General features: G+C 73.2%; 55 protein-coding genes and 1 pseudogene (1 of these 56 only partly in view). 36 read left to right on the top strand and 20 right to left on the bottom strand.

Annotated features, from left to right (window positions below):
- Both ACIBBA_RS03675 and ACIBBA_RS03680 read right to left on the bottom strand, forming a co-directional pair.
- Window positions 1–107 (bottom strand): helix-turn-helix domain-containing protein (locus ACIBBA_RS03675; protein WP_396694296.1); only part of this gene is annotated, 107 nt, incomplete at its 3' end.
- 155 nt (window positions 108–262) lie between these two features.
- Window positions 263–1399, bottom strand: coding sequence for an epoxide hydrolase family protein (locus tag ACIBBA_RS03680; RefSeq protein ID WP_396693451.1), 1137 nt, complete (start codon window positions 1397–1399; stop codon window positions 263–265).
- 85 nt (window positions 1400–1484) lie between these two features.
- On the opposite strand from ACIBBA_RS03680, the gene ACIBBA_RS03685 reads away from it, so the two are divergent.
- From ACIBBA_RS03685 to ACIBBA_RS03755, 15 genes are all read left to right on the top strand, one after another.
- Window positions 1485–2138 (top strand): TetR/AcrR family transcriptional regulator, encoded by a 654-nt coding sequence (locus tag ACIBBA_RS03685; protein ID WP_396693453.1) that lies wholly within the window; start codon window positions 1485–1487, stop codon window positions 2136–2138.
- Window positions 2139–2224: 86 nt separating this feature from the next.
- Complete coding sequence (gene clpB, locus ACIBBA_RS03690; RefSeq protein WP_396693455.1) at window positions 2225–4816, top strand: ATP-dependent chaperone ClpB; 2592 nt, start codon at window positions 2225–2227, stop codon at window positions 4814–4816.
- Window positions 4817–4981: 165 nt separating this feature from the next.
- Window positions 4982–5362, top strand: coding sequence for a hypothetical protein (locus tag ACIBBA_RS03695; RefSeq protein WP_396693457.1), 381 nt, complete (start codon window positions 4982–4984; stop codon window positions 5360–5362).
- A gap of 71 nt (window positions 5363–5433) precedes the next feature.
- On the top strand, window positions 5434–6300 hold the full coding sequence (locus ACIBBA_RS03700; protein ID WP_396693459.1) for a hypothetical protein: 867 nt from the start codon (window positions 5434–5436) through the stop codon (window positions 6298–6300).
- Between the two features lie 81 nt (window positions 6301–6381).
- Window positions 6382–7005 (top strand): DUF4178 domain-containing protein, encoded by a 624-nt coding sequence (locus ACIBBA_RS03705; protein ID WP_396693461.1) that lies wholly within the window; start codon window positions 6382–6384, stop codon window positions 7003–7005.
- The gene (locus tag ACIBBA_RS03710) at window positions 7006–7512 is read left to right on the top strand and encodes a DUF2617 family protein (protein WP_396693463.1); all 507 of its coding nucleotides are present in this window, start codon (window positions 7006–7008) and stop codon (window positions 7510–7512) included.
- Window positions 7509–7934, top strand: coding sequence for a DUF4247 domain-containing protein (locus ACIBBA_RS03715; RefSeq protein WP_396693465.1), 426 nt, complete (start codon window positions 7509–7511; stop codon window positions 7932–7934). Before ACIBBA_RS03710 ends, ACIBBA_RS03715 begins: the two co-directional genes overlap by 4 nt.
- A gap of 34 nt (window positions 7935–7968) precedes the next feature.
- On the top strand, window positions 7969–8391 hold the full coding sequence (locus ACIBBA_RS03720; protein WP_396693467.1) for a DUF350 domain-containing protein: 423 nt from the start codon (window positions 7969–7971) through the stop codon (window positions 8389–8391).
- Window positions 8391–9179 carry a hypothetical protein gene (locus ACIBBA_RS03725; RefSeq protein WP_396693469.1) on the top strand — a complete coding sequence of 263 codons (789 nt, stop codon included), beginning with the start codon at window positions 8391–8393 and terminating at the stop codon, window positions 9177–9179. The genes ACIBBA_RS03720 and ACIBBA_RS03725 overlap by 1 nt, the downstream gene beginning before the upstream one ends.
- Window positions 9176–10744, top strand: a complete 1569-nt coding sequence (locus ACIBBA_RS03730; protein WP_396693471.1) for a polyamine aminopropyltransferase — start codon at window positions 9176–9178, stop codon at window positions 10742–10744. Before ACIBBA_RS03725 ends, ACIBBA_RS03730 begins: the two co-directional genes overlap by 4 nt.
- Before the next feature lie 117 nt (window positions 10745–10861).
- On the top strand, window positions 10862–11674 hold the full coding sequence (locus tag ACIBBA_RS03735) for a hypothetical protein (protein ID WP_350868433.1): 813 nt from the start codon (window positions 10862–10864) through the stop codon (window positions 11672–11674).
- Between the two features lie 72 nt (window positions 11675–11746).
- Complete coding sequence (locus ACIBBA_RS03740) at window positions 11747–12391, top strand: hypothetical protein (protein ID WP_396693473.1); 645 nt, start codon at window positions 11747–11749, stop codon at window positions 12389–12391.
- Between the two features lie 9 nt (window positions 12392–12400).
- The gene (locus tag ACIBBA_RS03745; protein WP_396693475.1) at window positions 12401–13210 is read left to right on the top strand and encodes an SDR family NAD(P)-dependent oxidoreductase; all 810 of its coding nucleotides are present in this window, start codon (window positions 12401–12403) and stop codon (window positions 13208–13210) included.
- Window positions 13211–13376: 166 nt separating this feature from the next.
- Window positions 13377–13916, top strand: coding sequence for an orotate phosphoribosyltransferase (gene pyrE / locus ACIBBA_RS03750; protein ID WP_350868428.1), 540 nt, complete (start codon window positions 13377–13379; stop codon window positions 13914–13916).
- 57 nt (window positions 13917–13973) lie between these two features.
- Complete coding sequence (locus ACIBBA_RS03755) at window positions 13974–14351, top strand: metalloregulator ArsR/SmtB family transcription factor (RefSeq protein WP_350868426.1); 378 nt, start codon at window positions 13974–13976, stop codon at window positions 14349–14351.
- Window positions 14352–14407: 56 nt separating this feature from the next.
- Here ACIBBA_RS03755 and ACIBBA_RS03760 read toward each other — a convergent pair whose 3' ends face one another.
- The 5 genes from ACIBBA_RS03760 to ACIBBA_RS03780 form a co-directional block, all read right to left on the bottom strand.
- A complete protein-coding gene (locus ACIBBA_RS03760; RefSeq protein WP_350868424.1) occupies window positions 14408–15121 on the bottom strand; it encodes a VTT domain-containing protein in 714 nt (237 codons plus the stop codon).
- A gap of 159 nt (window positions 15122–15280) precedes the next feature.
- Window positions 15281–17806: a polynucleotide kinase-phosphatase gene (locus ACIBBA_RS03765; RefSeq protein ID WP_396693478.1), complete on the bottom strand. Its 2526-nt coding sequence runs from the start codon at window positions 17804–17806 to the stop codon at window positions 15281–15283.
- Window positions 17803–19260, bottom strand: coding sequence for a 3' terminal RNA ribose 2'-O-methyltransferase Hen1 (locus ACIBBA_RS03770; protein WP_396693480.1), 1458 nt, complete (start codon window positions 19258–19260; stop codon window positions 17803–17805). Before ACIBBA_RS03770 ends, ACIBBA_RS03765 begins: the two co-directional genes overlap by 4 nt.
- A 120-nt stretch (window positions 19261–19380) precedes the next feature.
- A complete protein-coding gene (locus ACIBBA_RS03775; RefSeq protein ID WP_396693482.1) occupies window positions 19381–20913 on the bottom strand; it encodes an LPXTG cell wall anchor domain-containing protein in 1533 nt (510 codons plus the stop codon).
- 136 nt (window positions 20914–21049) lie between these two features.
- Window positions 21050–22552: a hypothetical protein gene (locus ACIBBA_RS03780; RefSeq protein WP_396693484.1), complete on the bottom strand. Its 1503-nt coding sequence runs from the start codon at window positions 22550–22552 to the stop codon at window positions 21050–21052.
- Between the two features lie 161 nt (window positions 22553–22713).
- On the opposite strand from ACIBBA_RS03780, the gene ACIBBA_RS03785 reads away from it, so the two are divergent.
- Both ACIBBA_RS03785 and ACIBBA_RS03790 read left to right on the top strand, forming a co-directional pair.
- On the top strand, window positions 22714–23199 hold the full coding sequence (locus ACIBBA_RS03785; protein WP_396693486.1) for a SigE family RNA polymerase sigma factor: 486 nt from the start codon (window positions 22714–22716) through the stop codon (window positions 23197–23199).
- On the top strand, window positions 23196–24251 hold the full coding sequence (locus ACIBBA_RS03790; RefSeq protein ID WP_396693488.1) for an LCP family protein: 1056 nt from the start codon (window positions 23196–23198) through the stop codon (window positions 24249–24251). The genes ACIBBA_RS03785 and ACIBBA_RS03790 overlap by 4 nt, the downstream gene beginning before the upstream one ends.
- A 76-nt stretch (window positions 24252–24327) precedes the next feature.
- Here the strand turns inward: ACIBBA_RS03790 and ACIBBA_RS03795 are convergent, their stop codons facing one another.
- The gene (locus ACIBBA_RS03795; RefSeq protein ID WP_357046890.1) at window positions 24328–24540 is read right to left on the bottom strand and encodes a hypothetical protein; all 213 of its coding nucleotides are present in this window, start codon (window positions 24538–24540) and stop codon (window positions 24328–24330) included.
- Between the two features lie 137 nt (window positions 24541–24677).
- Between ACIBBA_RS03795 and ACIBBA_RS03800 the strand changes: the two genes are divergently transcribed.
- Both ACIBBA_RS03800 and fbaA read left to right on the top strand, forming a co-directional pair.
- Entirely contained in the window at window positions 24678–25061 is a 384-nt protein-coding gene (locus ACIBBA_RS03800; protein ID WP_396693491.1) for a phage holin family protein, read from the top strand.
- Between the two features lie 161 nt (window positions 25062–25222).
- Window positions 25223–26248: a class II fructose-bisphosphate aldolase gene (gene fbaA, locus ACIBBA_RS03805; protein ID WP_357046894.1), complete on the top strand. Its 1026-nt coding sequence runs from the start codon at window positions 25223–25225 to the stop codon at window positions 26246–26248.
- Window positions 26249–26305: 57 nt separating this feature from the next.
- On the opposite strand, the gene ACIBBA_RS03810 is transcribed toward fbaA, so the two are convergent.
- A complete protein-coding gene (locus ACIBBA_RS03810) occupies window positions 26306–27508 on the bottom strand; it encodes an LOG family protein (RefSeq protein ID WP_396693493.1) in 1203 nt (400 codons plus the stop codon).
- A gap of 248 nt (window positions 27509–27756) precedes the next feature.
- Between ACIBBA_RS03810 and ACIBBA_RS03815 the strand changes: the two genes are divergently transcribed.
- Complete coding sequence (locus ACIBBA_RS03815; RefSeq protein WP_396693495.1) at window positions 27757–28185, top strand: DUF3151 domain-containing protein; 429 nt, start codon at window positions 27757–27759, stop codon at window positions 28183–28185.
- A gap of 54 nt (window positions 28186–28239) precedes the next feature.
- Here the strand turns inward: ACIBBA_RS03815 and ACIBBA_RS03820 are convergent, their stop codons facing one another.
- The gene (locus ACIBBA_RS03820; RefSeq protein WP_396693497.1) at window positions 28240–30210 is read right to left on the bottom strand and encodes a chromosome partitioning protein; all 1971 of its coding nucleotides are present in this window, start codon (window positions 30208–30210) and stop codon (window positions 28240–28242) included.
- On the opposite strand from ACIBBA_RS03820, the gene ACIBBA_RS03825 reads away from it, so the two are divergent.
- The gene (locus ACIBBA_RS03825; protein ID WP_396693499.1) at window positions 30209–30580 is read left to right on the top strand and encodes a hypothetical protein; all 372 of its coding nucleotides are present in this window, start codon (window positions 30209–30211) and stop codon (window positions 30578–30580) included. The two genes, ACIBBA_RS03820 and ACIBBA_RS03825, sit on opposite strands and share 2 nt — an antisense overlap.
- A 347-nt stretch (window positions 30581–30927) precedes the next feature.
- Here the strand turns inward: ACIBBA_RS03825 and ACIBBA_RS03830 are convergent, their stop codons facing one another.
- Window positions 30928–31974, bottom strand: a complete 1047-nt coding sequence (locus tag ACIBBA_RS03830; protein ID WP_396693501.1) for a hypothetical protein — start codon at window positions 31972–31974, stop codon at window positions 30928–30930.
- A gap of 123 nt (window positions 31975–32097) precedes the next feature.
- Between ACIBBA_RS03830 and ACIBBA_RS03835 the strand changes: the two genes are divergently transcribed.
- From ACIBBA_RS03835 to ACIBBA_RS03855, 5 genes are all read left to right on the top strand, one after another.
- The gene (locus ACIBBA_RS03835) at window positions 32098–33387 is read left to right on the top strand and encodes an adenylosuccinate synthase (protein WP_357046906.1); all 1290 of its coding nucleotides are present in this window, start codon (window positions 32098–32100) and stop codon (window positions 33385–33387) included.
- 174 nt (window positions 33388–33561) lie between these two features.
- Entirely contained in the window at window positions 33562–34491 is a 930-nt protein-coding gene (locus tag ACIBBA_RS03840; protein WP_396693503.1) for a type IV toxin-antitoxin system AbiEi family antitoxin domain-containing protein, read from the top strand.
- Between the two features lie 147 nt (window positions 34492–34638).
- Entirely contained in the window at window positions 34639–35889 is a 1251-nt protein-coding gene (gene purD / locus ACIBBA_RS03845; protein WP_396693505.1) for a phosphoribosylamine--glycine ligase, read from the top strand.
- Between the two features lie 59 nt (window positions 35890–35948).
- Window positions 35949–36470 carry a SigE family RNA polymerase sigma factor gene (locus ACIBBA_RS03850; RefSeq protein ID WP_396693507.1) on the top strand — a complete coding sequence of 174 codons (522 nt, stop codon included), beginning with the start codon at window positions 35949–35951 and terminating at the stop codon, window positions 36468–36470.
- Window positions 36463–37308: a hypothetical protein gene (locus ACIBBA_RS03855; RefSeq protein ID WP_396693509.1), complete on the top strand. Its 846-nt coding sequence runs from the start codon at window positions 36463–36465 to the stop codon at window positions 37306–37308. The genes ACIBBA_RS03850 and ACIBBA_RS03855 overlap by 8 nt, the downstream gene beginning before the upstream one ends.
- 13 nt (window positions 37309–37321) lie before the next feature.
- Here ACIBBA_RS03855 and ACIBBA_RS03860 read toward each other — a convergent pair whose 3' ends face one another.
- The 3 genes from ACIBBA_RS03860 to ACIBBA_RS03870 form a co-directional block, all read right to left on the bottom strand.
- Window positions 37322–38884, bottom strand: a complete 1563-nt coding sequence (locus ACIBBA_RS03860) for an AMP-binding protein (RefSeq protein WP_396693511.1) — start codon at window positions 38882–38884, stop codon at window positions 37322–37324.
- Between the two features lie 215 nt (window positions 38885–39099).
- Window positions 39100–40314, bottom strand: coding sequence for an acyl-CoA dehydrogenase family protein (locus tag ACIBBA_RS03865; protein ID WP_350868391.1), 1215 nt, complete (start codon window positions 40312–40314; stop codon window positions 39100–39102).
- A 1-nt stretch (window position 40315) separates the two neighbouring features.
- A complete protein-coding gene (locus ACIBBA_RS03870; protein ID WP_350868389.1) occupies window positions 40316–40768 on the bottom strand; it encodes an SCP2 sterol-binding domain-containing protein in 453 nt (150 codons plus the stop codon).
- Between the two features lie 75 nt (window positions 40769–40843).
- On the opposite strand from ACIBBA_RS03870, the gene ACIBBA_RS03875 reads away from it, so the two are divergent.
- Window positions 40844–41482, top strand: a complete 639-nt coding sequence (locus ACIBBA_RS03875; RefSeq protein WP_396693514.1) for a TetR/AcrR family transcriptional regulator — start codon at window positions 40844–40846, stop codon at window positions 41480–41482.
- Here the strand turns inward: ACIBBA_RS03875 and ACIBBA_RS03880 are convergent.
- Window positions 41457–42098 (bottom strand): DedA family protein, encoded by a 642-nt coding sequence (locus ACIBBA_RS03880; protein ID WP_396693516.1) that lies wholly within the window; start codon window positions 42096–42098, stop codon window positions 41457–41459. The two genes, ACIBBA_RS03875 and ACIBBA_RS03880, sit on opposite strands and share 26 nt — an antisense overlap.
- A gap of 170 nt (window positions 42099–42268) precedes the next feature.
- Between ACIBBA_RS03880 and ACIBBA_RS03885 the strand changes: the two genes are divergently transcribed.
- Both ACIBBA_RS03885 and ACIBBA_RS03890 read left to right on the top strand, forming a co-directional pair.
- A complete protein-coding gene (locus ACIBBA_RS03885) occupies window positions 42269–43435 on the top strand; it encodes a sensor histidine kinase (RefSeq protein WP_396693518.1) in 1167 nt (388 codons plus the stop codon).
- On the top strand, window positions 43432–44073 hold the full coding sequence (locus tag ACIBBA_RS03890) for a response regulator (protein WP_396693521.1): 642 nt from the start codon (window positions 43432–43434) through the stop codon (window positions 44071–44073). The genes ACIBBA_RS03885 and ACIBBA_RS03890 overlap by 4 nt, the downstream gene beginning before the upstream one ends.
- A 12-nt stretch (window positions 44074–44085) precedes the next feature.
- On the opposite strand, the gene ACIBBA_RS03895 is transcribed toward ACIBBA_RS03890, so the two are convergent.
- From ACIBBA_RS03895 to ACIBBA_RS03905, 3 genes are read right to left on the bottom strand one after another with little or no spacing between them, the layout of a single operon-like run.
- Window positions 44086–44703, bottom strand: coding sequence for a DedA family protein (locus ACIBBA_RS03895; RefSeq protein WP_396693523.1), 618 nt, complete (start codon window positions 44701–44703; stop codon window positions 44086–44088).
- A 55-nt stretch (window positions 44704–44758) separates the two neighbouring features.
- Window positions 44759–45655, bottom strand: coding sequence for a MaoC/PaaZ C-terminal domain-containing protein (locus ACIBBA_RS03900; RefSeq protein WP_396693525.1), 897 nt, complete (start codon window positions 45653–45655; stop codon window positions 44759–44761).
- Entirely contained in the window at window positions 45655–47010 is a 1356-nt protein-coding gene (locus ACIBBA_RS03905) for a 3-oxoacyl-ACP reductase (protein ID WP_396693527.1), read from the bottom strand. Before ACIBBA_RS03905 ends, ACIBBA_RS03900 begins: the two co-directional genes overlap by 1 nt.
- Window positions 47011–47065: 55 nt before the next feature.
- Between ACIBBA_RS03905 and ACIBBA_RS03910 the strand changes: the two genes are divergently transcribed.
- From ACIBBA_RS03910 to purB, 4 genes are all read left to right on the top strand, one after another.
- Complete coding sequence (locus ACIBBA_RS03910; RefSeq protein ID WP_396693529.1) at window positions 47066–48358, top strand: acetyl-CoA C-acetyltransferase; 1293 nt, start codon at window positions 47066–47068, stop codon at window positions 48356–48358.
- 143 nt (window positions 48359–48501) lie between these two features.
- A complete protein-coding gene (locus ACIBBA_RS03915) occupies window positions 48502–49575 on the top strand; it encodes a glycosyltransferase (protein WP_396693531.1) in 1074 nt (357 codons plus the stop codon).
- Entirely contained in the window at window positions 49568–52129 is a 2562-nt protein-coding gene (locus ACIBBA_RS03920; RefSeq protein WP_396693533.1) for a hypothetical protein, read from the top strand. The genes ACIBBA_RS03915 and ACIBBA_RS03920 overlap by 8 nt, the downstream gene beginning before the upstream one ends.
- Before the next feature lie 102 nt (window positions 52130–52231).
- Complete coding sequence (gene purB / locus ACIBBA_RS03925; RefSeq protein ID WP_396693535.1) at window positions 52232–53656, top strand: adenylosuccinate lyase; 1425 nt, start codon at window positions 52232–52234, stop codon at window positions 53654–53656.
- Window positions 53657–53787: 131 nt separating this feature from the next.
- On the opposite strand, the pseudogene ACIBBA_RS03930 reads toward purB, so the two are convergent.
- Both ACIBBA_RS03930 and ACIBBA_RS03935 read right to left on the bottom strand, forming a co-directional pair.
- Window positions 53788–54351 (bottom strand): annotated as a pseudogene (locus ACIBBA_RS03930) (YbjQ family protein).
- Between the two features lie 23 nt (window positions 54352–54374).
- The gene (locus ACIBBA_RS03935) at window positions 54375–55058 is read right to left on the bottom strand and encodes a S1 family peptidase (RefSeq protein WP_396693537.1); all 684 of its coding nucleotides are present in this window, start codon (window positions 55056–55058) and stop codon (window positions 54375–54377) included.
- A gap of 370 nt (window positions 55059–55428) precedes the next feature.
- Here ACIBBA_RS03935 and purS point away from each other — a divergent pair, with 370 nt between their 5' ends.
- The 3 genes from purS to purL form a co-directional block, all read left to right on the top strand.
- Complete coding sequence (gene purS / locus ACIBBA_RS03940; RefSeq protein WP_350868365.1) at window positions 55429–55692, top strand: phosphoribosylformylglycinamidine synthase subunit PurS; 264 nt, start codon at window positions 55429–55431, stop codon at window positions 55690–55692.
- Window positions 55689–56372 carry a phosphoribosylformylglycinamidine synthase subunit PurQ gene (gene purQ / locus ACIBBA_RS03945; RefSeq protein WP_396693539.1) on the top strand — a complete coding sequence of 228 codons (684 nt, stop codon included), beginning with the start codon at window positions 55689–55691 and terminating at the stop codon, window positions 56370–56372. Before purS ends, purQ begins: the two co-directional genes overlap by 4 nt.
- Window positions 56373–56442: 70 nt before the next feature.
- Window positions 56443–56520 carry the beginning of a phosphoribosylformylglycinamidine synthase subunit PurL gene (purL, locus tag ACIBBA_RS03950; protein WP_396693542.1) on the top strand. It continues 2619 nt past the right edge of the window, so 78 of the gene's 2697 nt are visible here — the first part of the coding sequence; the start codon lies at window positions 56443–56445; its stop codon lies beyond the right edge, outside the window.

The raw sequence follows: 56520 nt of genomic DNA on the forward strand, positions 1-56520 counted from the left end.
GTACGGTCCCGCCCGATCACCACCGCGATCTGCGGAAACGACAACCCCTGCCCGAACAACACCTCAATCTGCGCCCGCTCCCCGGACGACAACCGCTTCCCCGGCATGAACCAACATCCTCACGAAGATCCATCCCGTTGCAACAACCACTTGAGCCCAAGCTGCTCGGACACCCGGACTTCCGGGAAGTCGAGTGGATCAACCCGGGACGCGGCGGTGCCCGCCCCGACGCAGAGCGGGGCGGGCACCGGACGAGCCGTGGTCAGCGCAGGCTGGCGAAGAACTCGCGGATGTCGGCGGTCAGCACGTCGGTGGCCTGGTGGGCGGCGTAGTGGCCGCCGACGTCGCCGCGCCCGTCGACGTCCGTGTCGTACGCCGTCCACCGCACGATGTTGGCGTGGTCCCGGTCGGCGAACCGGCGGATCGACTGGAAGTCACCGGGGAACATGGCCAGCGCGGTCGGCGCGGTGGTCGGCTCGGTCGGCGGCTGGCCGGCGTGCGCGTCCTCCCAGTAGAACCGGATCGCCGAGGCGGCCGTGCCGGTGAACCAGTAGAGCGCCACGTTGGCCAGGATGAAGTCGGCGTCCAGGCTCTCGTCGAAGAGCTGGGCGTTCCAGGCCAGCAGCCCGACCGGCGAGTCGGCCAGCCCGAACGCCAGGGTCTGTGGCTGCTGGCTGTGCACCTCGTTGAAGGAGAACTTGTTCTCGTAGAACCACTGGAGGTGCTCGAGCGCCGCCTGGTCGGCCGCGGAGAGCCCGGCGAACTCGGCCGGGTCTCCGGAGGGGAACGAGAAGAGCTGGGTGACGTGCACCCCGAGCACGTGCTCCGGGTCGATCCGGCCCAGCTCCGGCGCGACCATCGAGCCGGCGTCGTTGCCGACCGCGCCGTACCGGTCGTACCCCAGTCGGTTCATCAGCTCGGCCCAGGCGCGGGCGGTGCGGAACCGATTCCAGCCGGTGCTGCGGGTCGGGCCGGACGGCCCGAAGCCGGGCAGCGACGGGATGACCAGGTGGAAGGCCGGCGCGTCCGGTGCGGTCGGCTCGGTGAGCGGGGCGATCACGTCCAGGTATTCCAGCACCGAGCCGGGCCAACCGTGGGTGAGCACCAGCGGGGTGGCGTCCGGCCGGGAGGACCGGACGTGCAGGAAGTGGATCTGCTCGCCGTCGATCTCGGTGATGAACTGCGGGTGGGCGTTCAGTCGGGCCTCGACGGCCCGCCAGTCGAACCCGTCCCGCCACCGGTCCACGAGGGCGCGCACCCGGTCGGTGCTCATCCCGTACGCGTCGCCGACACCGGGCAGTTCGGCGGGCCAGATCGTGCGGCCCAGCCGGGCGGCCAGGTCGTCGAGGGCGGTCTGCGGGATCTCGACGCGGAACGGGCGGATCGCGGTGCCGGTCATCTCGGAACTCCTTCGGAACGGAATGTTTCGTTCTGCAATGACAATAGCAGACCGGAACGATCCGTTCCACTGTTAGTCTGAAGTCATGCCGACTCCTCCCGGAAAGACGGACGTGCCGCTGGCCGGCCGCCGTGCCCAGGCCGCCCGCAACGACGAGGTGATCCTCGAAGCCGCCCGCGCGGTCTTCCTCGACGACCCCAAGGCGCCGATCGCCGCCGTCGCCGAACGCGCCGGCGTCGGCATCAGCGCGCTCTATCGGCGGTACGCGGGCAAGGAGGACCTGCTGCGCCAGCTCTGCCACGACGGGCTACGCCGGTACGTCGCCGAGGCCGAGGCGGCCCGCGCCGAGCCGGACGACTGGGCCGCGTTCAGCGGGTTCCTGGCCCGGGTGGTCGACGCCGACGTGCACTCGCTCACCGTCCACCTGGCCGGCACGTTCACGCCGACCGAGGAGATGGGCCGGGACGCGATGCGCGCCAACGAGCTGGCGACCGTCCTCTTCGACCGGGCGCGGGCGAGTGGTCGGCTCCGACCCGACGTCGTGGTCCAGGACCTCGGGTTGGTGCTGGAGTCCTGCGCCGCGATCCGCGTACCTGATCCGGATCGGACTCGGCAGCTGCGCCGGCGGCAGCTCGCGGTGCTGCTGGACGGCCTCACCGCGCATGACGGCGCCGAGCCGTTGCCCGGCCCGCCTCCCGCGGCCGGCGAGTTCGACTGGCGGTGGCGACCCCGAGAGTGATGGGCGTCACAGCACCGGAGTTGAGCGGAATAGGCTCAACTCTGGTTGTGTCGTTTCCCAGTGGACACGCCTATCCGGGGGAGCCCATGAACACGGAACGTCTCACCACCAAGAGCCGCGAAACCATCACCGGTGCCGTCGCGCTGGCGAACCAGCGCGGCCACGCGACCGTGGAACCCTGGCACCTGCTGCTGTCACTGCTCGACACCGAGGGCTCGACCGCTGCCGGTCTGCTGCGCGCCGTCGGGGCTGACCCCGCCGAGCTGCGCCGGGTCGCCCAGCGCGCGGTCGACGCCCTGCCCGCCGCGCGCGGATCCAGCATCGCCGAGCCCACGCTGGCCCGCGAGTTCGTCAACGCCATCGGCGCCGCCGAGCAGATCGCCCGGCCGCTCGGCGACGAGTACACCTCCACCGAGCACCTGCTGGCCGGCCTGGCCCGGGTGGGCGGTGCCGTGGCGAACGCGTTGAAGAACGCCGGCGCCACCGAGGAGAACCTGGTCGCCGCCTTCCCGTCCGTACGCGGCGGGGACCGGCGGGTGACCACGGCCGATCCCGAGCAGACCTACCAGGCCCTGGCCAAGTACGGCGTCGACCTGACCGCCAGCGCGCGCGACGGCAAGATCGACCCGGTGATCGGCCGGGACTCCGAGATCCGCCGGGTGATCCAGGTGCTGTCCCGGCGTACCAAGAACAACCCGGTGCTGATCGGGGAGCCGGGCGTCGGCAAGACCGCGATCGTCGAGGGCCTCGCCCAGCGCATCGTCGCCGGCGACGTGCCCGAGTCGCTGCGGGACAAGAAGCTGGTCTCGCTCGACCTCGGGGCGATGGTCGCCGGCGCGCAGTACCGCGGCCAGTTCGAGGAGCGGCTGAAGTCCGTGCTGGAGGAGATCAAGAACTCCAACGGGCAGGTCATCACCTTCCTCGACGAGCTGCACACGGTCGTCGGTGCCGGCAAGGGCGAGGGCTCGATGGACGCCGGCAACATGCTCAAGCCGATGCTCGCCCGTGGTGAGCTGCGCATGGTCGGCGCCACGACGCTGGACGAGTACCGCGAGCACATCGAGAAGGACCCGGCGCTGGAGCGCCGCTTCCAGCCGGTGCTGGTCGGCGAGCCGACCATCGAGGACACCATCGGCATCCTGCGCGGGCTCAAGGAGCGCTACGAGGTGCACCACGGCGTCCGGATCACCGACGCCGCCCTGGTCGCCGCCGCGTCCCTCTCCGACCGCTACATCACCGACCGGTTCCTGCCAGACAAGGCGATCGACCTGGTCGACGAGTCCGCGTCCCGGCTCCGGATGGAGATCGACTCCCGGCCGGTCGAGGTCGACGAGATCGAGCGGGCGGTGCGCCGGCTCGAGATCGAGGAGATGGCGCTGGCCAAGGAGCCGGACGCCGCCTCCGCCGAGCGGCTGGAGCGGTTGCGCAAGGAGCTGGCCGACAAGCGCGAACAGCTCACCGCGCTCTCCGAGCGTTGGCAGACCGAGAAGAGCCACATCACCAAGCTCTCCACGGCCAAGGAGGAGTTGGAGCGGCTCGGCGGCGAGGCCGAGCGGGCCGAGCGGGACGGCGAGCTGGAACGCGCCGCCGAGCTGCGCTACGGCCGGATCCCCGCCCTCAAGGTCGAGCTGAAGCAGGCCGAGGAGGAGCTGGCCCGGCTCCAGGCCGACGGCGCCATGCTCAAGGAGGAGGTCGGCGCCGACGACATCGCCGCCGTGGTCGCCTCCTGGACGGGCATCCCCGCCGGCCGGCTGCTGGAGGGCGAGACCGCCAAGCTGCTGCGGATGGAGGAGTCGCTGGGCGGCCGGGTGGTCGGCCAGGCCGAGGCGGTCGGGGCGGTCTCCGACGCGGTCCGCCGGGCCCGGGCCGGCGTGGCCGATCCGGACCGTCCGACCGGCAGCTTCCTCTTCCTCGGCCCGACCGGCGTCGGCAAGACCGAGCTGGCCAAGGCGCTCGCCGAGTTCCTCTTCGACGACGAGCGGGCCATGGTCCGCATCGACATGAGCGAGTACGGCGAGAAGCACTCCGTTGCCCGCCTGGTCGGTGCCCCGCCCGGTTATATCGGCTACGAGGAGGGCGGCCAGCTCACCGAGGCGGTGCGCCGGCGGCCGTACTCGGTGATCCTGCTGGACGAGGTGGAGAAGGCCCACCCGGACGTCTTCGACATCCTGCTCCAGGTGCTCGACGACGGTCGGCTCACCGACGGGCAGGGCCGGACGGTGGACTTCCGCAACGCGATCCTGATCCTCACGTCCAACCTCGGGTCGTCGGTGATCAGCGACCTGACGCTGACCGACGAGCAGCGTCGCGAGGGGGTGCTGGCGGTCGTCCGCACGCACTTCAAGCCGGAGTTCCTGAACCGGCTGGACGACATCGTGGTCTTCGCCGCCCTGCGCGGTGACGACCTGCGGTCGATCGTGGACATCCAGCTGACCCGGTTGGGCCGTCGGCTCGCCGATCGCCGGCTGGGCCTGGAGATCACCGAGGCGGCCCGCGGTTGGCTGGCCGAGCACGGCTACGACCCGATCTACGGTGCTCGCCCGCTGCGCCGGCTGGTGCAGTCGGCCATCGGCGACCAGCTCGCCAAGGCCCTGCTCGCCGGCCAGATCCGCGACGGCCAGACCGTCAAGGTCGACCTGGCCGACACCAAGGACGCCCTGACCGTAACCCCCGCCTAACCCACCCCCCACCCACCCCCCACCCACCCCCCACCCACCCACCCCTCCCTTCCACGAGCGACCGGGCCGGTGATCAAGAGGTTTGCGTCACGGAGACGGCTTCCGCTGACGCAAACCTCTTGATCAACAGGGTGGGGTGGGTCGGGGCGGGGAAAGGATGGGGGCATGTTCGGGATCGGTGGGAAACGGGACCGGGAGCTGGCAGCCGCCGTCGAGGAGCTGGCCCGGGCCGACACGGTGGCCTTCGGCGGGGTGGGGTTCGCCGGCACGCTGCTGCCGGTCACCGAGGCGTACCAGCGGGTCGAGGCCGCGCTGGCCGAGCGCCCCGAGGAGGTACGCGAGCAGGTCGACAGTCTGCTCGACCGGGGTACGCCGGCCGGCCGGGCGTACGCGGCGACCCTGCTGGAACGGATCGACCCGGCGGCGGCGCGCGCCGCCTGGACGGCGCTGCGCGACGATCCGGCCGAGTTCACCACCTTCACCGGCTGCGTGATGGACCGTGCCACCCTCCGCGAGTACGCCGCGCAGCGGCTCACCGAAGCGTGATCCTTTCTCCGGTGGAGGCTGCCCGATCGGGTCTGCCGCCGCCGGGCCGGTGAGCCGTAGCTTTCCGAGCCATGATCCCGTCCGCCGGCGCTCCGGCACGCCCACCCCGACCCGTCACGGTCACCATCGCCTTCTGGGCGCAGCTCGCCACCGTACTGGTCCTGCTCGCGCTGGTCGCGCTGGTCATCGCGCAGGCGGTGCAGTGGGACGGCGAGATCGACCGGGCCGTGCGGCTGGTGCCCGACGCCGACCCGGACGAGGTGCGCGGCGAGCGGTGGATCAACGTCACCATGGCGCTGATCCTCGGCATACCCACCCTGGTGCTGGCGCTCTGGCTGGCCGCCACCGCGCTGCCCCTGCGTCGCGGCGGCAACACCGCCAGGATCTTGGTCTTCGTGGCCGGCGGCGCCCAGTTGCTGATCTGCCTGGCCCAGGGCTGCTCCGGGGCGTTCTTCGTTCCGCTGATCTTCGCCGGCGGCATCGAGGACGAGACGTTTCCGGAGGAGGGCTTTCCGGAGGAGACACCGACCGGGCCGGACGCCGACTCCTGGCAGGAGTCGCCGTTTATGCAGGCCCTCTACGACAGCTCGAATCCCTTCGACGCGGTGCTCTTTCCGCTGGCCGGGATCGGGATCCTCACGGTGCTGGTGCTGACCACGGCGGTGGTGCTGCTGGTGGCGCTGCCGCCGGCACACCGCTGGTTCGTGCCCAGGGCCGCGTCGCCAGCCCGGCCGGTGCCGCCCGCCGGCTACCCGTTCTCAGCGATCTCCTATCCCGTGCCGCCGGGTTATCCCGTGCCGGGCTACCCGGTTCCGCCGGGCTATCCCGTGCCGCCGGGTTACCTGATCTGCCCGGATCCGGCGGTGCACCTGGCCCGCGCCGCGCCGCCCGCCGGGCCGGAGGGCCCGGCCTCGGATCGGCCGCCCGCCGGTGACTGAGTGCTCAGTCGAGCGTCAGCGGGCGCTCACCGGTGCACGGGGTTGTTACCGTCTGCGCCGACGTGACAGGGGAGGTGGTCGGTGAACGGCTCGGTGGCGTACCTGGTGACGGCCGTGGGCTGCCTGGTCGGGGTGGCCGGGGTGGTGGTCGCCGTGCTGGCGGTGCGCCGGTCCCGCACCCGGCCGTCCGGCCGGACGCAGGTGGGTGACCCGCTGCGGGACGTCGACGCCGACGTGTTGCGCGGTGACCCGCGCCGGCTCCGCGCCGGCGACGTCGTGGAGATCCGCCAGGTGTCCTACGTGGTACGTGGCACCATCCGCCTGGTCGAGGGGGGCTGGAGCTGGGCGGAGCACCTGCTCGACGACGCGGGTGGCGTCCGGCGCTGGCTCTCCGTCGAGGAGGGCCCGGACCTGGAGCTGGTGCTCTGGGCCGCCGAGCCCGGAGCCACCGTCACCCCCGGCGCCCCGACCATCGACTTCGCCGGCCGCCGCTACAGCTGGGACGAGTCCGGCCAGGCCCGCTACACGGCCATCGGCGCCACCGGGCTCGACCCGGCCGGCACCATGCGGTACCACGACTACCAGGCGCCCGGCGGCGCCCGGCTCTCCTTCGAGGCGTACGGGGAAGCGGGCTGGGAGGTGGCCCGGGGTGAGCTGCTGCACCGCGCCGAGGTGATGATCTACCCGCAGGTCGGGGAGGACTGAGTGCTGGTCACCCTCGACGCCCCGTACGTCGACACCCGCGCCGCCGACCTCAGCCTCGCCCGCGACGACGTAGAACGGCCCGCGCTGCACGTGCTCGACCTCGACCTGCCCGGGGCGGTCCAGCTGCGGCTACGGCTGCTCGGCGCCTCGCACCAGGTGCTGCTGCGGGCGGGCGAGGTGGCGCTGACCGAGACGGTGGCCTGCCTGCCCAGTCGGCCGCCCGAGCTGCCCGCGACGCTGCTCGACGAGGCCACCGGCTACCGGTTCGCCGCGACTGTGCTCCGGCCGGCCGGCACCGGCCTGCGCGACCGGGTCGGCGCGCTCCGCGCGGAGCTGGCCGACGACCCGTACGCCCTGGTGGGTGTCTTCCCCGGCGATCCGGACGCGGTGACCGCGCTCGCCGTCCGTCCCGAGCCGCCCGTCGGCACCCTCGGCTGGCGCACCTGGCACGCCTATCCGCAGACCAACGAGCTGGTCCTGACCGAGACGGTGGTGGCACTGCGATGACGTACCGACGCTGGTTCGTGGTGGGGGTGGCGTTCGCGGTCATCGGCGCGTTGGTGGCCGCCTTCGCGATCTTCTACGGCAACTTCTCCCCGCGCGGCTACGTCGAGGACCGGTACACCCGCGCCGCCGGCCAGGACATCGGCCGTGACGCCGTCGCCTACACCTCGACCCGCGCCCCCAGTGAGGTGGCGAAGGACGTCACCGACGCCTGGCGACCGGCCGACCAGTACGTCGACGGCAGCGGCGTCTACCTGCGCTACGACGACGACTCGGTGGTCATCCTGCCGGTCGCCGCCGGTTCGCTGATCCTGCTGGAGCGGCTCAACACCGCCTACCCGCGCTACCACTCCACGGTCGGCTCCGGTTGGGGCTGGGGACGTGGCAGCACCGTCCGGGGTGGCGGCCCCGGCAGCGGAAAGTAGCCCTCCCGATCGACCCCTCACCACTGGAGCACCCGTGCAGACTCTCGTCACCGATCTGCTGGTCACCCTCGCCTACGGGGTGGTCGGCGTGCTGCTGATGGGCATCGGCTACGTCCTGGTGGACGTGGCCACCCCCGGCCGGCTCAAGGAACTGATCTGGACCGACCGCAACCGCAACGCGGCCCTGCTGCTCGCCTCGAACCTGGCCGGGGTCGGCGTCATCGTGGTCGCCGCGATCGCCGCCAGCGAGGACGACTTCGTCCTCGGCATCGTCGGCGCGGCCGCGTACGGCGTCCTCGGGCTGGTCATCATGGCGGCGGCGTTCATGCTGCTCGACGCGGTGACCCCGGGCCGGCTCGGGCAGCTCCTGGTCGACCCGGAGCCGCATCCGGCGGTCTGGGTCTCCGCCGTCGTCCACCTGGCCACCGGCGCGATCATCGCCGCCGCGATCAGCTGATGGCCGCCGGGAAACGGGGCGCGGCGAAGTCCTCCGGCGCGGCCAAGGCGGTCGCGATCGGCGCCGTCGTGCTGGTGCTGGGCGGAGTCTGCCTCGCCGGCGTGCTCGCCGACGACGACGGCGGCACCACGGTCCTGCCGCCCAGCGCCACCGAGCGGGCCGACACCGTGCCGATCCTGAAGCGGGCGACCGACACCCAGGGGATCTGCTACGGCTGGCGGTTGACGGACGGCACCAGGGTGGTGAACGTCGGCTCCAGCCTCGGCGACGGCGTGCCCGCCGAGGGCGATCCGCGTTGCCCGCGTTGGGTGCAGGTCGCCGCGGAGATCACTTACACCGCCGAGAGCAGCGAGTCCGAGGACAACGCGCTCATCGACGTCGAGGGCTCCGCCGACCTGGACCGGTCCGACCTCAGCGCCGTCCGGTCCGGGCTGACGCGGTTCGGGCTCACCGAGGACGCCTTCCTCGACGATCCCGGTTGGGCCGTCACCCGGGCCGCGGTCAGCCTGCCGCTGCTGGTCGCCGAGGCCGGTGCGGCGAGCCCCGCGCCGGTCGCCGCGGCCACCCCGGCGTCGACGCCGACGCCGCTGCCCGACGCCGGCAACGACCTGTGGCGGGACCGCTGGGGCTACCTCCTCACGGCCGCCGGGCTGCTGCTGCTCACCGCTCTGCTGGTCACCGTCGGTCTGGTCCAGCGCCGCCGGCATCGCCGCCCCACCGCGACGGCGACGCCGGCCACTCCGCCTCCGGCGGACGCGGCCGCTGGCCGTACACCGGAGCGAGGGTGACCACCGAGACGCCCGCGCCCCCGACCCGGCGGCCGGCCCGCGCGGCGGTGCTGGCCGCGGTCTTCGTCTGCGCGGCCTGCGGTCTCGTCTACGAGCTCGCGCTGGTCGCGCTCGGCAGCTATCTGATCGGGGACACCGTCGGTCAGGCGTCGATCGTGCTCGGCGTGATGGTCTTCGCGATGGGCGTCGGCGCGCTCGCCGCCAAGCCGTTGCAGCCCCGGGCCGCCGCCGCGTTCGCCGCGATCGAGCTGGCCCTGGCGCTGCTCGGCGGGCTCTCGGTGCTCGGCCTCTACGCGGCGTTCGCCTGGCTGGATCTCTACGGTCCGGCGCTGGTCGGCACGGCGTTCCTGCTCGGCCTGTTGATCGGGGCGGAGATTCCGCTCCTGATGGTGCTGCTGCAACGGATCCGGGAACAGGCGGCGGGCAGCGCGGTGGCCGACCTGTTCGCCGCCGACTACGTCGGCGCGCTGCTCGGCGGGCTCGCCTTCCCGTTCCTGCTGCTGCCGGTCTTCGGGCAGCTCAAGGGGGCGATCGTGGTCGGCGCGGTGAACGCCGTGGCCGGGCTCGCCCTGGTCTGCACGGTCTTCCGCCGGGAGCTGGGTCGGCGGTCCCGGGTCGCGCTCGGGGCCGGCGCCGTGGTGGTCGCGCTCTGCCTGGGGTACGCCTGGCTGACCGCGCACGACTTCGAGGTGACCGCCCGGCAGCAGCTCTACCGCGACCCGGTGGTGCACGCCGAACGGAGCCGCTACCAGGAGATCGTGCTGACCCGGTCGGTGCGCGAGGTCGGGCACGCCGACACCGACCTGCGGCTGTACCTCAACGGCGATCTCCAGTTCAGCTCGGTGGACGAGTACCGCTACCACGAGGCGCTGGTGCATCCGGTGCTGAACGGGGCGCGCGGCGAGGTGCTGGTGCTCGGGGCCGGCGACGGCCTCGCGGTCCGGGAACTGCTGCGCTATCCCGACATCCGACGGATCACGGTGGTCGACCTGGACCCGGCGGTGGTGGTGTTGGCGCGTACCGAGCCGCAGCTGCGCCGGCTCAACGGGGACGCCTTCGCCGACCCCAGGGTCCGGGTGGTGCACGCCGACGCCTTCGGCTGGCTGCGCGGCAACACGGCGCGCTTCGACGCGATCGTCGCGGACCTGCCCGACCCGGACGAGACGGCCACCGCCAAGCTCTACACGGTCGAGTTCTACACGCTGGTCCGCGCCGCGCTCGCCGACGGCGGACGGCTGGTGGTGCAGTCCGGCTCGCCGTACTTCGCGCCCCGGTCGTACTGGTCGATCGAGGCGTCGCTGCGCGCGGCTGGCTTCGCCACCCTGCCGTACCACGTGGACGTGCCGTCCTTCGGGGACTGGGGGTTCGTGCTCGCCGGGCCCGGCGCCGTCCCGCCCGCGCTGGCGCTGCCGGCCGACGCGCCCCGGTTGCGTTTTCTGGACGAGCCGACGCTGCGCGCGGCGGCCACCTTCCCCGCCGACCGGGGCCGGATAACGGTCCCCGCCTCGACCTTGCTGCAGCCGCGGGTGCTCGAGTACGCCCGCGCGGAATGGCGGGGCTACTGACCGACCGGCGTGGTGCGGGCCCCGCCTCGCCCTTTGCTGGCCGGCCCCGGGGCGTCGCGGCATGCCGGGTTGGCCGGTTGCCGATACGGTGTGGGCCCGATCTAGGGAAGGAGCACCGTGGTCGACCCCCAACGCCCGCCGGCCCGCACACGGCCGAGCGTGGTGACCATTTCCAGCTACCTGCTGATCCTGTTCGCCGTTCTCCAGGTGATCAATCTGATCATCACGCTGACGACCATCGGCACCATCCGTGACGTGCTGCGGGACGCCTACCGTGGCACCGAGGCGAACGGCGCGGAGACGATCGCCGACTTCACCTTCGCCTTCGGCATCGGCACCGCGATCTTCGTGCTGCTGCTGGCGATCGGTCTGGTCGTGCTGGCCATGCTGAACAACCGCGGCAAGAACGGATCCCGGATCACCACCTGGATCCTCGGCGGCATCCTGATCTGCTGCACGGGCGGCAGCCTGATCAGCGGTGCGGCGGGCGGCCTCGGCGGTGCCGGCGGCGGCAGCACCAGCGGTGACATGCCCAGCGGCGAGGAGATCCAGCGCCGCCTCGACGACGCGCTGCCGGGCTGGTTCACGCCGCTGAGCACCGTGCTCGGGGTGCTCGGCGTGCTCGCGCTGCTCGCCGCGCTGATCCTGCTGGCCCTGCCGAAGTCGAACGAGTTCTTCCGCAAGCCGAAGGCCGGCTGGGAGCCGCCGGTGCCCGGCGCCGCCTACCCGGGCTACCCGCCGGCCCCCGGCTACCCGCAGGGCCCGGGCCAGCCCGGTCAGCCCTCAGGTGAGCCGGGCTACCCGCCGGCTCCGGGCTACCCGCCGCCCAGCCAGCCCGGCCCGTCGGGGCAGCCGCCGGCGCCGGGTCAGTCCGGCGACCAGCCACCCCCGTCGGATCGACCCGGCTCGACCCCGCCGCCGGTGAGTTGACCGTCGGATAACGGCGACGCTGACGGTCCCTCCGAGTAGGTTGCAACCCGACGCCTACCGGAGGGATCCGTCGTGTCGTACCCGCACCAGGCGCCGGCCCGCCGTCCCCCCGTGGTCGCGCTGGCGACGGCGGTGCTGCTGCTGATGGCGCTCGTCGCGCTCGCGTACGCAGTCGCCGGGCTGCTCGTGCTCGGCGGCACCGTCGACCGGTTCCGGTCCGCCGCCACCGGCACGTCGGCCACCGCCGGTGACATCGACGAAATCGTCACGCTGCTGCGCACGTCCGGGGTGGTCGCCGCGGTGCTCAGCCTGCTGGCCGGGGTGCTCCTCGCCGGGCTGGCCCTCGGCCTGGGCAGTGGCCGCGCGGGCGCCCGGGTGGCCACCTGGGTGGTCAGCGGGCTCGGCCTGCTCGGCGGCTGCTGCGGGCTCGCGGTGCTGGTCGGCCAGCGGGCCGCCCCGCTGCGGCTCGGCGCCGACGAACGCTCCACCGCCGAGCTTCTCAACCTGGTCGGTGACGCCTACCCGCCCTGGTGGATTCCGCTCAACGCGGGGCTTTCCGTCGGCCAGACGCTCGGTTACCTTGTGGTAGCCGCGTTGCTGGCGCTGCCGGCGGCGAACGCCTGGTTCCGCCGACGCCCGGCCGCGCCGTCCGGGTTTGCACCCGCCCCGCACCCGGCCCCGCCGGCGCCCACCACGCCCTCTTACCCGCCCAGCTGAGGATCGCCCGTGACCCCCGACTCCACCTCCACCGAGCGACGGGCCCTGGTGACCGGCGCGACGGCCGGCATCGGCGCCGCGTTCGCACGCCGGCTGGCCGCCGACGGCTCGCACCTGGTGCTGGTGGCCCGCGATGCCGCCCGCCTCGGCGAGTTGGCCGCCGAGCTGACCGGCCGGCACGGTCGGGAGGTCGAGACCATCGCGGCCGATCTGTCCACCGACGACGGTTGTGCCGTCGTCGAGCGCCGGCTCACCGGCGGGAGCCCGATCGGCCTGCTGGTCAACAACGCCGGGATCAGCCTCAACAAGCCCTTCCTGCGATCCTCCGTCGAGGACGAGGCCCGACTGCTCCGGCTCAACGTGCACGCGGTGATGCGGTTGACCCTTGCCGCGCTGGGCCCGATGACCGAACGGCGGGACGGGGCAGTGATAAATGTCTCTTCCGTCGCCGGGTTCGCGGCGGTCATGCCGGGCTCGACCTATTCGGCCAGCAAGGCGTGGGTGACGAATTTCAGCGAATCGGTGGGCCAGTCGGCGCGTCCCTTCGGCGTACGGGTGATGGCGCTCTGCCCCGGCTACACCCGCACCGAGTTCCACCAGCGGGCCGGCATCAACATGTCCAAGACTCCGGAGTGGATGTGGCTACGCGCCGACGAAGTTGTCGACGGCGCGCTTCGTGACCTGCGGAAAGGCAAGTTGGTAAGCGTTCCGGCGTGGAAGTACAAGTTCGCCGTCGCCGGCCTGCGGCATGCGCCCCAGCGGCTGCTGCACGCGGTCGCCCGAGACACCCGGGGCCGGATCGGCCGCGACGAGCGCTGACCCGGCCACCACGGGGCGTTCCGACGGGGTCACAGGCCTTTGCCCGCAACTGATCCGGCTTGATCGCGCAGAGTAGTGGTACATCGCCACTCATCGGTCGCCCGGCGGATGGATGCGGGTGGACCCCACACCCGGCTCCCAGACTTGCGCAGTACCCTCTATCGCCATGGGGGACCACGACGACCTGCGTAAATTCATCACTGACCTGGCTGTGGTGCACGGCCGGGTGGTGCTCTCGTCCGGGCGCGAAGCGGACTGGTACGTGGATCTGCGGCGCGTCACGCTCCATCACCAGGCCGCACCGTTGGTCGGCCGGGTGCTGCTCGACCTCACCGCCGACTGGGCGTACGACGCGGTCGGTGGCCTGACCCTGGGCGCCGACCCGGTCGCGCTCTCGATGCTGCACGCCGCCGCGCCGAGCGGCCGGGCCCTGGACGCCTTCGTGGTCCGGAAAACCGGTAAGGCGCACGGGTTGCAGCGCCGGATCGAGGGGCCGGAGGTGGCCGGCCGCCGGGTGCTGGCGGTGGAGGACACGTCCACGACGGGTGGAAGTGTGTTGACCGCGGTCGAGGCGCTTCGTGAGGCCGGGGCCGAGGTCGTAGGGGTTGCGGTTATTGTTGATCGAGGCGCCGGCGACGCGGTGCGAGCCGCCGGACTGCCGTATCGGGCGGCCTATACGTTGGCTGACCTCGGCCTTGTGGCGTAAAAGTCTGCCGATTCGGATCTGCTGATATGCAGGCGGATCGATGCTGCTGGTGGAAGGATGGAAATCGTGGGAACTGCGTTGGCTGAAATGACTATGCCTCAGATCTCGCCGCTTGCCGGCGAGCCGATCGAACGTGCCGATGCCGAGCGTCTCGCGGGGGTCCTCAAGGCCCTCGCCGACCCTGCTCGGCTGCGGCTGCTCAGCCTGATCCAGTCGGCCCCCGAGGGCGAGGCGTGCGTCTGTGACCTGACCGCACCACTCGGCCTCTCTCAGCCGACGGTCAGCCACCACCTCCGCATCCTCACCGAGGCCGGCTTGCTGGAGCGGGAGAAGCGCGGTGTGTGGGCCTACTACCGGCTGGTCCCGAGCGCGATCGCGACGATCGCCGATCTGCTGACCCCGCCGCGCAAGCGGGCCACCAAGAAGGCTCGCTGAACTGAACCGATCGTCCGGTGCCCTCCCCGCAGGGAAGGCGCCGGACGGCCGGCCGGTCAGTGCTTGCCGTAGTGCTCCCGGGTCTCCCGGATCGCCTGCTCGGCGGCGGCCCGCTCGGCGGCGGTCGTGCCCCGCTTCGCCGCGATGCGCGCCCGGAGCAGCTCGATCGCGATCGGCACCACCGAGATCGCGACGATCGCGATCAGGATGAGTTCGATGTGCTCCTTCACGAACGGGATCTGGCCGAGGAAGTAGCCGAGCACCGTCACCCCGGTGCCCCAGAGCACCCCGCCGATCACGTTGTAGATCACGAACGTCCGGTAGTTCATCCGGCTGACGCCGGCCACGATCGGCGTGAACGTCCGCACGATCGGCACGAAGCGGGCCAGCACGATCGAGCGGGCACCGTACTTCTCGAAGAACTCGTGCGCCTTGACCACGTTCTCCTGCTTGAACAGCCGGGAGTTCGGGCGGCGGAAGAGTGACGGCCCGACCTTACGGCCGAACGCGTATCCCACCTGGTCGCCGGCGATCGCCGCGAGCGTGATGAGCAGGCAGACCAGCCAGAGCGGGTAGGTGATGTACTGCCCGTCCGCGGTGAGCAGCCCCGCGGTGAACAGCAACGAGTCGCCCGGCAGAAAGAACCCGATGAGCAGGCCGGACTCGGCGAAGACGATGGCCAGGATGCCGAGCAGCCCGAACGTCGAGATCAACCACTCCGGATCGAGCCAATCGGGCCCCAGGGCCAGGGTGGTGGTGGGCGTCGGCACGAGCGGACCTCCGATGGCTACCAGTGGGAGTGGCGTTCAGCCGCCACCGGCGACGCCACGTCCGTAGTCTAGGTGCCCGCCCGACACGCCCGGTGCTCGACGTCACACCTGCCGCCCGCAGCCCGGGCCGGCGCAGGTGCGCGCCAGCCCGGGCGACGGCTAGAGCCGCGGGTCGACCGGCTCGGACTCGCAGGCCAGGATCGCGAACACCAGCTCGTGCCGGCGCCACAACGGCGCCCCGGCGGCCAACGCGTCGAGCGCCGCCAGCCCCAGCCCGTGCTCACGCAGCGCCAGCCCGCGCTTACGCCCCAGCGACCGCCGGCGCAGCGCGGCCAACTGCTCCGGCTCGGTGTAGCCAGGTCCGTAGATGATCCGCAGGTACTCCCGCCCCCGACACTTGATCCCCGGCTGGAGCAGCGAGCCACGCTCGGTCCGGGCGGCCAGCCCGGCGTACGGCTTGACCACCATTCCCTCGCCGCCGGCCGCGGTCAGGGAGAGCCACCACCGCGTGGCCGAGGCGACCGCCTCGTCGTCGGCGAGGTCGACCACCTGCCGCCGGGTCGGCGTGAAGAACTCCGGGTCGGCGGCGCAGAGCCGGTCGGCCACGTCGAGGTGCCAGCCGTGGTCCCGGTCGGCGTAGCTCGCACCGGCCCCGGCGAGCACCGCGAACGGCGCCAGGGTCACCCCGCGCAGGCCGTCCGTCGGCCGCACGTACGCCCGGTAGGCGTCGGTGTAGGCGCGCACCTCCTCGTCCCGGCGGGCCATCTTCTCCCGCAGCCCGGCCAGCGGCAGCCCACGGGCGGTCGCCGCGTCGAGCACCCCCAGCACCGCGGGGAGAGCGGCCCGTCCGGCGGCCCCCACCCCGGCGTACTGCTCGCGGATCAGCCCACCGGCCTTCGCCGACCAGGGCAGCAGCTCGGTGTCGAGCAGCAGCCAGTCGGTGCCCAACTCGTCCCAGAGTCCCGCCTCGGTGACCGCCCGGCGGACCCGGTCGAGCAGCGCGGCGTCCAGCGGTTCGCCGAAGAACGGCCGGCCGGTGCGGGTGTGCACCACCCCACCGCCCGGTCCGAACGGTCCACCCGCCGGATCGCGGCAGACCAGCACCACGGCCCGCGATCCCATGTGCTTCTCCTCGCAGACCACCCGGTCGACGCCGGCCGCCCGGTAGTCGGCGAACGCCTGCGCCGGGTGCTCCAGGTAGCCGTCCTCGGTCGCGGTGGAGCAGGGCGCCATGGTCGGCGGCAGCCAGGCCAGCCAGCGCGGGTCGACGGCGAACCGGCTCATCACCTCCAGCGCCGCGGCGGCGTTCTCGGCGGGCACGGTCAGCGAGCCGTACCCGTGCTCGATGTGCCGCCGGCCGGTCACGTCGGCCAGCTCCAGCACCAGGTCCGGGCGGGTCGGCGCGGCGGTCAGCGGCCGGGCCGGGGCGTACCACTCCCGCTCGGCCGGTACGGAGACCTGCTCCTTCTCCGGGTAGCGCAGCGCGGTGAGCCGGCCGCCGAAGACGCAGCCGGTGTCGATGCAGATGGTGTTGTTGACCCACTCCGGCTCGGGAGTGGGCGTGTGCCCGTAGACCACCATCGCCGAGCCCCGGTAGTCGCGGGCCCACGGGTAGCGGACCGGCAGCCCGTACTCGTCGGTCTCGCCGGTGGTCTCCCCGTAGAGCGCGAACGAGCGGACCCGACCGGACGCGCGCCCCTGGTACTCCTCCTTCAGCCCGGCGTGCGCGACCACCAGCCGGCCGCCGTCGAGCACGAAGTGGCTGACCAGGCCGTCGATGAAGCCCGCCACGGTGGTGGCGAACTCCGGCTCCTCCGTCGCCAGCTGGGCCATCGTCTCGGCCAGGCCGTGGGTGAGCCGCACGTCGCGCCCGCGCAGCTTGCGCAGCAGCTTCTGCTCGTGGTTGCCCGGCACGCAGATCGCGTGCCCGGCGGCGACCATGCCCATCGCCAGGCGGAGCACGCCGGGAGAGTCCGGGCCGCGGTCCACCAGGTCGCCGACGAACACCGCGGTACGCCCCGACGGGTGCGTCGCGTCGATCGGGCGCCCCCGGTCGTCGTGGTGCAGCTGCCAGCCGAGCCGACCCAGCAGCGTCACCAGCTCGGACCGGCACCCGTGCACGTCGCCGATGATGTCGAACGGCCCGGTCAGCTCGCGCCGGTCGTTGTAGAGCCGCTCGTAGCGGACCTCGGCCGCCTCGATCTCGGCGATGCCGCGCAGCACGTGCACCTTGCGGAAGCCCTCCCGGGCCAGCTGCCCGTACGTACGCCGCAGGTCGCGCTGCATCCGGGCGAGCACCTGGCGGCCGAAGGTCCGGTCGGCGCGCCCCTCGGTGCGCTCCCAGGCCAGCGCCTCGGGCACGTCCAGCACCACGGCGACCGGCAGCACGTCGTGCTCCCGGGCCACCCGCACCAGCCCCGCCCGGGCGTGCGGCTGGAGGTTGGTCGCGTCGACCACGGTGAGGCGGCCGGCGCGCAGCCGCTTGCCGGCGACGTAGTGCAGCACGTCGAAGGCGTCGGCGGAGGCGGACTGGTCGTTCTCGTCGTCGGCCACCATGGCCCGGAACGTGTCCGAGGAGAGCACCTGGGTCGGGGCGAAGTGCCGGCGGGCGAAGGTCGACTTGCCGGATCCGGAGATGCCGACCAGCGCCACCAGCGCGAGTTCGGGAATGTCGAGGGTGGTCACGGCCGGTCCTCCTGCCGGGTCGGGGCCTGCGCGGCCAGCGTCAGCACGGCCAGTTGGGTGGGGGCGCCGACCTCCGGGTCCTCGTCACCCACCCCGCTGATCCGGGCGGTGTAGCCGTAGTCGGTCGCCACCCGGTCGACCCAGGCGGCGAACTCGGCCCGGGTCCACTCGAAGCGGTGGTCGGCGTGCCGGAACCGGCCCGCCGGCAGCCCCTCGTAGCGGACGTTGTACTCGGCGTTCGGGGTGGTCAGCACGACCGTGCCCGGCCGGGCGTGACCGAACACGGCGTCCTCCAGCGCCGCCAGTCGGGGCGGGTCGACGTGCTCGATCACCTCCATCAGCACCGCCGCGTCATAGCCGCGCAGCCGGTCGTCCCGATAGGTCAGTGCGGACTGCCGCAGCGTGATCCGGTCCCGCTGCCGCTCCGGCAGCCGGTCCAGCCGTACCCGGCGAGCGGCCATGGCCAGCGCGTGCGGGGAGACGTCGGTGCCGACGACCTCGGTGTAGCGGCGGTCGCCGACCAGGGCAGCCAACAGCGCGCCACCACCGCAACCCAGGTCGAGCACCCGGCCGGCGCCGCTCTCGGCGAGGGCGGCGAGCACCGCCTCCCGGCGGCGGGCCGCCAGCGACGGCCGGCGCTCGGTGGCCCCGTCGGTCTCCTCGTCCACCGTGTCGGCGACCGCCGGCTCGTCGGCGAGCCGCTGCTCGGCGAGGCGGGCCAGAGCCTGCCCGGCCAGCGCCCGCCGGTGGGCCAGGTAGCGCCGGCTGATCATCCCCCGCTCCGGGTGGTCGGCCAGCCAGCCGGCGCCGGCCCGGAGCAGCTTCTCCACCTCGTCCGGCGCCACCCAGTAGTGCTTGGCGTCGTCGAGGACCGGGAGCAGGACGTAGAGGTGGTTGAGCGCGTCGGAGAGCCGGAGGGTGCCGGTCAGCCGCAGGTCGACGTAGCGGCTGTCGCCCCACTCCGGATGCTGCTCGTCCAGCGCGAGAGCGGTGGCCTCGACCGTCCAGCCGAGCGGGGTGAAGACCCGGATCGCCACCTCCGCGCCGCCCCGGCAGCGCAGCACCGGCACCCGCACCTCCAGCGGGATCGGGGTCGCGGCCAGCTCCGGCCGGTCCCGGGACTCGCCGCGCAGCGCCGTGCGGAACACCTTCGCCAGCGCCGAGGCGAGCAGGCTCGACGCCGCGTACGGCCGGTCGTTGACGTACTGGCCGAGGGTGAAGGCCTCCGGGGCGGCCGTCGAGCCACCCCGACCGCAGCGACGGGCACCGGCCAACCGCAGCGGGTCCACGTCCAACAACAGGGCCGCGGTGCAGCGCTGCTCGTCCGCCTCCGGGTAGAAGACGTGCGCGGTGCCGACCGGCACGTCGAAGGCCTGCGCCCGGTCGGGATGCTTGACCAGCAGGTGACCGAGGTCGGTCGCCGGCTGGTGGGTGGTGGTCAGAGTGAGCAGCACGCCGACCATGGTGGCAGCCGCATCGATCTTGCGTCGCCCGGTTTTGTGCGTGGCCGGGGGCCCAGCACGACGGTGCCCCGCAGACCGGTGGTCGGCGGGGCACCGGTGGTGCGTGATGAATCAGGCCACGAAGCGGGTCCGGCGGCGCTTGGCCACCAGGTAGCCGCCGACGCCGGCCACGAGCAGCAGGCCGCCGACGCCGGCGATCAGGGCGGTGGACTCGCCGGTGATCGGCAGTGGGCCATCGTCACCGCCGCCCTGCCCGCCCTCACCGGCCGGGTTCAACACGATCATCGCGGTGTTGTTTCCGGCCTTCGGGTCGCCCGGGAAGGCCACGCTCACCCGCCCGGTCGCGTCCGGCGTGGCCTTGTCCACCCGAAGCGTGAACGGGATCGGCATCGTCTGGCCACTGGCGATCTCGCTGGTCAAGCAGCCGTACCGCTGACCACCCGGCTTGCCGTACTCCTCCTGGATGTTCCAACCGGCGTCCGTGATCGGCGCGCAATCGCCGGACGCCTCCAGGACAGTCGTACCGGCCGGGATGTCGATCTGGACCACCGGCTTGGTGAGGTTCCAGGTGGCTTCGGCGATGGCCGGACCGACGTTACGGATAGTGGGAGCGATCTCGACGGACTTGCCCTTGCCCGCGCTGGCCGTGAGCGGCTCGGCGGCGAGATCCGCATAGTTGTTGCCGGTCACCGAGATGCCGATGGTGGCGTAATTGTTGGACCAGTCGACGTCGGTCTCCGGCGCGACGTTGCGGGCGTTCGACCCGGTCTCCACCAGCCGCAGCGGGGAGCCGGTGCCCGGCTTGGCGTCACCCAGGTACTCGTCGTTGTCCGACAGCTCCCAGTCACCGGCCGTCCACCAGGTCACATGGTTCTCAAGGGAACTGCCGCTGCGCACATCGGCGGAGACCTTCATCGGCAGATCGTTGGACAAGCGGTACGCACTGCCGGGAACCAGGTCCGAGTCGAACCGGCAAACGGTGGGACCGCCGTCGTAGTTGACGCAGTTCGAGAAGTTGCCGATGTAGGAGGCGTAACCGTCGGGCCAGAGCATCATCACCGCGCCCCGGGCGGGTGACGGCCCACCGTTGCGAACGTCCAGCCGCGTTCCCACAGAGGAGCCCGGAGCCGCCTTCAGGTCGATCTTCTCATCTACCGCCTGCAGATCCACCGCCTCGGCCAGGGTCATCGTCACCGTCCTGGTGACCTCGGAGCCGTTCGCGGTCGCCTTCACCGTCATCTCGCCCGAGCGCCCCGACTGAACACCGTCCTTGGCTCGTGCCGTGAAGGTGAAGTCACCGATGCCCCACTCCGGGTCGGCGTCCGCCGCGCAGCGCAGTCGGCTGTCCTCGGCGTTGCAGTGCCACTGCTCGGCGTTCGGCTCGATCTCCACCAGGTTCGAGATGCCGGACAGGTCGATGTCAAGGGTTGCCTGCTTGATCGGCGGCTGTTCCGGCACCGGAGCGAGGAAAATTCCGCTGTAGGTGCTTTGGCCTACCGGGACCAACAGGTCGGTCGCGTACAGGTGGAACGCGTCGTTGTCGGCGAACGCGGGGGTGGCGGAGGCGGCGACGAGCGCGCCTGCGACGCCCAACCCGGCGAGCCAGCGCCGGGTGGAGTGCTTGAGCATTGGGGGTTCCCTCATGTCGGGGGACGAAAGTGAAGCCTGCGGATCTTAAGGAACCGTTAAGGTCCGCCGTCGCCCCGAATGGTCGCTGGCTGCGGAAGTAGGCCGAACGGATGATCGGGACCGCCGCAACGTTCCGCCCGCCGACAGTGGATCAGACGACGAAGCGGGTGCGGCGGCGCCGTGTCACGAGGTGGCCGGTGAGGCCGGCGGCGAAGAGCAGCACACCCAGGGCGGCGAGCGCCCCGGTGGAGCCGCCGGTGATCGGCAGGGAGTCGTCGTTTCCGCCACCGATGCCGCTCGACTGCGCGCTGCGCGGGGTGAGGGTGATCTGCGCCGTGTCGTTGGCGGCGTTGGTGTCTCCCGGCATGTCAATGGTCACGGGAGCGGAGGTCGGCGTGGTCAGCCGGTCCACCCGCAGGGTGAAGGTGAAGGTCACCGGTCGGCCGGGGAAGGCGAAGTCGGTCTGGGGGCGGCAACCGTACGCCCGGGCTCCCGGCTGGCCCCAGGTGTCTCCCGGCTTCCATTCCCCCTCGCCGATCGGCGCGCAGGTTCCCGGCACCGTGACCGCTGTGCTGCCCTCGGGAATCCCCACCCGCACCAGCGGCGACATCCGCCAGGTCTCCACGGCAGCCGGCCCGAGATTGTTGAAGCCGGGCGACACCCGCACCCGGTCGCCGGGCCGGGCGCTGGTGCTGCGGCCGACGGCGGCCGCGTCAGCAGTCTGGTCACCGGTGACCGTGAGATCGACGGCGGTGAAGTTGTCCCAGGGTGACGTCTCGGTCTGCCGGCTCGCCGGCTGCTCGACGAGGCGCAACTCCTCGCCGGTGCCCGGAGTGTCCGGCGGAAGCGACTCGTCCGGTTCCCGCTCGACCAGCGCCCAGTCGTCCGTCGTCCACCACTGAAGGCGGTTGACCAGCACCAGCCCGCTGCGCGCACTCTGCCTGAGGGCGAGCGGCAGCGGTACGGAGAGCCGGTAGGACACCCCGGGACGTAGTTCGGTGTCGAACCGGCAGATGGTCGGCAGGCCCTCCTGGTGGCGGCAGTTGCGGAAGGTGCCGGTGTATTCGAGGAGCCAGTCGGCGGTGAACACCAGCACCGCGCCGTCGACCGGAACGGGACCGGCGTTGCGTACCGTGCTCGGCAGCTGGAGCCGCGCGCCGGGGGCGGCGGCGAGCGGCGCCCGGGGCTCGGTCTGAAGGTCGATCCCCTCGACGACGGTGGCCGTGGTGGTCCGGGCGGCCGTCCCGGCGGCTGACGTTCCGGTGATGCTCAACTGGGCCTCCTCGCCCAGCGTCACGTCCGCCCGCGCGGACACCCGGTAGTAGAGCCGGGGCGTCTGTCCCCACCGGTCGGCGGTGGTGGTGCAGCGCAGCAGGTCCGCGCCGCGGGTGCAGTCCCACCCGTTGTCGGTCAGCTCGAAGCCGCCCAACGCCGCCAATTCGGACGCGTCGATGTCGAGGCGCACCTGGAGGTCCTGGCCCTCGATCCGGACGTCGATGTAACCCAGCGCGCTGTGGCCGGGCGCCACCAGCACGTCCCGAGACGAGATCCGCAGCTGCCCGGGCGCGGCGACCGCGGGGGCGGCGCCCACGGCGATCAGCGCGCCGGCTGCGCTGATCCCGGCGAGCCAGCGTCGGACGGAGTGCCGGAACATGATGTCCTCCCGTCGGTGGCGGAGTGTGGTCAGGCTCTCACGGATGTCACTGTCCGGGTGGCCGCCGCGCCCGGCCGGCTGGGCTGCCGGCCGGCTAGAACCGGACCGCAACGTTCCGCCCGCCCGGATCCGTCATCAGGGGCAGGAGACCGGGAGGTGCAGTGACCTACGAGGAGTTCGCGGATTCGCGGCTCGCCGCGCTGCTGCGGTACGCGGTGATGCTGACCGGTGATCCGCATCAGGCCGAGGACCTGGTGCAGGAGACGATGGTCCGGGTACAGCTCAACTGGCGGCGGGTGGCGCGGGCGGATCTGCCCGAGCGGTACGTGCGCCGGATGCTCACCAACCAGTACATCGACTGGCGGCGGGGCTCCTGGGTGCGCCGGGTGCTGCTTCGCGCGGAGCCCGACGAGGTGGTGCCGGAGCCGACCGACCACGCCCAGTCCGCGGTGGACCGGGACCAGGTCTGGTCCTGGCTGGCCCGGCTGCCGCGCCGGCAGCGGGCCAGTCTGGTGCTGCGCTACTACGAGGACCTGCCGGACGCCGAGATCGCCGAGATCCTGGGCTGCGCGGTCGGCACCGTCCGGTCCTCCATCTCCCGCGCCCTGGCCGCGCTCCGGACCGAGTACGTGGAGGTCAGTTCATGATCGAGGAGAACCTGCGCGCCGCGTTCGCCCGGCACGAGGCGCTGACCCCGGCCGCCGGCCCGGTGCGCGCGGCGATCGACCGGGTGGCCGCCGTACGTCGCCGTCGCCGGCAGCGGTTCCGGGCGGCCGGCGTCGCACTCGCCCTGGTCGGCGGCCTGGGGGTCGGGATTCCGCAACTCACGCCCGCCCCGGCGGTCACCGACGGCACCCTGGCCGAGCGGTCGGCGTCCCCGGCCCCGGCCGGGGCGCTGAACGTGCTGCTGGTCGGCCTGGACTTGAGGTCGGGCGAGGCTCCACCGCTGGCTGACTCGGTGCTGATCGTGCACATCCCGGCCGACCGTAGCCGGCCGTACCTGATCTCGCTCCCGCGTGACCTGGAGGTCGACATCCCCGGGCTCCACCGGGACAAGCTCAACGCGGCCTTCGCGTACGGCGCCGGGACCGACCGTCGCGACCTGAGCCGGGGGTACGACCTGACCCGGCAGGCCGTCGCCGACGTGACCGGCGTGCCCGTCGACGCCGGCGTCGTGCTGACCTATCCGGTGCTGCGGAAGGTGACCGACACGCTGGGCGGGGTGGAGGTCTGCCTGCCGCAGCAGGTCCGCTCGGTCCACACCGACCGGGTCTTCCGCGCCGGCTGCCAGCGGCTCGGCGGCGCGGCCTCCGTCGACCTGCTGCGCCAGCGGCAGGGGCTGCCCGACGGTGGTCTGGACCGCGACCGCAACGCGCAGCGCTTCGCGGCCGGGCTGGTCCACCAGGCCGCGGCGCGCGATGTCCTGACCAATCCCGTGCAGCTCTCCCGCCTCGTCGCCGAGGTCGGCCCGGAGCTGACCGTGGCCGGCGGCTCGCTGCCCGACCTGCTGCGGGTGGTCCCGGAGTTGGCGTCGACCGAGCCGGTCGGGCTCAGCCTTCCGGTCGGGCCGCCGGAGAGCCCCGCCTGGCGGCTGCGTGCCGATCCGAAGGCCGCGCCGGCCTTCCTCGCCGCGCTGCGGGAGGACCGGCTGGCCGAGTGGGCCGCCGCCAACCCGGACCGGGTCACCCGGTTGCGCTGAGCGGGCCGCGCCGTCCGGCAGGTACGCCGGGCGGAGCGGGGGCGTTCGACGGCGACCGCCAGCCGTGCTGCTCGGGTCAGCGGTAGTCGTCCTCGTCGCCGACGACCACCCGCGCCTGCTCCATCGCGTCCCAGTCGTCGACCTCCAGGCCGCGGTGCGGCTCCGGGTCGCCGTCAATCGGGTCGACGGTGGTGGCCTGCTCGACCGCGTCAGCCGGCTCCGCTTCCAGGTCGCGTTCCTCCGGACTGAGGTGGGCGCTGGGGGCGAAGTCCTCGTCGGGCTGACTCATCGTCCCTCCCTGGATCTCGGCGGGCGGTTACCCCACACACCGTACGGGCTGCGTCTGCGCGGCGCTCGCGGAGCGCGGCGGGACCGAGTCGGCCGAATCCCCCCTCCGGTGCGTACGGCCGGTGCCAGGATGGTGCCGTGGGCTTCCTGATCCGGCTGGCGATCACCGCGGTGGCGCTGTGGATCACCACGCTGATCGTGCCCGGCGTCGAGGTGGGCGGCCGGTCCGGTGCCAACACGGTGCTCACGCTGGTCGTGGTGGCGTTGATCTTCGGCATCGTCAACGCGGTCCTCAAGCCGGTGATCAAGGTGATCGGCTGCCTGTTCTACCTGCTGACCCTGGGCCTGTTCGCGCTGGTCGTCAACGCGCTGCTCTTCCTGCTCACCGACCGGATCGCGCACGCCCTCGACCTGCCGTTCCGGGTGGACGGTTTCTGGGCCGCGTTCTGGGGCGCCATCGTGATGACCGTGGTCACCTGGCTGATCAGCGTGGTGCTGCCGGACAGCGTGGACGACCGGTGACCGGCCGCGCCGGGGTCACCGACGGGTGGACGTGCACCGGGTCGGTTGCGTCCACGCGCACCGGCTGCGGGATACTGCCCGGCGGAGGACAGCGCGGTCCGGCGCACCCATGGACAACAGCGGCCTGCACGGCCGAGAGCGGTAAGTAAGGAGCGTTTGACATGCCCATCGCTTCCCCCGAGGCCTACGCGGAGATGCTGGACCGCGCCAAGGCGGGCCGGTACGCGTACCCCGCGATCAACGTGACCTCCTCCCAGACGCTCAACGCGGCGCTCAAGGGCTTCGCCGACGCCGAGAGCGACGGCATCATCCAGGTCTCCACCGGTGGCGCCGAGTACCTCTCCGGCCCGTCGATCAAGGACATGGTCACCGGCGCGGTGGCGTTCGCCGCGTACGCGCACGAGGTGGCCAAGAAGTACCCGGTCAACATCGCCCTGCACACCGACCACTGCCCGAAGGACAAACTGGACAAGTTCGTCCGGCCGCTGATGGGCATCTCGCAGGAGCGGGTGAAGCGCGGCGAGGAGCCGCTGTTCCAGTCGCACATGTGGGACGGCTCGGCCGTGCCGGTGGCGGAGAACCTCGAGATCGCCGCGCAGCTCCTCGACGAGGCCGCCAAGGGCAAGATCGTCCTCGAGATCGAGGTCGGCGTCGTCGGTGGCGAGGAGGACGGCGTCGAGAACGCCATCAACGAGAAGCTCTACACCACGGTCGAGGACGGCCTGGCCATGGTCGAGGCGCTCGGCCTCGGCGAGAAGGGCCGCTACATGGCGGCGCTGACCTTCGGCAACGTGCACGGCGTCTACAAGCCGGGCAACGTGAAGCTGCGCCCCGAGGTCCTCGACCACATCCAGATGGCGGTCGGCGCCAAGTACGGCAAGGAGAAGCCGCTCAGCCTGGTCTTCCACGGCGGTTCCGGCTCGCTGCTGTCGGAGATCCGCGAGGCGCTGGACTACGGCGTGGTGAAGATGAACATCGACACCGACACCCAGTACGCCTTCACCCGGCCCGTCGCCGACCACATGTTCCGCAACTACGACGGCGTGCTGAAGATCGACGGCGAGGTCGGCAACAAGAAGCAGTACGACCCGCGCACCTGGGGCAAGGCCGCCGAGGCCGGGCTCGCCGCCCGGGTCGTCGAGGCGTGCGAGCACCTGCGCTCCACCGGCACCAGCATGAACAAGTAACCACCCGCTCACCGCGACGGCCGGCCCCCACCCGGGGAGCCGGCCGTCGCCGTCTGCTCAGGCGGTGGCGGTGAGCACCCGGACGGCCTCCCGGACGTCGTCGGTGAGGTGGATCGTCGGCGACAGGTCACCGAACGGGGACGCGCCCAGCAGCGGACGCAGCAGCGACTCGACCGGCAGCTCCCGGGTCCAGTAGGCGCGGTCCAGGAAGACGTACGCGCCGCTGGCGCCGTCGGTGCCGTAGTAGGTCTTGGTGGCCGCCTGGAACACCTCCTGCACGGTGCCCGCCCGACCCGGCGCGAACACGATCCCGCCCCGGGCCAGCCGCAGGATGGTGTCCTCCCGGATCGCGTTCGAGAAGTACTTGGCGATCCGGCCGGCGAAGAGGTTCGCCGGCTCGTGCCCGTATAGCCAGGTCGGGATGGCCAACCCGCCGGTGCGTGCCCAACCCAGGTCGGCCGCACGCTGCTGCGGCACCGGCGGCGGGGCATAGCGCTCCCGCACCCCCAGCGCGGCCGCCGTGTACCGGTCGTGGTCGGTGAAGTCGGGCGCCGCGGCCAGCAGGTCGATCGCCGCGGTCAGCTCCTCCGCCGGCCGGCCGGCCAGGTAGGCGCCGAGGTTCGCGGCCTCCATCACCCCCGGCCCGCCGCCGGTGACCACCAGCCGGTCGGCCCGGGCCAGCTCCCAGCCCAGCACGGCGGCCATTCGGTACGACACGCTGCCGCGCGGCACCGCGTGCCCGCCCATGATCCCGACCACCGACTGCGGCCCGTACGCCGTCAGCCAGGCCCGGGTGGCGTCGGCCAGCGCGTTGTCCACGCCGTGGTCGTGCAGCCGCTGGCCGAGTGCCTCCCGGACGTCGGGCAGCGCGCCGCCGTGCGCCCGGAAGTGCGCGTACACCCGGGTGTCGTACATCCCGGCGAACCCGCCCTCGGCGAAGCCGGCGGCCAACTCCTCGGGGGTGTAGAGGTGCGACGGCTGGGTCGGGTACGGCAGACCGGAGAACGGCGGCACCACGTTGGCACCGCGCCGGACCAGGTCGGCACCGACCTCCCGGGAGGCGAACCGGCATCCGACGAAGAGCGTCCCGGTCACGGTGACGGCGGTGAGGTCCGGGACCGGCGCCAGGTCGAGGCGGAGCCCCTGGACGGTCAGCCCGGCGAGGCTGCCGGTGGCGAGCCGCCGGTCGAACTCGGCGCGGGTCTCGATCTCGTCGGTAGGGTGCGGCTCGATGACGTCCGCGGGCGGTGGGGTCGGCACCCGGCCATCCTGCCCCGCCGACCGGCCCGGCCAAACGCCGACCGGGGCCGGAACCGACAGGAGCCCGGTGACCGTGGCCACCGGGCTCCTGCGTAACCGGGTCCTGGGGAGGCTCCGGACCAATAGTTGTAGTGGAAAACACCTTCGAGCGGCATAGGCCGCAGGCGTGACCAACTCCTCAGCCGTTCAGCCATCCGGGTCGGCCGACCCTCTCGCGTGTCGGCCGGCGAAGCGGGTTGAATGGGGCGATGCAGAACCTCATGCCGGAGCCACCGGCCACCCTCCTCCCCGCGCACGACGAGGCCGCCGCCGCCCTGGCCGCCGCCGAACAGTCCGGCGACGAGGCGGCGTTCGCCGAGGTGGCGGCGCGGTATCCCACCAACAGCGCGGCCTGGGCGGCGCTGGCGGCGCGGGCGTTCGGGGAGGGCCAGGTGATCCCTGCGTACGCGTACGCGCGCACCGGCTACCACCGCGGCCTCGACCAGCTGCGCCGCAGCGGCTGGAAGGGCCACGGCCCGGTGCCCTGGTCGCACAAGCCCAACCGGGGCTTCCTCCGCTGCCTCTACGTGCTGTCCCGCGCCGCCGACGAGATCGGCGAGGCGGACGAGGCGGCCCGCTGCGCCCAGTTCCTCCGTGACTGCGACCCGGCCGCGGCGGACGCCCTGGCCAGCAACTGACCCACGCCGACGGCCGGCCCGGCGACACCGGGCCGGCCGTCGCAGGGGGTGTTCCTACAGCCCCTCGGCCACCGCGGCGGCGATCTTCAACCAGGCGTCCCGGGTGGCCGACGAGAGGGCGCCGTAGCGGATCGGCTCGCCGCTGTCGATGAGCCGCTCGTACGGCGCCAGCAGCACCGCCCGGGTACGCGCCGCGAAGTGCTCCTGGATCGCCGGCAGGTCGATCTCCTTGCGGGACGGCGGCATCGACACCACGGTGACCGCCTGCCGGACCAGCCGCTGCCGGCCGCTCTGCTCCAGGTGGTCGAGCATCCGGGCGGCCGTCTCGGCGGAGTCGTTCCGGGCCGACATGGTGACCACGAGCTGGTCGGTGGCGTCCATCGCGGCCTGCCAGTTCTGCGCCCGGACGTTGTTCCCGGTGTCCACGAAGATCAGCTTGTAGAAGCGGCTGACCACCTCGCGGATCTCCGCGAACGCGGCCGCGGTGAGCATCTCGCCACCGGTGGCCGACTCGTCCGAGGCGAGCACGTCGAACATGCCCTCGCCCTGCGAGCGGACGTACTGCGACAGGTCGCCGACCCGCCCGTGCGCGCCCTGGAACTGCCCGAGGTCGCGCAGCATGTCCCGCACCGTGCGGGAGTGGAAGTCCTGCTGGGCCCGCATGCCCAGCGTCCCCTGGGTCTCGTTGTTGTCCCAGGCCAGCACGTAGCCGCCGCGCTTCTGGCCGAACGTCATCGCGAGCAGCAGGATGGCGACCGTCTTGCCGGCGCCGCCCTTCGGGTTGACCACGGTCACCTGGCGCAGCCCGCCGAAGTTGCGGCGCACCATCTCGATGTCCCGCTTCAGCTCCTGCTCGTGCCGCCCGGGCGCGAGACGCAGGCCGATCTTGTTGGCCACCGCCCGTACGCCCATCGTGGCCACCGGGTCCGCGGGACGTACCTGCCGGCGCCGGGCGAAGTCCTCGGCGGTCGGCGCGGCGGTGGTCTCCGGGGTCCAGTTGGCGTCCGTGTAGCCCGGCGCCTGGGCCGGCTGTTCGGGCTGCGCCGGCTGTGCCTGCGGCGTCCCGGCCGCACCCTGCTGCCAGGGCGGCGGGTACCAGCCGGGCGACGGCGGGTACGGCCCGGGCGGCGGGGTCGCCCCGACCTGGGGCGCCGGCGGTACCGGGTCGCCGGGCTGCGCGGTCGACGGCGGTGGCGGAGGCTGCTGCTCGGCGACGCCGGGCCAGGGCGGGGCACCGACTGCGGCGCGGTCGCCGAGCGGCGGCGGCGGTACGGCCGTCACACCGGGGCTGCCGCCGTCGGGCGCCGTCGCGGTTCCCACCGCGTGCGGGTTGCCGGCACCGGGCGTCGTCGCGGTGCCGACCGCGTGCGGGTTGCCGGCACCGGGCATCGTCGCGGTACCGACCGTGTTCGGATTGCCGACCTGGGGTGGCGGCGACGTGCCCGCCGGGCGGCTGGTCGCGTCGGGCCCCGGTGTGCCGGTGGCCGTTTGAGCCTCCGCCCGGTCCGGGCCGGTGGTGGCCGGTCGCTGCGGCGGATAGGCCCAGGGAGACTCGCCGGGCCGGCCCGCGCCACCCGACCGATCGCCGTCTCCCGAGCGCTCCTCGCCGCCCGCGACGTCGCTCACCGCGGCGGACCCGACTGGCCGGGGCGCTGCCTCCCCACCCGGGGTGGACGGCCCGGGCGTTGCCTCGCCACCCGGGATGGACAGCCCGGGCGTTGCCTCGCCACCCGGGGCGGACGGCCCGGGCGTTGCCTCGCCACCCGGGGCGGACAGGCTGGGCGTTGCCTCGCCACGCGGGGCGGCCGGTCCGGGCCGGCCCTCGGTGACCTCCCGGTCGGCCGCCGATGGTGCGGGCCGCTGATCAGGAATCGCGCGACCGGTGGCCGCCTGGTCGGCGGGAGACCCGGTGGCCGGCGCGGCCGGCTGGTCGGGGCCGGCGCTGGCGGTGGCCGGTGCGGCCGGCTGGTCGCGGCTGGTGCGGCCGGTGGCCGGCGGCGGTGGCTGGTCGAGGGTGAACGGCATGTCGAGATCGACCCGGCCGGTGGCCGGCGGGCCACTGGTCGCCGCCGCGACACCCGACGCCGCCGCGACACCCGACGCTGGCCCGGTGACCGGCCCGGCGGCGCTGGCCGGCCCGGTGTTCGTCGGCCCGGCGGCACCGGCTGGCGCGGGTGGTTGCCAGCCGGTCTGCGTCGCGGGCGTGCCGGTCGACGGTGGTTGCCAGCCGGACTGTGGAGCCGGCGCGTCGGTCGTCGGTGGCTGCCAGCCGGTCTGCCCAGCGGGAGTCGGTGGTTGCCAGTTGGCCTGCGGGGCCGCCGCTGCGCCGGAGGCGGGCGGCGGCGGGGGCATCCAGCCGCCCGACGTCGGCATCGCGCTGGTCAGCGAGGGGTAGTCGCCCGCGTGCGGCGGGGCGGGAACCGGCGGACCGGATGGCGGGTGGCCGGGAACCGGCGCCCCGCCCGACGGCGTGGCGACGGGCCCGGCGGGCGGACGCGCGCTGTTCGGATCGGCCGGGGACGGCACGGCCACCGCAGCCCAGGGCGGTGTCGCCCCAGCCGCGCCGGAGTCGGCCGGATCCGGCGGCCAGAGTGGTTCGATGTCCCGCTCCGGCACCGGCTGCTGGCCGGGTACGCGCACCCGGTCGGCGTTCTCGTCCACCACGGTTCCTCCCCATTCCTCCTGCCGAGGATAGGCCCACCGGCCGACGATGGTCGGACCGCGAAACCGGGGCCGCGAGGGTCAGGCCGCCCAGACCGCCCAGGCCCCCGGCTCGGTCCACCAGGACCGTTTGCGGCTCAGCTGGCCCTCGACGCCGTCGTCGAGGTACGGCACCTTCTCGTCGCGGGGCAGCACGGCGACGGCCCGACCCCGGGCCCGGCGCACTTCGAGGCGTACCCGCTTGCGACCGAACGTGGAGCGGGTCACCACCGGCACCGCCACGGCCACCTCGACCAGACCGTCGGTCGGGTCCACCCGGCCCAGCAGGGCCACGTCGTCGAGCGTCGCGTAACCGCCGGCGTTCCCGATCGCGCACGCCAGCAGCGGGTCGTCGCCGTGTGAGAGGACGGTGTCGTCGACCTCCACCCGGCCCCGCCAGTGCAGCGGCCGACCGGCCTCGTCGGCCGCACCCAGCAGCGCGCCGTCCAGCGTCACCGAACCGCCGTCGTTGCGCAGCAGGTCGAGCCGGCGGGGAGTGCCGTCGAGCACCGCGGCGGCCACCGCCGCCGGGTCGCGGGGCAACCCGAGCTGCGCGGCCAGGTCGCGGTGCGCCGTGCCACGGGCCGGATCGAGCGGCAGTATGCCCACCGGAGGCAGATCCGGCACGGTACGGCCCATGGGCAGGTCGTCGGGGCGGCGGCTCGGCGGCGGGGCGTACCGCCGGACCAGCCGGCGCAGCACGGCCCGTAACTGTGCGTCACTGGCGGTGGCGATCACGAGCCGGGTCTTCGAGTCCGGATCCGGCCAGACGAGGCCGTCCGGGCGGGGCGGGCCGTCGAGCCGGGCCAGCACCTCGTCGATCTGCGCGTCGGTGCGGGCGGTGACCGTCTCCACCCGGGCGCCCCGGGCGGTCAGCGCGTCCGCGCAGGCCAGCACCGGCACCCGCGGGGTCTCGCACCGCTCGGCGGTGGTCTTCGGCTGTCCGTCGGTCGTCGTCGCGTCGGTCTTCGCCGGCGCGTCGGCCTTCTGCGCGGCGTCAGTCGCACCGCCGCAGCAGGCTCCGCCGCTGCCACAGCCCCCGGGAGCGTCCCGCTCCGAGCCGAGGGTGAGCAGCACCACGTCGTACACGGATGGAGCCTCCTGCCTCTCGACGCGACCCCTGCCGGCCACGCCGTCACTACTTGTTAACCTGACACCCCGGGCTCGCCAACCGGTCGCCACCTGGCACCCGAGCCTTCTGGAGGCGAAAAGATGCCAGCGATCGTGCTCATCGGCGCTCAGTGGGGCGACGAGGGCAAGGGCAAGGTTACCGACCTGCTGGGTGAGCGGGTCGACTACGTGGTGCGTTACTCAGGCGGCAACAACGCGGGGCACACGGTGATCACGCCGGACGGCCAGCGGTACGCCCTGCACCTGATGCCCTCCGGCGCCCTTTCCCCGAGCGCGAAGATCGTGATCGGCAACGGCGTGGTGGTCGACCCGAAGGTGCTGCTCGCCGAGATCGACGGTCTCGCCGAGCGGGGCGTGGACGTCTCCCGGCTGCGCATCTCCGGCGACGCGCACCTGATCATGCCGCACCACCGGGCGCTGGACCGGGTGGTCGAGCGCTACCTCGGCTCGTCCCGGATCGGCACCACCGGCCGCGGCATCGGCCCGGCGTACGGCGACAAGGTCGCCCGGATGGGCATCCGGGTGCAGGACCTGCTGGACCCGGGCATCCTGCGCAAGAAGCTGGAACTCGCGCTGCGCGAGAAGAACCAGATCCTGTTCAAGGTCTACAACCGCAAGGCCATCGACGTCGAGGCGACGATCGAGGAGTACCTGCAGTACGCGGAGCGGCTGACGCCGTACATCGCGGAGACCCGGGGGCTGCTCTGGGACGCGCTCGACCGGGGCGACATCGTCCTGCTCGAGGGCGCGCAGGCCACCATGCTGGACATGGACCACGGCACGTACCCCTTCGTGACCTCGTCCAACCCGACCGCCGGCGGCGCGTGCGTGGGCGCGGGCATCCCGCCGACCGCGATCAGCCGGGTCATCGCGGTGAGCAAGGCGTACACCACCCGGGTCGGCTCCGGGCCGTTCCCGACCGAGCTCTTCGACGCCGCCGGTGAACACCTGCGCAAGATCGGCCGGGAGTACGGCACCACCACCGGCCGGGAGCGCCGGTGCGGCTGGTTCGACGCGGTCGTGGCCCGCTACTCGTGCCGCCTCAACGGCGTCACCGACCTGGTCATCACCAAGCTGGACGTGCTCACCGGCCTGCCGAAGGTGCCGATCTGCGTCGGCTACGAGATCAACGGCAAGCGGGTCGACGACATGCCGATGACCCAGACCGACTTCCACCACGCCACCCCGGTCTACGAGGAGATGGACGGCTGGTGGGAGGACATCACCGAGGCCCGTAGCGCCGACGAGCTCCCCGAGAACGCCCGCCGCTACATCGCCCGCATCGAGGAGCTCTGCAACACCCGCGTCAGCGTCGTCGGCGTAGGCCCCGGCCGCGAAGAAAACGTCCTCCTCCACCCCCTCCTCCCCTAACCCCCACCCCCGGTCCCGGGCTCGCCCCGGTGATCAAGAGGTTTGCGTCAAGTTCCGCCCCGAATCTGACGCAAACCTCTTGATCACCGAGCTGGCGGCGGGCGTTGTCCACAGGGCGCGGCGGGTTATCCACAGGGGCTTCGGTGGGGTGGGGCGCGTGGGCATCGTAAGTCGGTGGCACCACAGGAACTTCTCCGCCGCGTCGCAGCCGGCCAGGACGGGGTGGTCAGCGGCGGGCAGGCGCTGCGCGCCGGTCTGACCAGGGACCAGGTCCGACAGCTGTGCCGGTCGGGCAGGTGGCGACGACTTCTGCCCGGATACTTCGTGCCAGGCGCGGAGTTGAGTGACGCCGCGCTGCGGCGGGCCCGGCTCCGGGCAGCGGTCGCGAGCCTCGGCCCGGGGGCCTTCGCCGTCCTCGACAGCGCGCTGGAGCTGTACGGCATCGCGGGTCTCCGCCGAACACCGCAGGTGCACATCTCGGTACCGGTGGATCGACCGCGACCGCAGCGCGCTCTGGCGCCGTGGCTGACCGTGCACCAGTTGACGGGCAATCCCACTGACCTGGTACGGGTCGCGGGTATACCCGCGACGTCGCCGCTTCGCACCGCCGCGGACGTCATCCTCCGCGTCGATCGTTATCCAGCGGTCGCCGTACTCGATTCGGCGTTGAACAACGGCCTCCTCACCTCGAACGACCTGTTGGCGATTCCAAGCCTGATTCATGGGCGACGGGGTGCGGTCGCGGCTCGGGGCTACCTGGCGGAGGCGGACGGACGGGCGCAGTCGCCGCTGGAGACGCGTGCCCGGTTGCGGTGCGTCGACGGCCGAGTGCCACCGGACGCGCTCCAACTGGAGGTACGCGACGACGACGGCTACCTGCTCGGCATCGGCGACCTGGGTTGGCGCGGGCCGAGGGTGATCGCCGAAGCCGACGGCCGCGGCGCACATGACAACCCGGGCGCGGTCTTCGCTGACCGCCGCCGCCAGAACCGCCTGGTCAACGCCGGCTGGACCGTCCTCCGCTTCACCTGGGCCGACACCCTTCACCCCGACTACATCCCCTGGACCGTCCGCCAAGCCATCTCCCCCCACCGCCCCTCCTAACCCCACCCCCGTCCCTTCCCGGCCCCCGCCCGCCACTCGCCAGTTGATCAAGAGGTTTGCGTCAGAAACAGGCCGGCTACTGACGCAAACCTCTTGATCACCGGTGCTTCCCGAACCTGGGGGAGGGGGTGCGTAGGATCTGGGGGCGTGCGGGTTCTTCTGGTGGGTGGTGGCGGGCGGGAGCATGCGCTCGCGCTCGGGTTGGCGGCCGATCCGGCCGTTTCGCAGCTGATCGCGGCACCGGGGAATCCCGGGATCGCGGCGGTCGCCGAACTGCGGGCGGTCGACGCGAACGATCCGGCGGCGGTGGCCGCGCTCGCGGTCGAGACCGGGGTCGACCTCGTGGTGATCGGGCCGGAGGCGCCGCTGGTCGCCGGGGTCGCTGACGCGGTCCGGGCCAAGGGCATCGCGGTGTTCGGCCCGTCCGCCGCGGCTGCCCGGCTGGAGGGCTCGAAGACGTTCGCCAAGGACGTGATGACCGCCGCCGGGGTACCCACCGCGCGCGCCCACACCTGCACCGACCCGGAGAGCACCGGCCGCGCGCTGGACGAGTTCGGGGCGCCGTACGTGGTGAAGAACGACGGCCTGGCCGCCGGTAAGGGCGTGGTGGTCACCGACGATCGCACCGCCGCGCTGCGACACGCGCAGGAGTGCGGCCGGGTCGTGGTCGAGGAGTACCTGGCCGGCCCGGAGGTCTCGCTCTTCGTGGTCACCGACGGCGAGGCCGCGGTGCCGCTGCTGCCGGCGCAGGATTTCAAGCGGATCGGCGACGGCGACACCGGCCCGAACACCGGCGGCATGGGTGCGTACGCGCCGCTGCCGTGGGCTCCGCCCGGCCTGGTCGACGAGGTCATGCGCGACGTGGTCCACCCGACCCTGACCGAGCTGCGTCGCCGGGGCGCCCCGTTCGCCGGGCTGCTCTACGTCGGCCTGGCGATGACCGCGGACGGCCCCCGGGTGATCGAGTTCAATGCCCGGTTCGGCGACCCGGAGACCCAGGTGGTGCTCGCGCTGCTGGAGACCCCGCTCGCCGGGCTGCTGCACGCCGCGGCCACCGGCACGCTGACCGCGCACCCGCCGCTGCGCTGGCGTGACGGCGCCGCGGTGACCGTGGTGCTCGCCTCCGCGGGCTACCCGGGCACGCCGCGCACCGGCGACGTGATCACCGGCGGGGACCGACCGGGCATCATCCACGCCGGCACCGCCCGCCGGGCCGACGACGGCGCGTTGCTCTCCGCCGGCGGCCGGGTGCTCTGCGGTACGGCCACCGGACCCGACCTGGCCGCCGCGCGGGACGCCGCGTACGCCCTGGTGGGCGGGGTGGAGCTGGCCGGCGCCCAGCACCGCACCGACATCGCCGCGGCGGCGGTCGAGGGCCGGATCAGAATTCCCGGCTGAGTCGGGCAACCGCCACCCCTTGCGTCTCCGTTTGATCGGTGAGGCGAGGAGGTGGCCGGTTGTCGGCCGACACAGAGGGCTACCGCGAGTACGTCGGCGCACGGCTGGAGCCGCTGCGCCACACGGCGTACCTGCTCTGCGGTGACTGGCACACGGCCGACGACCTGGCGTCGACGGCGCTGGTCAAGCTGCTGCGGCACTGGCGGCGGGTGTCCGCCATGGAGAATCCCGACGCGTACCTGCGGCGGACCCTGCTGCGGGTCTGGCTGGACGAGCGGCGCCGGCCGTGGCGTCGGGAGGCCGCCTGGGCGCAGGTGCCGGAGCATCCGGCGGCGGTCGGCGGCACCGAGGGCACGGCGGACCGGTTGACCATCCTCGCCCTGCTGGCGGAGCTTCCACCGCGCCGACGCGCGGTCCTGGTGCTGCGCTTCTTCTGCGACCTGTCGGTCGAGGAGACCGCGCGTGAGCTGGGTTGCACGCCGGGCACCGTGAAGAGCCAGTCGGCGCGGGCGATCGAGGCGCTGCGGGGCCGCCTCGTCGGCGCGTCGCGGGGAGCCGAGGAGGTAGGCACCGATGGATGAGCTGGTGCAGCAGTTGCGGGCGAGCGTCGCGGGGGCGCCGCCGACCCGGATCGACGTGGACGAGCTGATCGCCGCCGACCGGCAACGCCGCCGGCACCGCACCTGGACGATGGCCGGCACCGGCATCGCGGCCGCCGTGGCGGTGGTCGCGGTGGCACCGGCGCTGTTTGCCGGCCCGGGAGCGCAGCCAGGTGGCCTCCCGCTGCCGCCGGTCGGCACCGGCTCGCAGGCCGACGAACCGTCACTCTGCCCGGTGCTCACCCCGAAGCCGAGCGGCCCTCAGCCGCCCCTGCAGACCTACGACACGGTGCGCAGCCGGCCGACCGAGTCCCCCGACGCGGGGGTCGCCCGGCTGACCGCCGCGCTGCGCCCCGCGCTGGCCGCGCACCTGCCGCCGGGGCTCACCGTGGACGGCTTCGACGGGCTGGTGCCGGACTGTGAGCTGGTCCAGTTCACCTACCACCCGAGCTACCGCGAGTATTCGGCGCACGCCCGGTTGGCCCGGGATGGACGGATCAACAACTTCTGGGTCTCGTTGCTGCCCACCGCGATCCACGATCCGACGGATTGCTCGGTCGCGTCTGATCCACGCGGGTGCACGAGCGAGCTGCTGGACGACGGAAGCGTCCTCGTCACCAGCGTCGACCAGGCGAGCGATCGGCGTCATGAGCACCGCCGGGTGTTGTTGCAGCGATCGGACGGGACGTCGGTGGTCGTGGCGGTGAACAACTACCCGGTCGCCGGCCGGGACAGCCCCTCCGGGGGTGCCCCGCTGATGGTCACGGTGGACCAGCTGGTCGCCGTCGCCCGTACCCCGGGCCTGACGCTCTATCCGTGAACCGCCCGGGTGTTCAGCCGTAGTAGCGGCGCAGCTCGCGGCTGAGCACCTTGCCGGTGGCGTTGCGGGGCAGGTACTTCACGAACACCACGTCGCGGGGGACGGAGAAGCGGGCCAGGTAGTGCCGGACGTACTCGCGGACCGCGTCCGGGTCGAGGGTCTCGTTCGGGTGCAGGGCGAGGAAGGCGGCGAGCCGCTGGCCGTACTCGGGGTCGGGGACGCCGATCACCGCCGCCTCGCGGACCTGTGGCAGCTGGGCCAGCAGGTCCTCCACCTCGGACGGGAAGACGTTCTCACCGCCGGAGACGATCATGTCGTCGGCGCGGCCGTCGACGAAGAGCAGCCCGTCGGCGTTGATCCGGCCGAGGTCGCCGGTGTCGAGCAGGCCATCGTGGGTTTCCCGGCCGCCGCCCGAGGTGTAGCCCTCGAAGAGCATCTCGTTGCCGACGAAGATCCGCCCGACCCGCCCGTTCGGCACCGGCTGGCCGGCCGCGTCGAGGAGTTCCAGCCGGGTGCCGTGCGGCGGTCGGCCGGCCGTGGTCGGGGCCGCGCGCAGGTCGTCGGGGCCGGCGATGGAGGCCCAGGAGACCTCGGTGGAGCCGTACAGGTTGTACATGACGTCGCCGTAGACGTCCATGAACCTGGGTGCGAGCCCGCCGGGCAGGGCCGAGCCGCTGACCGCGACGACCTTGAGCGGCGGGCGTGGGTCCGGCGGCGGCACCTCCAGCAGGCGTTGCACCATCACCGGTACGGCGAAGAGCGCGTCACACCGGTGCGCCACCAGGGCGGCGAGGGTGGCGGCCGGGTCGAAGCGGCGGTGCAGCACGATGGTGGCCCGCAGCGCGAAGCAGACCTGGAGGGCGGCGAACCCCCAGGTGTGGAAGATCGGTGCGGCGATCATCACCCGGTCCCGGGTGTGCAGCGGGATGCGGTCGATGATGGACACCAGCGGGCCGAAGCCGCCGGGCGTGGGCCGGCGGGCGCCCTTGGGCGTGCCGGTGGTGCCCGAGGTCAGCACGATGATCCGCCCGTCCCGCTCCGGCGGGTGCAGCTCGCCCGGCAGCGCCCCGACGACCAGCTCCTCCCGGGCGCGTTCGTCGAGGCGGGACAGTTCGGCGGGGAGGCCGAGGACCCGATCGGCGAACTCGTCGTCGTGCACGAGGATCCGCAGCCGCTGCTCCTCGGCGACGGTGGCCAGCTGGGCCGCGGAGAGCCCGGTGTTGACCAGCACGGCGTCGACGCCGAGCAGGGTGGCCGCGACGATCGTCTCGATCAGGCCGTGGTGGTTGCGGCAGAGCACCCCGATCCGGTCGCCGGCCTGGATGCCGAGCCCCGCCCGCAGCGACCGGGCCAGCCGCTCGGCCCGGTCGAGCAGGTCCTGATAGGTCAGCTCGACGCCGTCCTCGTCGATGACCGCCGTACGACCGGGGTCCCGGGCGGCCGCCTGCCGCAGCTCACCGGCCAGGCTCCAGCCCCATTTCCGCAACGCGCTGAGCTGCGAGGCGACCCGGATCGGGCGGCCGGGGGTGAGCAGTCCGCGCCGGGTCAGCGTGGTGACGATGAACGGCAGGTCCATGCCGCAGACCTCCTTGGCGGTGGTGCGCGGACGGGGCGACGGATGCCCCGCCCGTCGGGGCGTCTCACTTGATCATGCACCGGACGCGGCATCTGGCCCAGTCGGCGGCGGCACGGCGTGACGAAGCACGCACGGATCGTGCGATGCGCGGGCGGGCGGAGCGACGGCGACCGCCGGCGTCGGTGTGCGTGACACCGACGCCGACGGCGCGGTCGTCAGCGGATCTGCATCCCGGAGATCGCCCGCGAGATGACCAGCCGCTGGATCTCCGAGGTGCCCTCGAAGATGGTGTAGATCTTCGCGTCCCGGTACCAGCGCTCCACCGGGTGGTCGCGGAGGAACCCGGCCCCACCGAGCAGCTGCACCGCCTTGTCGGTGACCGAGACGGCCACCTCGCCGGCCTTCAGCTTGGACATCGAGCCCTCGCCGGCGGTGAACGGCCGGTTGTTGCGCCCCATCCAGGAGGCCCGCCAGACCAGCAGCCGGGCCGCGTCGATCTCCATCTTCATGTCGGCCAGCGCGAACGCGACCGCCTGGTTCTCGATGATCGGCCGTCCGAACTGGACCCGCTCCTTGGCGTAGTCCAGGGCGTACTCGTAGGCGGCCCGGGCCACGCCGAGCGCCTGCGCGCCGACGGTGGGGCGGGACAGCTCGAAGGTGCGCATCGCCGCCTGCCCCGAGGCGCGCTGCCCGGAGCGGGCCCGGTCCAGGCGTTCGAGCAGCGCCTCCCGCCCGCCGAGCAGGCAGCTGCCGGGCACCCGTACGTCGTCGAGGAAGACGTCGGCGGTGTGCGAGGCGCGCAGCCCGAGCTTGCGCAGCTTGCGGGTCGCGTTGAGCCCGGCGGTGCCCGGCGGTACGACGAACGCCGCCTGACCCCGGGACCCGAGTGACGGCTCGACCGAGGCGGTGACCACGTGCACGCCGGCGATGCCCCCGTTGGTGGCGTACGCCTTCTGCCCGGTTAGCACCCACTCGTCGGCGGCCTCGTCGTAGACCGCCCGGGTGCGCATCGCGCCGACGTCGGAGCCGGCCTCCGGCTCGCTGGTGCAGAACGCGGCCACCGCCGGCTCGTCGACCGAGCCGAAGCACTGCGGCACCCACTCGACCATCTGGTCCGGGGTGCCGGCGCCGTAGATCGCGGCCACCGCGAGCGAGGTGCCGAAGATGCTCAGGCCGATGCCCGCGTCGCCCCAGAAGAGCTCCTCGCTGGCGATCGGGAGGGAGAGTCCGGTGGGGTCGGCCCAGCAGGTGGCGAGGAACTCGAAGCCGTAGAGACCGACCTTCGCCGCTTCCTGGATGACCGGCCAGGGGGTTTCCTCACGGGCGTCCCACTCGGCCGCGGCCGGGCGCACGACCTCGGCGGCGAAGCCGTGCACCCAGTCGCGGAGATCCCGCTGCTCCTCGTTCAGGTCAAGCGAGAACTCGGGCATGTCAGGCCTTGGGGATGTCGAACAGGTTGGCGATGTTGGCGGCCAGACCCAGGTCGCCCTTGGCCTTGAGCTTGCCGGTCATGAACATCATCACCGGGTTCGCCCCGCCGGAGACGATCTTGAGGAACTCGACCGGGCCCATGGTCAGGGTCAGCTTCGGGTCGCGCTGCGGGGTCTCCGGGACGGTGCAGGTGCCGTTCTCGATGACCACCTCGTAGGTGTCGCTGCCGCCGTCCGGCCGGCCGGTGATGGTCCAGTGGATGACCGCGTTGGTGGCACCGGCCCGGTCGGCCCGGAACAGCGACGGCATCCGGCCGAAGACCTCGCCCAGGATCTTGCCCCGCGCGTCGCCGGACATCACCTCGGCGATCTTGTCGTCGGGGGTCGACTTGACCAGCTTGGCGAACTCCTTCGGGCCGACGTTCGCGAAGTTGGCCGGATCGAAGTCAGTCATGGGGGAAACACCTCTCGGGCGGGCCGACTTGGTTACTCCGGCGTAACCTTACGCACGAGTAGGTATGCTCGCAAGGTGTCCACCGGTCCCACCTTCAAGCGCCTGCCCCGGGCCGTACGCGAGCAGCAGATGCTCGACGCGGCCGTCCGGGTCTTCTCCCGGCGTGGCTTCCACGCGGCCAGCATGGACGAGATCGCCGAGGACGCCGGCATCTCCAAGCCGATGGTCTACGCGTACCTGGGCACGAAGGAGGAGCTCTTCGTCGCCTGCCTGCACCGGGAGGGCACCCGGATGATGCAGGCGATCGCCGGCGCCGCGGCCCCGGAACTGCCCGCCGACGAACGGCTCTGGCGCGGGCTGCGGGCGTTCTTCGGCTTCGTCGGGGCGTACCGGGACGGCTGGGCCGTGCTCTACCGGCAGGCCCGGGGCGAGCAGCCGTTCGCCGGCGAGTTGGCGACCATGCGAGCACGGCTCGTCGAGGTGGTCGCCGGCATGCTCGACCACGCGCTGCGCGGCGAGGGGCGCGAGGTCGCCGCCACCGACCTGGAGGTCGTCGCGTACGCCCTGGTGGGCGCGACCGAGTCGCTGGCGGACTGGCTCGCCGACCATCCCGAGGCCGACCCGGAGAAGACCGCGACCCGGATGATGAACGTCGCCTGGCTCGGCGCCGGCCAGTTGCTGCACGGCGTCACCTGGCGCCCGCCCGCGAGCTGACCGCACCGCCCGTCCCGCTTTCGCTCGGTCGGCGCCGGGCGAGCCGGCGTACCCCCTCGACCACGAGGGTCACCGTGAGAGCCAGCCCGAGGCCGAGCAGCAGACCGCGCACCGGGTCCTGCTCGAAGGCCAGCCCGCCCAGGTAGCCGACGAGGGCCGAGTAGAGCCCCCAGGATCCGGCGGCGAGCGCGTCGAAGGCGAGGAAGCGCCGCCGCGGATAGTGGACGGCGCCCATGGTGAGGGTGACGGCGGTCCGTCCGCCGGGGACGTAGCGGGCGACGGTGAGGATCAACCCGCCCCGCTGCGCGATCCCGCGTCGGGCCCACTCCACGCCGGCCCGTCGCCGCCCGCCGGCCGGGAGACGGCCCAGCAGCCGGGTGCCACCGGTCCGGCCGATGGCGTACGACACGTGGTCGCCGACCAGCGCGCCGGCCGCGGCCACCACGATCACGGCCGGCAGGTACGGCTCACCGGACGCGGCGAACACCCCGGCCGTGATCACCGCGGTCTCGCTCGGCACCACCGGGAAGAAGCCGTCGAGCACCGCGATGGAGAAGAGCGCCAGGTAGACCCAGGGCGAGGACATGGTCTGGTGCAGCAGGTCGAGCAGATCCATGGTTCCGATGCTGGTCGTGGCGGCGCTGCCCGCCATCGGCCGCTGGTCACCCGGGGACCACTACTTAAGTAGCGTGCGTCCCGGACCGGGGATCCGGGTCTCCCCCCACCCGACCCGGGTCCGTCCGGTCGCGGCCGGTCGCGCCGCCGGGCAGCACCTAGGCTCGGCCCGTGGCCATCAGCGCCGTCGTGCTCCGGCGGCTCGTCGAGCGGTACTTGCCGCCGCTGCTCGCCCTGGTCGTGGCCATCGCCGTCTGGAGCTCCGCCACCGGCGCGATCGGGGTGCGTTCGCCGCTGCCGGCCGGGCTGGTGCTGCTGATCGCCGTGGCCTGCGGTGGCGCGGCCGGTGTCGTCCGGTCCCGCCGGTGGCCGCTGTTCCTGGCCGCCGCCGTCGGGTGGCTGGTGCTGGCCGCGGGGCCGGTCGTGGCGGTCGCCTCGTACCAGGCGGGCCGGCGGTTGCGGGAGCGGCGTTGGCTGGCCGGCTATCTCATCGGGGCGGCACTGGTGATGGCGGGCGGGGTGCTGGTCGGGCTGTCCGTCGGCGGCCTGCGGCGGCTCACCACCGCCAGCCCGGCCAACGCGGCGCTGCTGGTCGCCTGGCTGGTGGCCTTCCCGCTGCTCGCCGGCCTGCTCGTCCGATCCCGGTGGGACGTGCTGGCCGCGCTGCGGGACCGGGCCGAACGGCTGGAGCGCGAGCAGTTGGCTCACACGGAACGGGTCCGGGCCGAAGAGCGGGCCCGGATCGCCCGGGAGATGCACGACGTGGTGGCGCACCGGGTGTCGCTGATGGTGGTGCACGCCGGGGCGCTGGAGGTGACCTCCAGCGACGCGTCGACCGTCGAGGCGGCCGCCCTCATCCGGTCCACCGGCCGGCAGGCCCTCACCGACCTGCGTGAGGTGCTGGGCGTGCTGCGTCAGCCGGGTCCGCCCCGGTCGGCGGTCTCGGACGCCGCGGGCGACCCGCTCCAGGCGGTGGACGAGCTGGTCCGCGAGTCGCGGGCCGCCGGCCTCCGGGTGTGGCGCTGGGACGAGGGCATCCCCCGGCCGCTGCCGCCGACCGTCGGCCGTACCGTCCACCGGGTGGTCCGGGAGGCGCTGACCAACGTCCGTAAGCACGCCCCGGAGGCCGAGACGACCGTCCTTCTGCGCTACCTGCCCGACGGGGTGGAGGTCGTGGTGCGCAACGGCAGTTCACCGGGGGGCCCGGCGCTACCCGGTGCCGGGCTGGGGCTGCTCGGCCTGCGCGAGCGGGTCGAGTTGCTCGGCGGCCGGCTGGAGACCGGTCCTGTCGACGGCGGCTTCCTGGTCCGGGCGCTGATCCCGGTGGCGGTGCCGTGATCCGGGTCGTGGTGGTGGACGACGAGCACCTGGTCCGCGCGGGGCTGCGGGTGATCCTGGAGGCGGCGCCGGACATCACCGTGGTCGGCGAGGCGGCGGACGGCTCCTCCGCCTTGGTCGAGGCGCGCCGGCTCCGCCCCGACGTGGTCCTGCTCGACGTCCGGATGCCGGGCACCGACGGGCTGACCGCCGCGCCCGAGGTGGTCGCCGCCGGACCGAAGGTGATCATGTTGACCACCTTCGACCTCGACGAGTACGTGCACCAGGCGCTGCGCGCCGGTGCCGTGGGCTTCCTGCTCAAGGACACCCCACCCCGGGAGCTGGCGTCGGCGGTCCGCACGGTGGCGGCCGGGAACGCGATGCTCGCCCCGACGGTGACCCGGCGGCTGATCAGCTCCTTCGCCGAGCGCGGCCCGGCTCGACTGGAGGCCGCCCGGCAACGGCTCGACCTGCTCACCGGGCGCGAGCTGGAGATCATCCGGGAAGTGGCGCACGGGCACGCCAACGCCGAGATCGCCCGCCGGCGGGCGATGAGCGAGGCGACCGTCAAGGCGCACGTCAGCCGGGCGCTGGCCAAGCTCCAGGTGACCAACCGGGTGCAGGCAGCGATCCTGGTGCACGACGCCGACCTGACGTGACGGCGGTTCCGGTCAGCGGCGGGCGGTGCGGCTGCGGGCCCGGCGGCGTAGCCGACGGACCACTTCCAGGGCCAGCGTGATCGCGACCGCCAGGCCCAGGCCGGCCAACACACCCTTGATCGGGTCGCGCTGGAAGGCCAGCCCGCCGAAGTAGCCGAGCAGCCCGCAGTAGCAGCCCCAGGTGACTGCGGCGATCGCGTCGAAGACGAGGAAGCGCCGCCGCGGATAGCGGACCGCGCCCATGGTGAGGGTGACCGCGGTCCGCCCGCCGGGGATGTACCGGGACGTGGTCAGGATGACCCCGCCGCGCCGGTCGATCGCCCGCCGGGCCCACTCCGTTCCGGCCCGCCGCCTGCTCTGCTCGGGGAAGCGGGCGAGCCGCCGTGATCCGCCGCCGCGGCCGATCGCGTACGAGATGTGGTCGCCGATCAACGCGCCGGTCGCGGCCGACGCGATCACCCCGATCAGGTTGGGTTGCCCACCTGCGGACGAGAGGACGGCGGCGGTGATCACCGCCGCCTCGCTCGGCACGGCCGGGAAGAACGCGTCGACCGCGGTGATCGCGACGAGCACCAGGTAGACCCAGGGCGAGAGGACCGTCTCCCGGAGCAGGTCGAGCACGGCTTCCATGCCCTCATGCTCGGTGCCCCGCCCTCCTCCGGGGCTTTCTTCGGCGAAACTCCGATCAGCCGACCGAGCCGGCGAGGTGCGGACGGGCCGAGCGGGCGTCGTGCAGGGCGAACTCCCAGCCGGAGTCGGCGGGGGTGGCGCTGAACGCGACCGTTCCGGGCAGCGGCACCGGCAGCTTGAACGCGACCTCGACGGTGAACGCGTCGGGCAGCCGGTTCGCCAGCGCGGCGAGGCAGCGGGCCTTGCTCCACATGCCGTGCGCGATGGGGCGCGGAAAGCCGAAGAGCCGCGCGCCGAGCCGCGAGGTGTGGATCGGGTTGTGGTCGCCGGAGACCCGGGCGTAGTCGGTGCCGACCCGCGGGGTGACCCGCCAGCTCGCCGAGGCGGCCGGCGCCGCTGGCCGCTCACCCCGGTCGCGCCGGTCACCGCCGCCGCGCCGCTCCCGACTGAGGTACGTCGAGACGCCGCGCCAGACCTCCACGCCGCCGACCGACCCGACGAGCACGACGTCGAGCTGCCGGCCCCGGTCGTGCGGCCGCAGGTTCTCCGCGTACGCGGTGAACTCCAGCGTCTCGTCGGTGCGGATCGGCCGGTGCACGGTGATCCGGTTCGCCACGTGCACGACGCCGGTCAGCGGCACCGGGAACTCGGGCGCGGTCATCAGCCGCAGCGCCAGCGGGAAGCCCATCACGTGCGGGTAGGTGGCCGGCAGCCGGTCGGCGAGCCGGAACCCGCAGACCCGGTCGTAGTCGGCCAGGTGGTCGAGGTCGACCGGCACGTCGGCGACGCTGAGCCGGACCGCCGGCGGTTGGGGCGCCCGGCGGCCGCCCGTGCCGGGCAGGGCACCGACCAGCGCCCGGCGGTACAGCGCCCCGGCGGCGGGCATCCGGGGCAGCTCGACGGTCGTGCGGGCGGTCGCCGGCTCGGGCGTGCCGGTGGTGAACTCGGTCATCACGCCCCCAGCAGGCTCTGGCCGCAGACCCGGACCACGTTGCCGCTGACCGCCCCGCTGGCCGGCCAGGCCAGCCAGCCGATCGTCTCGGCGACGTCGACCGGGAGGCCGCCCTGGGACATGCTGTTCATCCGCCGGCCGGCCTCGCGCAGCATCACCGGGATCCGGGCGGTCAGCCGGGTCTCGATGAAGCCCGGCGCGACCGCGTTGACGCTGACGCCGCGCCCGCGCAGCGCCGGGGCGAGGGAGTCGACCAGCCCGATCACGCCGGCCTTGCTGGTGGCGTAGTTGGTCTGGCCGCGGTTGCCGGCGATCCCGGCGATCGAGGAGACCGAGACGATCCGTCCGCCGGCCGGGATCAGCTCCCGCTCCAGCAGCACGTCGTTGATCCGCTCCTGGCTGGAGAGGTTGACGTCGATCACCTGGTCCCACCGGTCGGCATCCATCCGGCCGAGCGTGCGGTCCCGGGTGATGCCGGCGTTGTGCACCACCACGTCGACCCGACCGTGCCGGGCGGCGAGGTGCTCGGCGAGCCGGGTCGGGGCGTCCGGCGCGGTCAGGTCGAGCTGCACCGCGGTGCCGCCGATCTCGTTCGCCACCCGGGCCAGCTCGTCGCCGGCGGCCGGCACGTCCAGGGCCACCACCTGCGCGCCGTCCCGGGCGAGCACCCGGGCCAGCGCCGCGCCGATGCCCCGGGCCGCCCCGGTGACCAGCACGACCTGGCCGTCGAGCGGTCGGTCCCAGTCGGCCGGCGCGCTCGCCTGGCCGGCGCCGATCCGGATCACCTGCCCGGAGACGTACGCCGAGCGGCCGGACAGCAGGAACCGGAGGGTCGCGTCGAGGCCGGTGAGCGTGCCGGGGTCACCGTCACGGGTGACGTACACCAGTTGGGCGGTGACGCCGCGGCCGAACTCCTTGCCGATGCTGCGGGTGAGCCCTTCCAGGGCCCGCTGGGCGGTGGCCTCGCGTGGGGTGGGGCACTCGGCCGGCGGGGTGCCGAGCACGATCACCCGTCCGCTCGGCGCGACGGACCGGGCCGGCGTGTGGAAGAAGTCGTACAGCTGCCGCAGGCCGGTGGAGTCGGTGATGCCGGTGGCGTCGTAGACGAGGGCGCCGAAGCGCTCGTCGGGTTCGATCCCCGCCGGGTCGCGCAGCTCGACCCCGGCGGTGGTCAGCAACTTGCCGACCGGCTCGACGAGCCGGCCGCCGGTGGCCGCGCCGAGCAGCGCGGGCCCGGGCAGGATCGGGTCGCCGGGGCGGTGCCGGCGCAGTCGGGGCGGGTCGGGCAGCCCGAGGCGCTTGACCAGCGTGCGGCCGGCCCCCGATTGGACGAAGCTCGCGTACCTGTCGGTCATAGGCGTAGCCTACTGGCGAGTAGGGTACGGGCAAACACTGTCGAGGAGGCCGATCGTGCAGAGCATCCGGCGGGTGGCGGTCATCGGCGGCAACCGCATCCCCTTCGCCCGCTCCAACTCGCGCTACGCCAGCGCGTCCAACTCGGACATGCTCGGCGCCGCGCTGGACGGCCTGATCGCCCGCTACGGCCTGGCGGGCCAGCGGGTCGGTGAGGTGGTCGCCGGGGCGGTGCTGAAGCACTCCCGGGACTTCAACCTCACCCGTGAGGTGGTGCTCGGCTCCCGGCTCGACCCGCACACCCCCGCGTACGACATCCAGCAGGCCTGTGGCACCGGCCTGGAGGCGGCGATCCTGGTCGCCAACAAGATCGCCCTCGGGCAGCTCGACGTCGGCATCGCCGGCGGGGTCGACACCACCTCCGACGCGCCGCTGGCCGTCAACGAGGACCTGCGCCGCACGCTGCTCAAGCTCAACAGCGCGCGCACCCTCGGCGAGCGGCTCAAGGTGGCCGCGAAGCTCCGCCCGCTCCAGCCGTTCAAGCCGGAGATCCCACGCAACGCCGAGCCGCGTACCGGGCTCTCGATGGGGGAGCACGCCGCCCGCACCGCGCTGCGCTGGAACGTCGACCGACGCTCCCAGGACGAGCTGGCGCTCCGCTCACACCAGCGGCTGGCGGCCGCGTACGACCGGGGGTTCTTCGACGACCTGATGACGCCGTACCTCGGGCTGACCCGGGATGCGAACCTCCGCCCGGACACCACCCTGGAGAAGCTGGGCTCGCTGCGGCCGGTCTTCGGCGCCAAGGGGCCGGACGCCGAGCAGGCGACGATGACCGCCGGCAACTCGTCGCCGCTGACCGACGGGGCGTCGACCGTGCTGCTCGCCTCGGAGGAGTGGGCCAACGCGCACAGCCTGCCGGTGCTGGCCTGGTTCAGCTGGTCGGAGACGGCCGCCGTCGACTTCGTGCACGGCGACGAGGGGCTGCTGATGGCCCCGGCGTACGCGGTGCCCCGCATGCTCGCCCGCGCCGGGCTGACCCTGCAGGACTTCGACTACTACGAGATCCACGAGGCGTTCGCCTCGCAGGTCCTGGCCACCCTGGCCGCCTGGGAGTCGCCGGAGTTCTGCAAGGACCGGCTCGGCCTGGACGCTCCGCTCGGCCCGATCGACCGGGAGAAGCTCAACGTCAACGGCTCGTCGCTGGCCGCCGGGCACCCGTTCGCGGCCACCGGTGGCCGGATCGTGGCGACGCTGGCGAAGCTGCTGGCCGAGCGGGCCGGCGGGCGCGGGCTCATCTCCATCTGCGCGGCCGGCGGCCAGGGCGTGACGGCGATCCTGGAGCGCTGAGCGGGGGCTCCGGAGGGCTGATCGGCGTTCCCTGATCGTTCACACCGGAGCCAGGCCGCGGTCACCTCGGCGCGCAAGGGTGACTGGCCACGTGCCCACGCACGTGACCAGGGTGAGCCTTCTGCGTCCGGAACGGGGCCGGCATGGGAACCAACACGCCTGGGACGATCACGCTCTCCGTGGTCGTACCCATGTTCAACGAGGAAGCGGTGATTCCCGCCCTCGTCGCCCGGCTCCGGCCGGTGCTCGACGGGCTCGAGGTCGGCTACGAGGTGCTCGCCGTCAACGACGGCAGCCGGGACGACACCGTGGCCCTGCTGAGCGCGCACGCCCGCGACTGGCCGCAGCTGCGGGTAGTCCGGCTGCGCCGCAACAGCGGGCACCAGGCGGCCCTCACCGCCGGCCTGCACCGGGCCCGGGGCGCCTGGGTGGTCAGCCTCGACGCGGACCTGCAGGATCCGCCGGAGGCCATCGCCGAGATGCTCCGGCTGGCCCGCGAGGGCGCCGACGTGGTGTACGGGGTCCGCGTCGACCGCCGCACCGACACCTTCTTCAAGCGGCACACGGCACGGGCCTACTACCGGCTGATGCGCCGGATCGTCGGCGCCGAGGTGCCCGCCCAGGCCGGCGACTTCCGGCTGGTCAGCCGGGAGGTGGTCGAGACGCTGCGCCGGCTGCCCGAACGGACGCCGGTCTACCGGCTCCTGGTGCCGGCGCTCGGCTTCCCGAGCGCCGAAGTGCCCTACGTACGGGCCGCCCGCACGGCGGGTGAGACGAAGTACCCGCTGCCGAAGATGCTCGCGCTCGCCTGGAACAGTGTGGCCGACTTCTCCGCCGCGCCGCTGCGGCTGGCTACCTGGCTCGGCGCCGTGAGCTTCCTCGGCTGCCTCGCGCTGATCGGCTTCGGGATCGCGGCCCATCTGCGCGGGGTGACCATCCCCGGCTGGACCTCGACGTTCGTCGCGGTGCTGCTGCTCGGCGGCGTGCAGTTGGTCTGTCTGGGCCTGCTCGGCGAGTACGTCGGGCGGATCTACGCCACGGTGCAGAACCGGCCGACGTTCCACGTCGGCGCGGACTCCGTGCACCCGGAGCCGACCGCCCCCGGCGGGGACCTCGTGGACCCGGAGCCGGCCGCGACCCTCGCGGACCCGGACGGGGAGCGGGCGGCCGAGGTGGATCTTCCGGCAGCCCGCCGGTCGGTGCTCGCCGGTGGCTGATTCGCTGCTGGCCGAGCGCGTCACGCCGTCGGCCGGAACCCGAACGCGGCCGACCGGCCGACGGATCCTGGCGGTTCTGCCCTGGCTGGTCGTCCTCGCCGCCCTCCCGTCGGCCTGGTGGTGGACCGACGTGCCGGCGACCGACGTCGCCCGCTTCGCCGCCTACTGGGCGTTGACGCTGGTGCTGCCAGGCACCCTGGTGCACCGCGCGCTGCGCGGCGGCCGAGGCAACCTGCCGGAGGACCTGGGTCACGGCGCGGCCACCGGCCTGCTACTCGAACTCGGGGCCTGGGCGCTCGCCGCCGCGACCGGAGGTCAGCACCTGCTGCGCTGGTGGCCGGTGCCGCTGCTGGTGGCGTTCGTGGCCGTACCCCGGCTGCGCCGGCACTGGCGGGTCGGGCCGCGGAAACCGCTGCCGGTGGCCTGGCACTGGTCGGTCTGCGCGGTGCTCCTGCTGCTGGTGCTCTGGGGCGTCACGCAGTGGCGCCTGGTGCCGTTGCCCCCGGTCAGCCACGCCTACTACCCGGACCTGCTCTACCACCTCGGGTTGGTACACGAGCTCACCCGGTCGATGCCGTTGGAGCTGCCGCACGTGGCCGGTGAGCAACTGCGCTACCACTACCTCTCCGACGCCCACCTCGCCGCCGGCAGCATGGTCACCGGAGTGTCTCCGGCGGTGCTCCTGCTGCGCCTCTGGCTGGTGCCGGTCGCGGCCACCGCGGCGCTGGTCACCGCAGGCCTCGCCCGGGACCTCGCCGGATCATGGTGGGCCGGGCCGGTGGCCGCCGCGGTCGCGTACCTCGGGGTGCCGGTGGTCCTCGGCTCCGCCGTCGCGGACGGCTCGGCCGCGCTGTCGTACGCCAGCCCGTCGCAGACCTACGTGCTGTCGCTGGTGGTGCTCCTCGCCGGCGCCTGCGTCACGGTGGTCCGGGGCCGAGGGCTCGGTGCCGGCTGGGTGCTGGTGCCGGCGCTCGGGCTGGCCTGCGCCGGCGCCAAGTCCAGCGCCCTGCCCCCGCTGATCGCCGGCCTCGGCCTGGCCGCGATGGTCGCCTGGTGGACCCGCCGCCGGGTGCCGTGGCGGGCGTTGGTCGCGCTGCTCTGCCTGGTGGCGGCGATGGGGCTCGGCTACCGGCTCTTCGCCGGCGGTGGCGCCGGCACGCTCAGGGTGCAGGCGTTCGGGCTGCTGCGCTTCATGCTGCCGTACGGCGAGACGGTCGGCGCCGACGACGGCGCCCGGGCCGGCGGTCTGCTCCCCCCGGGCCTCGCCGGCACCGACACGACCGGCTGGCTGCTGGCGCTCGTCCTGTTCGGCTGGTGGCTGCTGACCCAGGCGCCCCGCCTGGTCGGCCTGCTCCTGCCGGCGTCCCGGGAACACCGGTCCGACCCGGCGGGCTGGCTGCTCGCCGGGGCGGTGCTGGCGGGCGCGGGTGCCACCTGGGTCTTCCACCACCCGTCGGCGAGTCAGATCTACTTCTGGCTCGCGGTGATCCCGTTCGGGGCGGTGTTGAGCGGTTGGCTGCTCGCGGCCGCCCGCCCGGCCTGGCCGGTGGCGGTGACCGCCGGCGTGGCCGGCGCGGTCGCCCAACTGGTTCTGCCGGCGATCGCCCGGCCGGCGGCGACCCCGCAGGGCTGGCTGGGGGTGCTCGCGGTCAGCGCGACCCGGTTCGCCGCCTTCGTCGCGCTGGCCGTGCTGCTGGCGCTCGGGACCGCCCGGCTGCTCCGTCGGCGGCAGGAGCGCGCCCGGCGGACCGGGACGACGCTGGGCACCGCCAACCCGGCCGACGCCGATCCCGGTGACCCGGCTCCGACCGGCGAGGCCCATTCCGGTGGTCCGGCTCCGGCCGGCGATACGGGTTCCCATGATCCAGCTCCCGCCGGCGACGCCGGTTCCGGTGATCCGGCTTCCGCCGCCGTGGCGGAGCCCGAGGGGGTTCGCGCCGGGCAGGGCCGGTCGGCGCGGGTCCGGTCCGGTCGCCGCAGGTGGGTGTCGGTGGCGCTGGTCGGGGTGACCGCCGCGTTCCTCGGCGCCAGCGTCGCGCAGGGCGCCGACGGGGTGGCGCGGTCCGTCCGGGCGGAATCCCCACCCCGGGACGCGAAGACCCGGGCGCTGGTGGTGACCGCCGACGAGATGCGCGCCGCCCTCTGGCTGAACGGCCACGCCGGTGCCGACGACGTGGTGGCGACCAACGTGCACTGCCGGCCGGTGCGGACGACCGACCACTGCGACGCGCGCGCGTTCTGGGTGACCGGCCTGGGTGGGCGTCGCGCGGTGGTGGAGAGCTGGGGTTACACCGATGCGGCGCTGGCCGCGCACGGTCGGGACGGTCTGGGCTACGCCCGGCAGGCCCCGCCCGACGGGGAGCAGTTCGCGCTGAACGAGCGGATCTTCGCCACCCCCACCCGTGCCGACCTGGAACGGCTGCGCCGCGAGTACGGAGTGCGCTGGCTCGTCGCCGACACCCGCGCCGGGGCGGTCTCGCCGGAGCTGGCCACGCTGGCGGTCGTCCGCCACCGCTCCGGCCCGGTCACGGTCTACGAGCTGGGGCGCTCCTGAGCCGTCGCGGCCGCCGGGGGTGTCGCCGAGCGGCTCAACCAGCACGGTGGGCTGTGCCGCCCGGCGGCGCCCCCGGCGACCAGGTGCGGGAGAATGAGGTACGTGACGACGATCCCGAACGTGCTCGCCCACCGTTACGCCTCGCCCGAGCTGGTCGCCCTCTGGTCGCCGGAGGAGAAGGTCCGGATGGAACGGCGGCTCTGGCTCGCCGTGCTCCGTGCGCAGCGCGACCTCGGTGTGCCGGTCCCGGACGGGGTGGTCGAGGCGTACGAGCGGGTGATCGACGACGTCGACCTCGCCTCGATCGCCGAGCGCGAGCGGGTCACCCGGCACGACGTGAAGGCCCGGATCGAGGAGTTCAGCGCGCTCGCCGGGCATGAGCACGTGCACAAGGGGATGACCTCCCGGGACCTCACCGAGAACGTCGAGCAGCTCCAGATCCGCGCCTCCCTGGAGCTGGTCCGGGACCGGGTGGTGGCCACCCTGGCCCGGCTGGCCTGGCACGCCAACGAGTACTCCGGCGTGGTGATGACCGGCCGTTCGCACAACGTGGCGGCGCAGGCGACCACGCTCGGCAAGCGCTTCGCGTCGGCCGCGGAGGAGCTGCTCATCGCGTACGAGCGGCTGGAGGAGCTGATCGCCCGGTATCCGCTGCGCGGGATCAAGGGGCCGGTCGGCACCGCCGCCGACCAGCTCGACCTCTTCGACGGCGACGCCGACAAGGTGGCCGAGCTGGAGCACCGGGTGGCCGAGCACCTCGGCTTCGCCCGGGTGCTGGACAGCGTCGGCCAGGTCTATCCCCGCTCGCTGGACTTCGACGTGCTCGCCGCGCTGGCCCAGGTCGCCGCCGGGCCGTCGTCGCTGGCCACCACGATCCGGCTGATGGTCGGTCAGGAGCTGGTCACCGAGGGCTTCAAGCCCGGTCAGGTGGGCTCCAGCGCGATGCCGCACAAGATGAACACCCGGTCCAGCGAGCGGGTGAACGGCTTCGCCGTGATCATCCGCGGCTACCTGTCGATGGTCGGCGAGCTGGCCGGTGACCAGTGGAACGAGGGGGACGTCTCCTGCTCGGTGGTCCGCCGGGTGGCCCTGCCGGACGCGTTCTTCGCCGCCGACGGGCTGTTCCAGACGTTCCTCACCGTGCTCGAAGAGTTCGGCGCGTACCCGGCGGTGATCAACCGGGAGTTGGAGCGCTTCCTGCCGTTCCTGGCCACCACGAAGATCCTGGTGGCGGCGGTCCGCCGGGGCGTCGGCCGGGAGGTCGCACACGAGGTGATCAAGGAGCACGCGGTCGCCGTCGCGCTCGGCATGCGGGAGAAGGGCGCGCTCGAGAACGACCTCTTCGACCGGCTCGCCGCCGACGGACGGCTGGGTCTCACCCGGGCCGAGATCGACGAGCTGGTGGCCGACCGGGCCGCCTTCGTCGGCGCCGCCCCCGCCCAGGTCCAGGCCGTAACCCGCCGCATCACCAGGATCGTCGAAGCCCACCCGAACGCCGCCACCTACTCCCCACCCCCCATCCTCTAACCCCCACCCCACCCGGGGCGCCCGGCCCAAGCGCTGTTGATCAAGAGGTTTGCGTCAAGTTCGATCTCCAACCTGACGCAAACCTCTTGATCAACAGGGCGCGGGCGGGGTTGGTGGGTGGGGTGGGTGGGTTAGTCGCGGGTGGGGGTTTCGGCGGCGGTGCGGAGGTTGGGGGCGCTGGCCGGTTCGGCGATGCCGCCGGGGGCCTCCGCGATCTCCGCCTCGTGCGCGGTCTCCGCGGCGACCAGCGGCTGGTCGGGCGGCATCACGTCGGGAACCTTGGGCACCACGATCACCGCCGTGCCGTACGCGCAGATCTCCATCCACATCTCGCCGCAGTCGCGGCTGTCGAACCGCATGCCGATCACCGCGTTCGCGCCGAGCCGCATGGCCTCCTCGCCGAGCCGGGCCACCGAGTCGGTACGCCAGCGGGTGAGGTTGTCCGGCGCCATCGGGTCGTACGCCCCGCCGCGCAGGTTCTTGACGCCCTCGCGATAGGGGTTGCGCGTCCTGGCCATCGATGACACCACCTCACCGAGGATCTGGCGGATCTCGTAGCCGGGCAGTTGCTCCGTCGTCACGACCAGCACGGTTCTGATGCTGTCAGCAGGTCACCGGGGTGTTCGCGAGGGTTGTTCACCTGATCGGATGCTGCAAAACGGCGCGGCGCGGACGGCCGGCGCGGGGCCGACCATCCGCGCCGCGGGGGCGCTAACCGTCAGACACCGGCCACCGAGGTGATCCAGGCCCGGTTGTACGCGACACTGCCGTAGTTCTGGATGCTGGAGCCGTCGGCGGTCGAGGCCACCCCGACCTGCCGACCGCTGTAGAACTGCGGCCCGCCCGAGTCGCCCCGCCAGGCGTTGCCGTTGATCCGCGTGCTGCGGATCGCCTGCCCGCCGTACGCGTCGGTGGCGCTGTTGCTGGTCACCTGGACGTTGGCGGTCTTGAGCTGGCTCGACGCGGAGCAGCCGCTGTAGCAGGTCATGCCCCAGCCGTAGATCGAGTTGGTCGAGCCGATCGGCGGGTTGCTGCTGGCGAGCGTGACCGCGGAGGTGCTCACCGAGCTGGAGAGGCGCATCAGGGCCAGGTCGTAGCGGGTGTAGGTGGCGCTGACCGTGCGGGTCACGCCGCCGGAGGCACGGTAGACGCTGCCGACCCGGACCGACATCGTGCCGCTGATGCAGTGCCGGGCGGTGAGCACCCACTGCGCGGCGATCACGCTGCCCGAGCAGGTGAACGAGCCGTTGCTGAAGACCGCGGCGGCCCACGGGGCGGACGAGACGGTGCCGCCGCCGATGATGGGCTGCGGGCCGGCGGGGGCGGCGGTGGCGCCCGAGGCGGCGCCGAGGACGCCGACCAGCGCGGTGCTGATCGCTACGAGCAGGGAACGGATGCGCATGTCGCTGGACTCCTTGACGGTGGGCGGGGCCCGGGGTCGCCGGGCGGGGACGGCCGGCGGCGGGGGTCACCCGCCGGCCGCATCATCGAACTCTGTCGATGTAGGGTAGGGCTCGGCGGTGGCGTTTTCAATATTGCGATTGAGGTCGATCTATGTAACGATTTGGCCTCCCCGGGCGCCGTGAATGGCCTGGTCGGGCCGGGTGCCGCGCTCGCCGGGGCGGTCCGCCCGCCGCTCGGCGGGTGGTTATGTTGATCACTGCCTGGACGGGCCCCGGCCGGTGCGGCCGGGGCGGTATCTGCCAGGTAGGCTGGCTGCGCTCGCCCCTTGTGGGTAGGCACCCAACTGCGTACACAGTCAGGAGTGCCCAGTGCCTCGCGTCGTCGTCGACGTCATGCTCAAGCCCGAGATCCTCGATCCGCAGGGCCAGGCCGTCGCAAACGCGCTGCCCCGGCTCGGCGTCAGCGACGTCGCCTCGGTCCGGATCGGTAGGCGGATCGAGATCGAGTTCACCGGTGAACCGGACCTGGACCAGGCCCGGGAGATCGCGGACAAGCTGCTCGCCAACCCGGTCATCGAGGACTTCACCGTCCGCCTGGTCGAGACCGACGAGACCGCGGGCGCGCGACCGTGACCGCGCGGGTCGGAGTGGTCACCTTCCCCGGCTCGCTCGACGACGGGGACGCCGCCCGGGCCGTCCGCATCGCCGGCGCCGAGGCGGTCCGGCTCTGGCACGGTGACCCGGAGCTGCACGGGGTCGACGCGGTCGTCCTGCCCGGCGGGTTCTCCTACGGCGACTACCTGCGCTGCGGCGCGATCGCCCGGTTCGCCCCGGTGATGGAGACCATCGTCGACGCGGCCCGCGGCGGCCTGCCGGTGCTCGGCATCTGCAACGGCTTCCAAATCCTCTGCGAGGCCCACCTGCTGCCCGGCGCGCTCACCCGCAACCAGCACCTGCACTTCCGCAACCGCGACCAGTTCCTGCGGATCGAGACGGCCGGCACCGCGTGGACCAACGCGTTCCAGCCCGGCCAGGAGGTGCTCGTCCCGGTCAAGAACGGCGAGGGCTGCTACGTCGCCGACGAGGCGACGCTCGACCAGCTCGAAGCCGAGGGCCGAGTGGTCGCCCGCTACATCGGCGGCAACCCCAACGGGTCGCAGCGCGACATCGCCGCCATCACCAACCAGGCCGGAAACGTGGTCGGCATCATGCCGCACCCCGAGCACGCCGTGGAGGCGCTCACCGGGCCCTCCCTGGACGGCCTCGGCTTCTTCACCTCGGTCCTCAAGCACCTGGTGGGGGCGCCGGCGTGACCGGCGGCGGCAGGATCATCGGTCAGCTCAACCGTCCGGCGGGCGGCCACGAGCGCAGCGAGGAGAGGTCATGACCACCCATCCGGACCCGGTACGGGAGACACCGGACGCCTTCGCGGCTGCCCCGGCGCAGCCGGCGGAGTCGCGC

The sequence above is a fragment of the Micromonospora sp. NPDC051006 genome (assembly GCF_044456245.1).
Classification (GTDB): Bacteria; Actinomycetota; Actinomycetes; order Mycobacteriales; family Micromonosporaceae; genus Micromonospora.

Coding starts and splice junctions, on each gene's coding strand:
- ACIBBA_RS03680 (WP_396693451.1), bottom strand. CDS start 1,399: ATGACCGGCACCGCGATCCGCCCGTTCCGCGTCGAGATCCCGCAGACC.
- ACIBBA_RS03685 (WP_396693453.1), top strand. CDS start 1,485: ATGCCGACTCCTCCCGGAAAGACGGACGTGCCGCTGGCCGGCCGCCGT.
- clpB (WP_396693455.1), top strand. CDS start 2,225: ATGAACACGGAACGTCTCACCACCAAGAGCCGCGAAACCATCACCGGT.
- ACIBBA_RS03695 (WP_396693457.1), top strand. CDS start 4,982: ATGTTCGGGATCGGTGGGAAACGGGACCGGGAGCTGGCAGCCGCCGTC.
- ACIBBA_RS03700 (WP_396693459.1), top strand. CDS start 5,434: ATGATCCCGTCCGCCGGCGCTCCGGCACGCCCACCCCGACCCGTCACG.
- ACIBBA_RS03715 (WP_396693465.1), top strand. CDS start 7,509: ATGACGTACCGACGCTGGTTCGTGGTGGGGGTGGCGTTCGCGGTCATC.
- ACIBBA_RS03725 (WP_396693469.1), top strand. CDS start 8,391: ATGGCCGCCGGGAAACGGGGCGCGGCGAAGTCCTCCGGCGCGGCCAAG.
- pyrE (WP_350868428.1), top strand. CDS start 13,377: ATGGGGGACCACGACGACCTGCGTAAATTCATCACTGACCTGGCTGTG.
- ACIBBA_RS03755 (WP_350868426.1), top strand. CDS start 13,974: ATGGAAATCGTGGGAACTGCGTTGGCTGAAATGACTATGCCTCAGATC.
- ACIBBA_RS03775 (WP_396693482.1), bottom strand. CDS start 20,913: ATGAGGGAACCCCCAATGCTCAAGCACTCCACCCGGCGCTGGCTCGCC.
- ACIBBA_RS03780 (WP_396693484.1), bottom strand. CDS start 22,552: ATGTTCCGGCACTCCGTCCGACGCTGGCTCGCCGGGATCAGCGCAGCC.
- ACIBBA_RS03790 (WP_396693488.1), top strand. CDS start 23,196: ATGATCGAGGAGAACCTGCGCGCCGCGTTCGCCCGGCACGAGGCGCTG.
- ACIBBA_RS03795 (WP_357046890.1), bottom strand. CDS start 24,540: ATGAGTCAGCCCGACGAGGACTTCGCCCCCAGCGCCCACCTCAGTCCG.
- fbaA (WP_357046894.1), top strand. CDS start 25,223: ATGCCCATCGCTTCCCCCGAGGCCTACGCGGAGATGCTGGACCGCGCC.
- ACIBBA_RS03815 (WP_396693495.1), top strand. CDS start 27,757: ATGCAGAACCTCATGCCGGAGCCACCGGCCACCCTCCTCCCCGCGCAC.
- ACIBBA_RS03825 (WP_396693499.1), top strand. CDS start 30,209: ATGTCGAGATCGACCCGGCCGGTGGCCGGCGGGCCACTGGTCGCCGCC.
- ACIBBA_RS03820 (WP_396693497.1), bottom strand. CDS start 30,210: ATGCCGTTCACCCTCGACCAGCCACCGCCGCCGGCCACCGGCCGCACC.
- ACIBBA_RS03835 (WP_357046906.1), top strand. CDS start 32,098: ATGCCAGCGATCGTGCTCATCGGCGCTCAGTGGGGCGACGAGGGCAAG.
- ACIBBA_RS03855 (WP_396693509.1), top strand. CDS start 36,463: ATGGATGAGCTGGTGCAGCAGTTGCGGGCGAGCGTCGCGGGGGCGCCG.
- ACIBBA_RS03860 (WP_396693511.1), bottom strand. CDS start 38,884: ATGGACCTGCCGTTCATCGTCACCACGCTGACCCGGCGCGGACTGCTC.
- ACIBBA_RS03865 (WP_350868391.1), bottom strand. CDS start 40,314: ATGCCCGAGTTCTCGCTTGACCTGAACGAGGAGCAGCGGGATCTCCGC.
- ACIBBA_RS03870 (WP_350868389.1), bottom strand. CDS start 40,768: ATGACTGACTTCGATCCGGCCAACTTCGCGAACGTCGGCCCGAAGGAG.
- ACIBBA_RS03880 (WP_396693516.1), bottom strand. CDS start 42,098: ATGGATCTGCTCGACCTGCTGCACCAGACCATGTCCTCGCCCTGGGTC.
- ACIBBA_RS03895 (WP_396693523.1), bottom strand. CDS start 44,703: ATGGAAGCCGTGCTCGACCTGCTCCGGGAGACGGTCCTCTCGCCCTGG.
- ACIBBA_RS03900 (WP_396693525.1), bottom strand. CDS start 45,655: ATGACCGAGTTCACCACCGGCACGCCCGAGCCGGCGACCGCCCGCACG.
- ACIBBA_RS03905 (WP_396693527.1), bottom strand. CDS start 47,010: ATGACCGACAGGTACGCGAGCTTCGTCCAATCGGGGGCCGGCCGCACG.
- ACIBBA_RS03915 (WP_396693531.1), top strand. CDS start 48,502: ATGGGAACCAACACGCCTGGGACGATCACGCTCTCCGTGGTCGTACCC.
- ACIBBA_RS03935 (WP_396693537.1), bottom strand. CDS start 55,058: ATGCGCATCCGTTCCCTGCTCGTAGCGATCAGCACCGCGCTGGTCGGC.